We start from the raw sequence: 57671 nt of genomic DNA on the forward strand, positions 1-57671 counted from the left end.
TCGCCGCCATGCACCCACCGCGGCACGAATCGAAATGCGCACACTTGGTGCATGCACCGGAGGTCTGCGGCGAGCGGAGTTCCTGGAACAATTCCGATGTCTGCCACACCGATTGGAAACCACCCATACCCGGCGATGTCTCGGTAGCAACAGTCGCATCGCGGACGATGTTGCCGGCGAGGAAGTTCTCGTGAATGGCGAACGGGCACGCGTAGACGTCGCCGATCGGGTCGATCAGACACACCACCCGTCCCGCACCGCACAGGTTCAAGCCCGGCAACGCGTCCCCGAAGGCAGAGAGGTGGAAGAACGAATCCCCCGTCAACACACCCTCACCGTTCGCGACGAGCCAGTTGTAGAGCTCACGCTGCTGGCCGGCCGTCGGGTGCAGATCGTCCCACACATCCGCACCGCGTCCCGACGGCCGCAACCGGGTGATCCGCAGTGTCGCAGCGTATTTGTCGGCCAACGCCTTGAAATCGTCGAGCTGCGACACGTTGTGGCGGGTGACGACGACGGAGATCTTCGCGTCCCGGAAGCCGGCCTCCTTGAGATTCTCCAGAGCGCGGCATGCCATGTCGAACGAACCCGGACCGCGCACCGCATCGTTGACCTCCGCCGTCGCGCCGTCGATGGAAATCTGCACATCGACGTAATCCGACGCCGCCAACCGCGCTGCGACCTTCTTGTCGATCTTGACCCCGTTGGTGGAGAACTTCACCCCCACCTGATGAGCAGTCGCGTAATCGACCAGCTCCCAGAAGTCCGACCGCACCGTCGGCTCACCGCCACCGATGTTGACGTAGAACACCTGCATCTTCTGCAACTCGTCGATGATCGACTTGCACTGCTCGGTACTGAGCTCACGCGGGTCGCGGCGACCCGACGAGCTCAGGCAGTGCACACACGACAGATTGCACGCGTAGGTCAACTCCCACGTCAAACAGATCGGCGCATCGAGACCGAGCTCGAATTGATCGACCAATCTGCCAACGGCAGGTGGCGGAAGGGGTCTATCCAATATGGAGGTCATGGGCAGTCCTATTTCAGGGTTTCGGAAGTGTGTCCGACGGGGCTGCGCCGAACAAGGCGCGATCGAACCGTCGAGGGCCCGTCGCGGCCGGAGGAAGTCAGAGCTTGGTGATCATCCGCGAGCCTGCAAGCGTGGCAAACGCTTTGGCGTACGGCGCAATCCCCGATTCCGGAATACCGGCGGCTGCGATCGCGGCACGCATGCTCGGGTGCTCGGGAAGCGATTCGATGATCGCTACGATCGTGCGGTTCTTCAGAAAGGAGAGCTTGCGTGTTCCGAAGTGGTAGAGCAGCGCCCCGAACGATTCGGGGCGCAGCGCCACCTGTGGGTGAAGTGCCCACGGCGCATCGAGATCGAGTGCGTCCTGCACTGCAGTGGTCATGATCAGTACACGCCGCACATGCCATCGATCGACACTTCCTCGACCAACGATTCTTCGACCAGATCGGATTCGACGACTGCCGTACCGACCACAGCGTTCTCGTTCTTCTTCGACATCGGAAACCTCCAGTGGTGGTTGATAGGCCACACTTGGAACTAACAGTGGCTCGAGTCATACAGTAATGGCACTCGGTGCATAAAGACAGAGTTTGGAGTAAAAAGATGGCGGAAAGCGTGAATCCTGAACACCGGACAGGTCGACGCCCCTCCACAACGCGGGGTGAATTGAGCGATCTGAGCATCGAACTGTTCGCCTCGAAAGGATTCGACGAGACCAGCATCGACGACATCGCGGACGCTGCAGGCATCGCACGCCGAACGTTCTTCCGGTACTTCCCCTCCAAGAATGCGGTTCCTTGGGGTGACTTCGACACTCAACTCACAGCACTCAGGAGTCATCTGGACGACCTACCCGAAAACATCGAACTCGCCGATGGACTCCGCTCAGCCCTTCTTCAATTCAACACATTTCCACCCGAAGAAACTGCTGTACACAGGAAGCGCATGGCCATGATTTTAGGGAACCCTGCGCTGCAGAGTTACTCGATGGTGATGTACGAAGGATGGCGACGCGTAATTGCCGAGTATGTTGCGTCGCGGACTGGCGCCGGCCCGGATGACCACTTCCCACGTACTGTCGGATGGATTGTCCTGGGGATTGCTATATCGGCATACGAACAGTGGCTCACCGAGCCGGGCGTCGAGCTGTCCACGCTACTGATCGATGCCACAGCCGTCCTGTACGAAGGACTCGACGGCCGGTCTCAGCAGACGCCGGATGCACCTTCCCGAACCGACGATTCGACCGAGGTGTGACAGCACTCCACTGATACGAAAGGTGCTGTGCGCGTGGAAAGCTCATGAGATGGAGGCAAGATGTGCCCATCCAGCTAGTAGTTTTCGGTGACAGCTTGAGCGACTCCGGCTCGTTCGGTCTCCGCTACACCACTCAACCAGGTGTTACCTGGGCCGAAATGGTGGCTAGCCGTTTGGAGTGCGACGTTGCACCGTATCTGGCGGCTCATTTGAGCAATGCCGCTGACGGATCGTCGACACTGTTCACCGTTCGCGGTGGATACAACTATGCGCAGGGTGGTGCGCGGATCAGTCAACCCTACTCACCCGACGCGGGATCGGACTCAGTCTTTCCCTGGTCCACTGCGAAGCAGATCGACACTTTCATGCACGCTGAGGGCGCGCCTTCTCCGATCATCAGGTGGTAGCGCTCTTCGCCGGAACGAACGACGTATCCCATCGCTACGACCGTGCAATCGATCCAGTCTTGGCCCAGACCTTGAGAGCGGATGTGGACCCGAATTTTGCGGTGCTCCAGGAAGAATCGGACCGGCTTCGTGAAGCAGCCTTGGATGCCGTCCGATTGGTCGAGCGCATGCGGGATGCGGGTGCCCGCAGAATACTGTTGTTCGAGGTCTACGACCTAGCTCTCGCTCCGTGGTTCGAGTCGAGCGCGTCTCGCCGGTACATCTCTACCTTGAGCTCATCGTTCAATCGCACTTTGCGACAATCGGTTCAGCACCTCGGAAGTTGTGTACGACTCGTCCGGCTGGCTTCTGCGGTAGACCGGTGGGCAAACCAGCCGATGAGTTACGGCCTCCAATTTGGACGCGCAGCCGATGCTTGCCGGGCTGGAGGTGAAAACTTTTGTAGCGCCGACGATCAAGTGTCAGCTACTGCTCATCAAGACTACCTCTTTGCCGGGTCCGTACATTTCACCACCGCCGGGCACCGCCTGATCGCCGAATACGTTTTCCGACACTATCTCGAAACGTGGGCAAACCGTGAATGAAAATTGCTTCAAGCCGGATTACATGGCAGAGCCGTGGCCGGTGCGGAAAGCTCAGAATTGCGGTCCGTCTTTCTGGATCTGGCCAAACGCACGGATGTTTGCGCGAACGCCTTCGCCAAGGGGTGAGGTCGTGCAGATGGCCATGCCACGGCGACAGGAATGGTTTCTGCATCCATCAATGGAATGTATTTGATGCCGGGGTGCACATACAGTCGGCTGGTCGACTCAGCGGTAACTCCGATCCCGCGTCCGAGTGCGATCGCTTCCAACCACTCCTCGAGGTTGTGCGTTCGTACCGTGGCACGGGTCTGCACACTGTCGGGCCACAGATCGGGGGTTGTCACCCCAGAAACGGTGTTGACGACAAGGGGATCACTCCTGATGTCGTCCAGACAAAGCGTAAGACGGGTCGCGAGAGGGTGTGTGGGATGGAGCGCGGCCACCCGCCGTTCCTCGAACAGGACGATGGATTCAAGAGCAGCGTGAGTCTGAGTACCCCGCAGGAAGGCAATGTGTGTTCGACCGTCCAGCACCCCCGCGTATGAGTCATCGCATTTTCGTGGCTCGACTTCTACACCAGGATGTAGTCGCTCGAATTCTCGGATGATCAGTGGCGTCAGTTCCAGCGCCGCTGACCAGGTGAAACCGACACGGAGCGTTGCATCCCCGCGGATAGACGCTATGGCCTCGTTAAATGAGAGCAGGGCATTGCGACAGAACGGCAGAAATTCGATACCACTTGGGGTCAGCTGAACACCATGGGTGGTTCGATCGAGAAGTCGGACCCCCAAGCGCCGTTCGAGCTGAGCGATGGAGCGACTCAAGGCGGGCTGGGTGATGTGGAGTAGTTCAGCAGCGCGGGTAAAACTCCGGGACTGCGCTACCGCGTGAAACATGCTCAGGTGGCGAATCTCGATGTCGCCGGCAGCAAGGCAGAGATTGAGTCTCTCTGTGTACACCGGAGCCAGCATGTCCGCATCCCTTCCGCACCCGTCAGGAGCCTTCCTCATCAGTGCTGATTGCTTCAGGCTAGGTGCTCCTTCGGCGGTTCGAGAAGGATCCATGTGTGGCACAGACGGCAACAGAACTATCCAACATGGGCAGTTCTGAGCAGGTTCGGCGCGTTCAGAAGTCGTAGTGTCGGTTCATCTGCGGCGCACGAACGATGCTCAGCGAGCGAACTGCAACATTGAGCCGGAGCCTCGTCTCGTGGTCTTCGAGGGACTTGCCCAGAATTCGTTCGATCTTTTCCAACCGGTAGTACAGCGAGCGTCGGTGTACGAATAGCTTTGCAGCAGCGTCGCTCTTGTTTCCGTCGCAGTCGAGATACACGGTGAGAGTCTCGAGCAAGCCCTTGTCGTTGGCTGTTTCGGCATCGAGCAACGGTCCGAGTTCCTCCTCGACGTACTGGTCGAGCTCCGGTCCGCTCGCCAGCGACACCAGGAGCCGGAGCAGGCCGAGATCGTCGAAGTACTGAATCGGCTGACGCGTCGATGCCGCGGCGCGTGCCTGATCGACAGCTGCCGGTAGTTCACTGGCCTGGGCTATCTTACTGAAGCCGATACACCGGTCTGGATCTCCCAGAAGTTCTGCGATTTCGTTGACTCCAGTAGCGTCCTTCAATGCGATAACGGCAAGAATCGACTGGCCCACATCGGCGATCACAGCGGGAAAGTTTCTGTCCCGCAACGCCGTAACAATTTCGGTCTGAACCTTGTCTGTCGAGCGCGTCTTCGATCCAATGTCCGCAACAATCAGGGACTTACCACGCAGGTCTTGGCCAATTTGCAGCGCGCGCTGAACGAATCCGGTTCCCGACAGGTCTCCTACCATCAGGCGGTTCACCAAGACGCCTTGGTGATGTGCAGACCGGACACGAGTAACTTTGGAATTCAACAGGCTGATGGCAATTGCCGACGCCGCGTGGTCGAGAGCGATGTGGTCCATGCGGTTGTCTACTTGCCCGAGTGCCGGCAGGTGCAACGCGCCCCACTCTGTGCCCTGCAGAACGATAGGAACTCTTCGACAGGCAGATTCGGGTGCCGCATCGGGCGAGTGGATGTCGACCGCGCGGCTGTGTGTTTGCCAGTCCGCGATGATGTCGCCTTGCGCACCTCGCTCGTCTCCGCCGTAGTAGGCCTGAATCTCGTGCGCGATGGACTCGAGAACTATCGGGCGGTTGAGCAGGCCTGCAAAATCGTGCACCAGGGCCACCGAATCAGCACCGGTCAACAGCCGTTCTATGAGAAACCGATTGATCTCGTCCGACCGTGCATATTGCTTGGTTGCGATGTCGGTCAGTTGCTGCAGGACCTGAGCCGATGCTTCGACGAACGGGATCTTTATCGGTAGCCCGATGATAGGCAGATTCAGCCTGTCGGCCTCCTCGACGACGGCATGGGGCACCTCGGTGAATGCACGCCCAGCGAGCTCGATCGCCAGTGCCGAGACGCCGACGTCAGCAAGCGCCGCGATGAATCGTCGCTGGTCGGTGGACGTCGAACCGATGCCCTGTCCCGAGGTGAGTAACAACTCTCCACCGCTGAGAAATTTCGCGATGTCGCTGCTTTCGCCCGAGTGGACCCACCGAACCAAGCGGTCGAGTCCCCCCTCTCCAGCGGCCAAGAAAGCCCCCGACCTCTGAAAGATCTCGAGTTCCAGGATGCTTGCCACCGACGCCGCCTGCCACATGCCGCTCCCGTAGATAGTCGACACAGGGCCCTCCTAGCAGTGACGCAAGCGCCCGGAATCGGATGATCGCTGTAGGCCGATCAACTCTCCGTGCCTACAGCGGTTGAAGTCCAAAGTACTGCCAGTCGACATCAGGTCGACGCGCCGCTCCAGAGATGTCTCCGAACCACCATAGACCGACCAGGTGTAGCCGAAGGTCGACCATGCACAGACGGCATAGCCTGTGCGTGATCGGCATTTCCACTCGAGCAGCGCAAGCCGTCACAATCGAAGTTCAGCAACCGCCCACCACACTGCGATCAGCAAGTCGCCTCTCACGGCGAAACGATGGTAGGGGTTTCGGCCTCGTAACGAAGGAGAACACCGTGCCCACTGACACCACCCCGCAACGCGGCTTCGGAGATTCCGATTGGAACACCATCCAGGCCCAGTACCCCGAGCTCGCCGGGAGAACGGCAGTTGTCACCGGTGCGGCACAAGGGCTGGGCGCGCAGTACGCCGAGGGCTTGGTCGCACGAGGAGTCAATGTTCTTGCCGTCGATGTCGCCGAGGAGACGCTGCGCAATCGGGTGGAGCTCATCTCCAACACTTACGTAGGCGGGGACAAGTCGTCGGGGAGAATCGTCGGCGATCGGCTCGACGTCACGGACCAGGCTGCCGCACGTCGAATTGCACAGTCTGCCTTCGACACATTCGGCAGTCTCGACTACTGGATCAACAATGCAGGGATCTTCCCCACAGCCGCTGCGGAGGACATCACGGACGATCAACTTGCACGCACTCTGGGAGTGAACGTGCACGGAGCATTGTTCGGTGCGCAGGCTGCAGCGCAGATCATGCGGGAGCACGGCGGTGGCGTGATCATCAACATGGGTTCTGTGGCCGCCAACCGCGCCCGCCTCAAACACGCCGACTACTGCGCAGCGAAGGCCGGAGTAGAACATCTCACTCGCTGTCTTGCGGTCGAATTCGGCCCTCTCGGTATTCGAGTCAACGGGATCGGGCCAGGTGACATCGACACCGATATGCTCCGAGACCTTCATGCAGACGAGCAGGCTCTCGAATCCGTGATGTCCGGCATTCCTCTCGGCAGGATCGGCTCTCCCCCAGAGGTACTGGGCGTACTGCTCTTCCTGCTCTCGGACGGGGCGCGCTACGTGACGGGACATGTCGTGTCGGTCGACGGCGGATCGAGGCTCGTCCGATGACGGCCGATGACCGTCGAATTGTCGTTATCGGTGCAGGAGTCGTCGGCTTGAGCGTCGGATACAGCTTGACGAGGCGAGGAGCAAAGAATGTCGTGATCACCGACCGCGATCACGTTGCCGCCGGTAGCTCGGCGCTGTCGGTGGGGATGGTCGAGACACAGTTTTTCGATCCCGTCGACGTGCATGCCCGGGTGATCGGTCGCGAGATGATCGATCGGTTGGTCGTCGAGCACGAGCTGCACTTCGTGCGCAACGGGTTCTTGCGGCCGACGACCAAGAACGAACACGTGGAACTATTCGAACGCAGCGTGAAGGTGCAGCGTGATTTCGGCGTCGAGGATGCCCGGGTTCTGACCGCACGGGAAGTCGCCGACGTCGCCCCGCCTGTCGATGTCAGCAATGTGGTTGCTGGACTGTGGCGGCCGAGCGATGGATACCTCGATGGCTACCTCTACGCATCTCTCCTCGCTCGTTTGACAACATCCTCGGGCGGCAAACTTGCTCAGCAGCACCGGCTGGTTGGGGCCGAAAAGAGCTCCGCCGGGTCCTGGCGACTGAGCTTCGACGGAAAACCCACTATGGAAGCCGACGTCGTCGTCAATGCAGCCGGCCCATGGGCAGACTCCGTCGCCGAAATACTCGGCTCGTCAGTCGAGGTCAAACCCGAGCGGCACCAAGCGGTCACGATCGAGCTCGGCAGTGCACCGGATTGGCGGCTCCCGTGCGTCGTCGAATACGTTCCCGGCTCGAGCGAGGACGGGCTGTCACTTCGGCACGAAGGCACGCATCAGCTGTTCGCATGCTTGCACAACGAGCGGTCGGTGTACCCGCGCACCGATCCCACGGAGTGCAATCCTCGAGCCGACGAGGCATTCATCGAGGCCATCGCCGAGCTGGTCATGGATCGGTATCCCAGTCTCGACGAATGCGGGCTGGGACACGGCTGGGCCGGCCTCTATCCGATGACACCGGATGGATATCCGATCGTCGGTAGTGCCTCCGGCGATCCGTCGCTGGTGCACGTGGTCGGCGGGGGCGGCAGCGGCATTCAGTTGTCGACTGCCATGGGCGAGGTGGGCGCGGACTGGATCCTCGACGGAAAGTCCAACCTCCTGACGAACGGTGAGCGGTGGCATCCAGAGCGAGCGTCTCTGGCATCGATCAGCAGCTGAACGCCGTCTTGGCACCCATGACAATCCAGTACGTCGATGAATCAGGGCTTCAGAGCAGTCGGACACAAAATACGAGCTCGACATCGTTGCTCCAATCGATGTCGGCGTGAGCAGATCAGGACGGCAGACATCCAATGAATGAGCATAAAGTCGCGCTTGTGACGGGCGGAGGAACCGGCATCGGTTACGCGTGTGCCCGAGCCCTGGCAGCAGAACACTTCACGGTAGTCATCGCCGGACGGCGCGAGGCTGTCCTGCAGGATGCGATCACTCGAATCCAGCATGAGCTGCCAGCGGCGGACGTCGCTGCGATTGCAGCAGACCTCGGAACCGCCGAGGGCCCTGCCGATTTGGTGGAAGCGGTGGCAGAGCAGTACGGCCGGATCGACGTTCTGGTGAATGCAGCGGGGACATGCAGTCCGGTGCCAACGGCGGAGATGACGGCTGCCACGTGGGACAGGATCGTGAACGTCGCGATGCGCGGTGCCGCGTTGTGCTCGGTCGCAGCGGCCCGACGCATGAGCCCCGGAAGTCGAATCGTCATGATCACATCGATCGACGAGGTCCAATCCGAACCCAATGTTGCACACTACTGTGCTGCGAAGGCCGGGCTCGGTGCATTTGCTCGTTCGTTTGCAGTCGACCTGTCCGGCTTGGGAATCAGCGTCAACAGCGTGGCACCGGGCTGGATCCGAACAGACGCAGCATCCGTGCGTCTCGACAGAGCCACCGAAGAATCCATGGCGCGTCTCAATCCGCTGGCACGCGCCGGTAGACCTGACGAAATCGCTTCGGTCGTAACCTATCTCGCCACGTTCGCGCCCGCCTATTTGACCGGCTCGACGATCACAGTCGATGGTGGACAGACCGTCATGGCAGCAATGCCATGACCTCGACAAAACCATTACTGACACCGTCATCTACGGAAAGCAAGAATCACATGCAAGATTCCCAGCGGCGGCAGATCAACAGTCCATCTGTCGCGGCACCCCGTGGGCACTTCAGCCACGCCGTCATCGCCCATGACACCATCTATGTCTCAGGCCTGCTTCCGTTCGACGAACAGGGTGTAGTCATAGCGCCCGGTGATGTCCGAGCCCAGACCCAGCGCATCTTCGAGATCCTCGAACGCATTCTCAACGAAGCCGGCGCTACCCTCGCGGACACTGTCCAACTCACCACATACGTCACCGACATCGAGCAACGCGCACCTGTCAACGACGTGCGAAAGCAGCTCTTCGGGCTGTGTAGGCCGGCCAGTACTTTGGTAGAGGTGAGCGCCTTGGCGGCCGCAGGCGCGGTCATCGAAATCGACGCTGTAGCAGTTCGTTCCCGGAGCTGACACTGCACCCAATAGACCGTATTCAGCGGCTGACGGTGAATACGGTCTCTTCGGTGCGGTGTCGTGGATGTTGACCCGCGGTAGGCTCACGCGATAGCCCCCACGATCTCTGGCTGTCGCGCTACTGGACGCGCTCCGACCGACCCCGAACCTGCTGATGCCCTGGCGGACAGGGGCACCGCGAGCGAGCCCAATCCGTCTTCACCGGTGGCCAGCGGAAGGGTCACCCCCTAGTGCAGTGTGCGGCGGATGCCTCATCACACGTACTTGGCAGCAGCTCGCACATGCCCGGATTATTTCGAGACCGCCCGCGCACCTTGAGACGGTCAGGCCGATCATTGCCGAGCTGAATTAAGTGAGCTGTAGGCATACACTCATCCAAGCTTTGATAATGCACAAGTCATTCAACGGGTTTGATCATTATTCGGTTGCTGCTACGCGACACACACACAGTCATCATCGTCTGTCTGTCTTTGTCATCCAGTACTACGTCGCGATGGTCGACTACACCCGAAACAACGCCGACGCAGCATGTGCCACAAGTGCCGGTGCGGCACGACATAGGGACATCGATTCCCCTTGCCGACAAGGCATCCAGTAAGGATTCGTTTGCCCCAACGTCGACCTCCGTCATAGTTGGTTCCCAGACTGCAGTGAACGGCACCGCAGAATCACCGATGGGTGGCACGCCCACGAAGTCCTCGAAGTGCACTCGCGAAGCACGCCAATGAGCAGTCGACCGGCGCACCGCTTCCAACACCGTAGGAGCTGCGCAGCAATATACGTGTTGATTCCCTGGATGCTCCAGAACTGTCCAAAGATCGAAGCGCTCCCTATTGTGGTCATCGGTGGTGTGCACAAGTACCTCTGCACCATCCCGAGAGTGAGATATCAACTCGCCGAGATACGGGGCACTAAGCCTGGAACGGGTCAAGTACACCAGCCGCACCGAGCTGCGCCCAGCTCTCGCAATCTCGTAGTACATCGACCGAATCGGGGTGATACCGATACCACCCGCGATCAGAAGATACTCGGGTGCTGGCTCAAACGGAAATGTGTCCACTGCGGCCGATATCTGCATCGTCATCCCGGCCATCGTACTATGATGTAAGCTTCTGGAACCGCCTCTGCCCTCCGGTTCGAGGGCGACGGCAATGACGTAGTCGCCGTCATGGCCCGTCGGGCCCCGCGTTAGCGAATAGCTTCGACGTTCACCGCTCGGTGTGCGCACATCGATATGAGCACCCGGACCCGGCTCGGGATAATTTTGTGCGGATGGATCACGGAATCGCAGTTCCACAACGCCTTCTGCCACATCGCGTTTTCCTATCAGTAGCGCATCGACGAGTTCCGGATTGCTATTCATAGGAACGGTCGGCCCTTTTACACGTCACCCTGGACCTGTGCCCCGGATTCGTGACAGGCATACCCCGCCTAAGCTTGCCGGGAGTGAGAACGTTCGCGTACACACCGAATTCCGTGTTTCCGTAGTGCTGCATGAGCAGCCGAGGTAAAGGGATATCTCGAAGCGCAGTATCGGGGTTCACTTCAGTGACCGCACACCGAACAGTCTGCTGAATGCAGCGGACCGCAACGTCACCTATCGCGAACGTCGCACCCACCCATTCGCGTTCGACCCAGGGCTCGCCCATGTCAACGTAGACGTTTGCACGAAACCGTCGCGGGTCGATCGGTTGCCCAATCCTGGTCTCCAGTTCCCGCACCGATGCCATGTTTACGATATGGCACGCCCAGGTGTTTTCCCTGTTCTCCAGACCTGGCCAACCGAAGTTGTAGTGCGAACCCGCCCAGACCAACAACGGCCGGTCCCGTGCTTCCAAGTCAAGAACGTTCGCGAATAACTGAGTCGCTGATGCCAAGCCGGCTTCAGTATCGACCACGCAATCGAGCACGGTGCGTCCTTGCACCTGGACCACCAATCTGTTTGTGTATGGGTCTAATTCCGTAGTCACACCCGCAAGCCGCTCATGCATAAGCAAAGAGTACAGTTCACGAAAAGAATCCTCGGTCAGACGCCTTTTCTTGATACCTTGGAAGTTTCCGTCCCTTCGAGCTAGTGCAGCGACACGGTCGAACGGGAATCCCCGTTTCGTGACATATGTTTCATCGAGGCTCTGTCCAGTCAGACCTTTGATGGGATAGATAAATAAATCGATTACCGATCCGCCTCCCACATAGAGATCACTCGACATGTTCCGCTTGCTGCACTTTCCGCGTCAAACCGGTGAGGAGAAGCCCAAAGACCGTAGCGATAATCAACATACACAAACCGGCCTCCACACCGGTCCCGAGATCCACTTGAGCAAGCGCGACTAAAATCGTTCTGCCCAAACCGGGTGCACCGATAAACGCGGCTACAACAGTCATTGATAAGGCCATCATCACCGACTGATTGATACCCGTGAGAATCACCGGCGTACCAAGCGGAAACTTCACGGTACGCAAGCGCTGAAGGAAAGTTGCGCCGACAGAAGCCGACGCCTCGACTGGGCCGGGGTCGACTTCCCGCAGAGCTAGGCACGTCATACGGACGATGGGGGCAGCGATATACAAGATCGTCGCCATAATCCCGGGCACCGCGCCCGAACCTAGCACCACGACAGCTGGAATCACGAAAAGAAAAATTGGCAAAGTCTGAAGGGTATCGAGGATTGGCCTCAGGAATCGCTCGGTCGGCATGCTTGCACTGGCAAGAACACCCAACGGAAAGGCGATGACTAGTGTCATGGCAACTGCCACACCAGCGAGGGACACCGTTTCGGTCGCTTGCGTCCACAGTCCGAGGAATTGCACACTCGCAGTCAAACCCGCGATGCCGATCCCTCGAATAGCACCCAATAGCCACACGCCGGTAATACCCACCACCGCCACCACGACCAACCATGGCACTGCGTTGAGAACTGCGCCGGCCGGGTTGACGACGTACACTGTCATCGCGCTTTTCAGTGGGTCCAACACGACTCCGCCACTCACGTTGAGCCAGTCAACGACCACATCGACCTTCCCACGTAGCGAGAAATTCCACCACGTTGGAGCTCTGGAGAAGTCCGCAAAACGCAAAACCGGAATCGTCGAAATAACAATGGTCGCAATGATGATCGTTCCCGCTGTTACGAAAAATCTCTGCCTCCCGTGGACCATACCGGAACGTGTTGCAGTCGACGCACTCGTGGTCCGGTCCAGGACAACAGCGATCAGCACCAACGCAATTCCAGCATCGAGTGCGAGACCGAATTCCAGTCGACCCAAGCTTTGCCACACAGGATCCCCAAGGCCCGAAGCGCCGATCATTGCTGAGATGATGGACATCGCGATGGCTAGCATGATCGTTTGATTCAGGCCACTACGAATCGTCGGAAGCGCCAGTGGGAAAAGGACATCACGAAAAAGCTGCCAGCGAGTGGCTCCGATCGCCTGCGCAGCCTCGACCGGACCGGACGCTACAGATCGGATCCCGACGTCGGTCAAACGTGCCATTGGCGGTATCGCGTAGAGCACCGTGACAAGCACTGCAGCGGTATTGCCCGGACCGACCACGAGAACGACTGGGAGCAGGTATACGAATACCGGGATTGTCTGCATGGCGTCGATGAGTACCCGAATCGGTGCGCGCACCACACTAACCAAAGCGCTTGCGACGCCAATCAGAAAGCCAAGCACAGCTGCCGCCAAGACCGACAGGGCGACGAGGGCGAAGGTCTCTACAAGGTCAGTCCACAACGTGGTCGAAATTACCCACAGCAAGGCCGCTGCCGTCAACGCAGCCGTCCTCGGGCCAGCTAGCGACCACACGAGCATGATCAGCACAATGCACAGAAGCGGAGCCGGAACGAGTTGTAGCCAAAGTAGAAATCCGTCGAATAGTGCGCCGGTTAAGTCCATGAATGGCCGGTACAGCCACTCGCAATCATCGACGAACCAGTTCGTCGCACTTTCGATGGCAGCACCGAACGGAACATGCAGCGCCGGCTCAGGCAAGATCCAGACGAGTGCGAGTACGCACACAACGATCACGCTGGGCGCGAACTTGACCTGTGGGTGCCGAGAAGCGAGAGTCGGCGGTTTGGGCGGGATGGAGGTGATCGTCATAGCGGTCTCCTCAAACCGTCGTGGGGATCCACGACTGCCAAAGCGCGGTATTTGATTTCATCCACTCGTCGACCGCCTCCTCCACCGTCAATCCGTCACCGTCGATGCGCACAATGATGCTATTCAAGCTGTCGATCGGCAGTCCGTAGTTCTTCAGAAATTGTTCGGCGACGGGATGGTCCGAACCGAAACTGGCCGATGCGTAGATGTTCTGTGGTGCATTGTCCCAGCCACATGCACGGGTCGTCTCCCAGCATTCCGTGGTGAACGGCGGCAGGTCGATCAATGTCAGATCGTATTTCGATGTTATTAGATGCGGGCGCCAAATCAAGCCCAACATCGGTTCCCCGCGCTCCAGTGCTCGTGTCCATTCCGCTGCCAAAGCTGCTTCCGATCCAGCGAAGTCGACCTGGACATCGAGACCGAGATTTTTGACCCGATCCTGATCCCCGTACAATGGCTCCCACGCTGGATCTCCAGAGAGATAACGTGCCTTTCCTTCTGATTCGGATGTTGCGAACACTTCGACGCAATCGTTAAGTGCGCGCCAGTCCGGTAGGCCGGGACAAGATGGCTCGATACCGCGAGACGGATCACCCTTGATTACGTAAGTCGGTACGTACCAACCCTCTTCACCGTCATATCCGGTTGGCCCCACTTTTACGACGGTGCTCTGTTTAGTGACGAACTCGTCGATCTGGGCCTGCGCAGTCGGCGCCCAGGCCTCCATGTCGATGACGTTGTTTGCTCTGGACATCGCAGGAAAGACCGTGCTCGTATCGAAACTCTGTGTCGTGACATCGGCACCCATCATAGTCAACACCCGACGGGCGAGTTCAGCGTTGATCTGCTGGTTGGTCCAGTTCATCCTCGCCATCACTATGGAACCTTCGTCTGCGACCGCCGACCGCACAGCGTCATCGACCTCAGCACCACTGGTATCCGAGGTTGGTGGGTGCGCGCATGACGAAGCGAGCAAGGCTCCGCACAAGACAGTGCCAACAAGGATAAAATTGCGTATTGCGGGAAATTTCGGCATGTATTTGACCCTCAGACTTGGGATTCGGTCATGATTGCTCTTCGGGGGGCTGTCAGCTGAAGAGGTGAGTTCGATTGCATCGACGACAAGACATCTTCGGTATCCAAAACTCCGATTACTCGGTCACCGGCGACTACACCTACCTTGTTGTTCGGCGATGCGAGAAGAGGCTGAATGGCATCACAGATCAATGTGTTCGCGTCGATGGTGTGGGGCGTGTCCTCGCCGTGGTATGGGCGCATTATCCACTCGACAGAAAGCACCCGCTCCCGAGGGACATCGCGAACAAAATCCCGGACGTATTCGCTGGCAGGGGCACCCACGAGATCGGCGCCGGTTCCGATCTGAACCAATCGTCCTTCATGCATCACCGCGATCCGATCACCCAACCTGAGTGCCTCGTTCAAGTCATGAGTGATAAAGATGATCGTCTTCCCGACTTCTCTTTGCAGCCGTGCGACTTCGACCTGCATATCGCGACGGATCAGCGGGTCGAGAGCCGAGAACGGTTCGTCGAACAACAGCACATCAGGGTCACCTGCCAATGCACGACCGAGACCTACGCGCTGTTGCATCCCACCGGACAGCTCCGCAGGATAAGCGTTCTCGTATCCGCTCAGACCCACCAGGTCTATCATCTCGCGGGCTCGCGAGATCCGGCTCGCGGACGATTGACCCCTGATCTTCAATCCGTATGCGACGTTCTCGGCTACCGTCTTGTGAGGTAAGAGTCCGAAGTGTTGGAACACCATCGCAAAATCGTTCCGACGAAGATTACGGAGTTCGTTCTTGTCCATCCGTAGAATGTCCCGGCCCTTATAAGCGAGTCGCCCGGCGGTGGGTTCGATCAGGCGGGTAAGACATCTGATCAGGGTGGACTTTCCGGAACCCGAGAGACCCATAATAACAAAAACCTCACCGGGATCGACATCGAAGCTCACACCGTTTATCGCTGCCGTGCACCCGGTCTGTTCGCGAAGCTGCGCCTTGTCTAGATCGTGCAGCTCTGGTGTGCGCACAATCTGTTCGGGATTCGGCCCGAAGACCTTCCAGAGTTCCCTGACTTGCAGAGATGCTTGATCATGGTCGGCATATTGGCGAATCGGCCTTTGGTCGACCATCGCAGTTGTAGCGAAATCCATTCTGCTCCCTAGAGTTTTACGAACGGTAGACCCATCACGTCGAGCCGAAGCAGCTGCACATCGCGGACGCGCCTGCAGAGTCTGGAAGAATTTGGCAGCTCACTCAGCGTAAGTGACCGGCACCACACACTGCCTTGTCGATCTGTGGTGAAAGTAGCCGGAATCTCTCTCGGATTGCACATTGCACACAAGTTTCCCTATTTAATTGATCGGGTGTTGGAAGCACACGGCGCGGAGTATTCCTTCCAGACAGCCGCGGCGGAGGCGATCGCCAATCAGGTCGGAAGTCAGGAGACGGTGCGGCGCTGTGCCGTGCAAGCCCTGATCGATCCCGAGCCCGCTCGTAGACCACCACCATCACCGGCGACTTGACCTCGGCCGAGGCGATCAAAGTCTTGGCCCGCGGACATCAAAATCTGATCTGGTCCCGTAACCGGCAGACCAACGCGTTGCGCTCGTTCGTGCGCGAGTACTACCCCGCCGGACTCGAGGCCTTAGACAGTCTCCATCACGGCAACGCCGTCGCGGTGCTCTCGCGTGCCGCCTCGGCCCGCCAAAACATCTCACCTGGGCGCAGCGACAACCTGATCGATCCTGAAAAGAGTTGGGACACAACGTAATATAGAAACACGCGCTAAGCAATTCATGTTGTATTGCGTCCCGACCATCTCACGGCACCACCTCCGGTTGCCGCTGCGTTCGCCGCCATCACCCGCTCGGCGGTGGCGCTGATCGCGGAGTTGAACCGTCAGATCGTCGACCTCGAAGCCGAACTTACGCGCCATTTTGAATCACACCCGGACGCCGCTACCTACCTCTACCTGCCAAGAATCGGTGTCATCCTCGGCACCCGAATGCTCGGTGAATTCGGCGACGACGTCGACCGCTACACCAACGCCAAGTCCCGCAAGAATTACGCCGGGACGTCACCCCTGACAGTTGCGGCAGGCAAGAAGCGAGCCGTATTGGCTCGTCATATCCGCAACCGGTGGCTCTACGATGCTATCGACCAGTGGGCTTTCTGCGCCCTCAACCAAAGTCCGGGAGCTCGCACGTTCTACGACCAACACCGCGCTGCCGGAGACCTCCACCACCAAGCGCTCCACGCACCCGCCAACAGACATGTCGGGCTTCCGAACGCATTCTCAACGAAGCCGGCGCTACCCTCGCGGACACTGTCCAACTCACCACATACGTCACCGACATCGAGCAACGCGCACCTGTCAACGACGTGCGAAAGCAGCTCTTCGGGCTGTGTAGGCCGGCCAGTACTTTGGTAGAGGTGAGCGCCTTGGCGGCCGCAGGCGCGGTCATCGAAATCGACGCTGTCGCAGTTCGTTCCCGGACCTGAACCATTCGCACCCAAAAGACCCGAATTCTCCATCAGCCGAGGCTGATGGAGAATTCGGGTCTCGACGGCGATGTCGAGGGTGCTGATCGGCGGTCAGTTCGCGGCAGCCTCTACGATTCCTGGCTGTCGCGCTACTGGACGCGCTCCGACCGACCCGAACCTGCTGAAGTTCTGGCGGCCAGGGTCACTGCGAGCGAGGCCAATCCATCTTCACCGGTGGCCAGCGGAATACCGTATCCGCGGGCTGCCGAGGTGAAGCGGTGCAGGGCGTACTCGTAGATACCATGATGCTGCACATCTACCGTGTGTTCCCCACGGTCATCTACGAGCGTTACCGTTCCCACAGGTTGCTGTGTGAGAACGTCGGTGGCATGGATGCTTCCTCGAGTCCCGTGAATCGAAATTCCGGTTCCTCCGTGGGGGACGTTGAACGTGTCGATGATGTGGGCAAGGATTCCGTTCTTGAGCTTCAGTACGGCGACCATGCCCTGTTCCACCGGATAGTGACTATCAGCGATGGCCATGACCTCGACTATTTCTGAGCCGAAGATGTAGCGCAGAGTATCTGCGTCGTGCGCGACCAGATCGAAGGCGACACCGCCACCTGCCGAGGGGTCCTCCAGCCTCCAGCCACGAAGATTCGACGGAAGCTCGCACACGTGAGTCACTCCTGCATACAGAGGAGTCCCAATGGCTCCGTCGGCAACGAGGTTACGGATGCTCTGGATGGTGGCCGCGCCACGGAGGTGATGGTTCGTTCCCAGCACGACGTCTTCCTTGTTCGCCGTGTCCACCATCGATCGCGCATCACTGAGCGACATCGCCAGCGGTTTTTCACACAGCACGTGTTTCCCAGCTCGAATCGCTGCAATTGCCTGACTTGCGTGATGCTGATTGGTGGTGCTGATGTACACGGCGTCGACCAGATCGTCCTCGAGCAGATCATCCAGTGAGGTCGTCACTCTCGGTATGCCGAAACTCGCAGCAAACCGCTCCCCTCTTTCACGATCACTGCTGACCAGTATCGCGACATCCGAACCAGGCTGGCTGCGAATTGCGTCGATCATGAACTCACGAGCAATCGTGCTGGCACCCACAAGACCCCAGGACAAACCTTGTACATTTTTCATAGTCGACCTCACCGCCCAAAGTTCGCTTTTCTCAGGACAATTGCCCGACGGCTCCGCGCCGAGGTTTCGGAGACGAGGAGTCCTGCGCTACATCGATGTCGCTGAGAACCTCGGCGAAGACGTCCACCACAAGTCGAACGTCTTCCTCCGTATACGGTGCGATCGGGCCGAATGTTCTGCTGCTGATCGCCAGTCCTCGGTTCGTGACTCCCAGGCACATCAGGCGCCACAGATACTGATCCGCATCCGCAGCCACTCGCGCGTTCACCACTTCTTCGGACGTGAAGTGTATTCCACAGCAGGGTCCGTCACCTGTTACCTGAACATCGATATTCAGGGACGCAGACACATCTCGAATTCCTTTGCGGATGGCGTTTCCTTGTTCTCGTACCTGAACGAAAACCTCGTCGGTCGCAAGGTCGAAATTGGCAATAGCTGCCGCAATAGTCATCGGATTCTGGGCGTGGGTGTTCGAGGCGCTGATCGGCTGTTCCAAATGGTCGGCATTGCCGACCACCGCGGCCACCGGTAAGCCCCCGCCCAGCATCTTGCCCAAGACGGTGATGTCCGGTGGCGGTGTCAGGCCTAGGTATGCGCTGGCACCACCAGCGGAGAAACGACCACCGGCGATGACCTCGTCGAGGATGAAGGGCACACCGTTCTCGAGCGCAAGTGTGCGAAGTTCTTGGACGAAGTCGTTACGTTGATGTATGGCACCTGGAATAGTCATGATCGGCTCGACGATCACTGCTGCCAACTTTTTGCCGTACTTGTCGAAAGTCTGCCGCGCACTGATGAGATCGTTGTAGTCGATGTCGACTTGGTTCGTGGAAGCAGCTGACGGCAATCCACGCAGTGAGGATCCGCCCTGCAACAAGTAGTCGTTCTGTCCGTGGAATCCACCGGAGATCCGCATGATCAACTGATTACCGGTGATAGATCGAGCCAGTCGCAACGCATAGGTGTTGGCCTCGGAACCAGAAGGCGCGAAGATTACTCTCTCGGCACCAGGGACTCGCGCGCACAACCGTTCTGCGAACTCATCGCGGTTGGGTGACGGGTGCATCGCCCCTCCAGGCGCGCCGATCTGGTGGGTCGCTCGTGCGACCGCATCCGCAATATAAGCATTGCCGCGCCCGAACATCGACGCGTTCCAGCCCGCGTTGCAGTCCAACGAGCGATTTCCGTCGATGTCGGTGAACCACGCGCCAGAACCGGATTCGATGTACACCGGATGCGGCATGCCTGAACTGAATCGGGTGCGCTGCCCAGCGGCTATCGATCGCGCAGCAGCACGATCAGCTGACGCCGACGAACTGTGTTTGTCCTCGAACTCTGCGCGCCAGGAGGATTCCAGATCCTGTAGTGACGCATGGTTGATTGTCATATCGTGTAGCCCCTTGCGAAGGTGGAGAAGGACGGAGTGATCAGTCCGCGGAGATCACGGTGCGGCTCTGCTCGCGCAGATACTGCTGTAGGTAGTGCGGCCCGGCTGTTCCGCGGCCGGTGTTACCGGAATGCTTCCAACCACTGATCGGTTGACGGCCAGGCCATGCGCCCGTGGTCGAACCCGCACGTCGATTGACGTAGACCACCGAAGATTCGATCGTGGAAAGGAACTCAGCGATTTCTGCCTCGTCGGTGGTGAAGACCCCAGCAGTCAATCCGTAATCGGAGTCGTTGGCCTCAGCGATGGCTTCTTCGAGCGTCGAGACACTTTTGATCGCCACAATCGGCAAGAACAGCTCGTCTCGCCATGCACGGGCGTGGCTCGGAGCCTCGACCACAGTAGGTCTGACGTAGGTTCCACGGTTATATGGGGCGTCGGTGATGACAGTTCCGCCAGCGAGCACGACGCCACCGGCACCGACGATCTCATCGATCGCTGCGGTGAAGCGTTTCCCGGCGGCGGCATTGATGACCGGGCCGGTCGATACCGCTTCGGTACTCGGGTCGCCGACCGTCAAGGCTTCCGTCCTCTCGACCAGCTTCGCCTTGAGTGCGGCGTAGACCGACTCGTGCACGAACACCCGCGAACATGCGGAGCACTTCTGCCCGCTGTACCCGAACGCAGAACGAACGATCCCCTCTGCCGCCGCGTCCAGATCAGCCGACGCACCGACGATAGTGGGATTCTTGCCGCCCATTTCGGCAATAACAGGCTTGCTGTGGGGTGCGAGCGACGTAGCAATCGCGGACCCGACTGCGTATGAGCCAGTGAAGGTCACGCCTCCGAGCAATGGACTGCTCGTGATGGCGGCACCCACTTCGGCACCGCCTGTCAAGACCGTCAGTGCGTTCGGCGGCAATCCCTCGGCAATCAGCGCATCCCGCAACATCGTTGCCGCGAGCTGGCCGGCAGGCGAGGGCTTCACGATTACGGTGTTGCCGGTCACCAGTGCAGCTGCCGACGGTCCCGTCGCAAGTGCAAGTGGAAAGTTGAGTGGCGAGATGACAGCCCACACACCGTACGGCCGCATCACACTGACATTGGACTCGTTGTCCGCGTCAGCCGGCATCTCGGTGCGGTAACCCTTGGTGCGCTCGAATTCGTCGCAGTAGAGCCGTAGAAAGACGGGGGCCTCGTCGGCCTCTGCCAGGGCTTCCGCGGGTGTTTTTCCTGCTTCCAGCACGATTTGACCCGCTAACACGAACCGATCTCGTTCCAAACGGTCGGCTGTGCGACGGAGAATGTCGATACGCTCCGCCACATCGACCTTCGACCACAGAGGGAAAGCACCCGCTGCAGCGGTGAGCGCCCGCTGAGTCTGCTCGGCTGTAGCCCAACCGAACCGTCCGATCAGCAGAGTGTTGTCGATTGGAGACCACTCCTCGTGCCACTGTTCGACCTCTGCACAGACTTCGGTGCCGATGCGGACAGGATGGTCTTTCCCGAGCCCCGCGCGGGCCGCAGCAATTCCTTGTTCGAGTTCCGCGGCGTACGTAGCAGTTCCGTTGACCAGGCTGGCATATGTGACGGGCATGTTCATCCATTCAATTCGTGTTCTTGATTCGGAATTCAGGAGTTGTAGTGGTCGGTGCGTATCGCACACCGCATGGTGTCGGTCGATTGGTCCAGTTCTCTGAAAAGGGTTTGTCCTCAGATCCCCGTCCTATCCCGAATACGACGGATAATCGAGGATCTGCTGCCTACACGGCCCACACCTGTTCGCCTACGGATTCACATTTCGCAAGATCGGAGGTAGCCGCAAGTCCAAACCTGCAGTCCGAAAGTACGTTTGAGAACAGGAGCTTGAAATCGACTCTAACCCTGGTGGGCGCGGAACCTCAATCGGCAAGGTGTGCAGACCCGTGGGTCGACCATGCACGACGTGTGACGCGGCTAGCCGACCCGGACGCGCGCCTGGGAGCCTGGAGCGCCTTGCTACAACAAGTGTGGCGTGACGCGGCCGAATACCGTATCGGGGTTCGCTCAGGGAATCGCGGTCTTGCGGCTTTTGCGATGAACCATTGGTTGCACGGGGCCGCTTTACACCCCACCGTAGCGAATCGCTATGCATACTGATCGCAACTCCACATGGAAGACCCGCACTCCGACCTTGGCCGAGTCTTCGGGATCAACGGACCGGATTGTGATTGACTCCGGTGAGTAGAAGGTGTCCGGCATCGACTGGAATTGTGACGCCAGTGACGGATGATGCCAGTGCCGAATTCAGGTAGATTGCGGTATTTGCAATTGTCTCGGGCGGAAGTACTGTGTTTCCCTTCAGCGCATGATAGCTGTAACCTGCATTGATCATGTCCTCCGCGGTGCCACCCTCGTGTCCGGCGAACATGTCCCAGGCTTTCTGCTGGTTCGTCATGGGAGTCAGAATCGACGCGGGGCAGATTGCGTTGCAGCGAATTCCATGGGGGGCGAGTTCGAGCGCAATGTTCTTCATCAAACCAAGCACACCATGTTTTGCCGCTACGTAATGTCCGTAATTCATACCCGGTTCGACTGCATTGACCGATGCTGTGATGACGATCGAGCCGGCTTGACGCTCGATCATGTGGGGAGCCAGAGCTTTTGCAGACTTCCAGACACCTGTCAGGTTGACATCGATACTGTCGTTCCATGCGGTTTCCGACAACTCCCAGAACGGCGCACGCGCCCAGATGCCGGCGTTGGCGATCAACGCGTCGATCTTGCCGAATTCGTCGATGCCTGCAGCCACAGCCGCATCGAGCTGCGACTGGTCCCGTACGTCGGCATCGAACGTGAGCACGCGGCGCCCAAGCGCTTCGACCTGTTTCGCGGTCTCTGCCATGTCCTCTGCGTTGGCCAACGGATAGTCGACGGTGTCGATATGTTTCGTGATGTCGAGCAGAATCACATCGGCACCGGCTCGTGCAGATTCGACGGCATGAGCCCGGCCTTGGCCGCGGGCTCCGCCGGTGATCAGTACGACTTTTCCCTCTAACAAACCCATGAGCTTCTCCTTTTATCTATGTCGCGTTGTGCCGCGGCCCGGAGGGGCAGCGGCGGGCGTCGATCGAATGCTGGTGAGCCCCCGCGCGGGCTGGGTCGCGGGCACTCGTATCTACTCGCCATCTCGCTGCGGTGTGGGCTGCTGGTCAGTCGACGAATGTGCGAGTCGTGGAAAATGCGCGGCGCGTTGCCTCGCGCACTGACATGCTGCGTACCTCGGCAGAAATCAGTTCTACTGCCCAGGGGCCGCTGTATCCAGTAGATTTGACTGCGGAAACGAACTCGGGTATGTCGAAAATTCCTTCGCCTGGAAACCTCCGATTGTTCACGGTGTCGTCCAGCAGCGATCCACGAATTTCAGCGTCGGCGTCATCGATTTCGACGCCGACAATTCTGTTTCCAGGAATGCTGCGAATGTAGGCGAAATCGACGTCGAGGCGCTCCGTGTGCCAAATATCGATGTAGAGACCACCAGCAAGGTGATCGGCGAGTTCGATCACTGCCATCGCTTGCTGGGGCGTCTGGATCTCACGGAACGGCGCGGGCTCGATCCCGACCATCGTGCCGGCGTTCGACGCATCCTCTGCGAGTTTTGCGAAATGCGGGGCCAACCGTTCGGCATCGAACTCGTCTCGGTGGAACTTGCCGCCTGTCTTCAAGACACGAGCGCCGAGGACCTCTGCTGCACGCAGCAGTTCGGCGCGAGAAGCATCCGACTCGACGCGTTCGGGTCCATCCGTGAACCAGTCTTCGAGAAATTCGACTTCGACAATACTGATCCCATTGCCATCGAGTATCTTTCGAAATTCCCCGTACCCAATGCTGTCGCGGACGACCGCGAGGTCCATGTGCTGAATGCCGAAACCCGCAAATCCAGCAGCACTCACAGCCTCTACGCGCTCCCGAATCGATACTGGGCTCCGCTCATCGTCGGTACAAGGCGCTGCCGCCCCCGCCGACGTCCAACATGAGGCAATCAGATCAACACTCGTCATACCATGCCTTTCGAGATATACTGGAAAATTGTAGGACATTTCTTCACTCTGATAAGTCAGACGACTATCTGATTGTCGACTCCCGTAATCATCGCAATGATCTCCTCGGCAGTGGTTGCGGCTGCCGCTCGGCTACCGACCATCTCGCCCCGGCGTAAGACCCAGATCGTGTCTACAAGGTCGAAAACTTGACGCAGATTGTGACTGATAATTATCACAGCCATCCCACGCCTTCTCAGGTCTCGAATGATGTCCTCGACGGCGGCAGTTTCACGTACGCCCAGGGCTGCAGTGGGCTCATCGAGAATGATCAGTCGGCTATCCCAGGACGAGCCCTTGGCAATTGCCAGACACTGGCGTTGACCGCCGGACATCGCACGCACCGGTTGGCGTAGGTCGGGAATGTTCACCCCTGTTTCAGCGAGCATTTCCTTGGCCCGCTTACGCATCCCACGCCGGTCGGGAACACTGAGCCAGCCCAGCGACAGCCGGGATGTTTCGCGACCCAGGAACATGTTCTCGACGACATTGAGATCGTCACACAGGGACAGATCCTGGTAGACGGTTTCAATGCCCATAGCCCGGGCTTGCTGAGGTGATGTGAAGTGTTGAGGTTCGCCGAGAACCTCCAGCACACCCGAATCGGGTTCGTGAACACCGGACAGGGTTTTGATGAACGTGCTCTTACCTGCGCCGTTGTCACCCACAACTGCAACAACTTCGCCCGCGCGAATCGAGATGCTGGCGTCGCGCAGAGCCTGGACACCGCCGAAGCTCTTAGCGAGATTCCTGGCCTCCAAGATCATTTCTTGTGCCATGTGCGTTCTTCTTTCGTGAGATGGATGTGAATACGCGTCGCGACGCCGAGTCGATCCGTGATGCAGCTGTCTTTCCGTCAGAGTTCAGGCTCCACGCTGTCGACATTTTCCTGTGTCACGGTAAGGAGGGGTAGATAGTCGTTCGGCGTCTTGACCTCATCCCTGTTGCACGTGAGCCAGTTACCTACTGCTGTCGTGACTTCTTCGGCCTGCAGGCCCATGTCCTGCATTACCGTTCCCAGAACCTGCCCGTTCTGAAGCATCGGAACGATGTCGTTGATGAGGTCACCGAAAACCCACTTCACCTCTGGGCGGCCACTGTCGATTGCGTTCTGGACTGCAGTCCCCGCCTGTGGGCCCTGGGTGATAATGACATCGAGATCGCCGACGGGAAACTTCGTCAGCCAGTCGCGTGAGATCGAAAGCGATTTGGCGCTGTCCCAGTTGTCTGGTTCCTGCGCAACGATCTGGTAGCGCGGATCTTGGGCCGCGAGATCTTCCACAGCCCTGGTTCGCTCGATCTGGGCGGTGGTTCCCATCTGGCCCATCAAAAGTCCGATTTTTGCGCCGTTGGGGAAGTTCTTCTTGACCAGATCGACCTGATGTTGCCCGAAATCATAATTGTCCGGGCCGACGTAAGTTACCAAAGAATCGGTATTCTTGAGCGCCAGATTGAGCGCGAAGACTGGGATCCCGGCTTGGCCGGCTTCGTTGAGAACGGGAGCCAAACTCTCGGGGTCAGGCGGATACACGATGATCGCGGCACTCTGTTCGGCAATGAATCCGCGAATTGCCGCGATTTCGGTGTTGATGTCGTTCTTGCCCTGCTGAATGTTGAGGTCCAGCCCCAGCGCGTCGCCCCGCTCTTTGATCTTGTTCTGCATCAGCGCGGCATCGGGCCCCACTGCGGTGTCGAAGAACAGCACACCGACTTTTTTGTTGGTGGACGGTTCGCAGTCCGTCTTCGATGTCACTGCTTTTGCATCGTCCGTGCTTGGCGTTGTGCACCCGACTGCAAAGCCGCACAGCGAGATCGCTGCGGTCAGCGTTACAGCGCGCGTGATCCATGGACGGTTTCGTACGCTCATTTTTCCTACTTTCGACGGTTGGGACAGCGGTTCGGTCAAGATGCGCGTTTGCGGGTGTAACTCTCGAATCCAACGGCAAGGAGGATGACTGCCCCGGTGACGGCTGGCACGAAGTACGGTGACAAGCCGAAGATCGTGAACGCGTTGGTCATGACGCCCAAAAGGAGGGTTCCTACGATCGCGGATCGGACGAAACCGGCTCCGCCGCGCAGTGATGTGCCGCCGAGAACAACGGCTGCGATGGCAGTCAGGGCCCAGGTGGCACCTGCGGAGGGTGTACCGGTTCGTGACAGCCCGACCGAGAGCACACCTCCCAGCCCCGCACACAGGCCACAGATTCCGTAGACCGCAACCAGCATCCATTTGACCGAAATGCCGGCCCGAGCAACGGCTACCTGGCTGCTGCCCACTGCGTATACGAACAGTCCGAACCGCGTTCTACGCAGGATCCACCAGATGCTCACCATTGCGATCAACCAGATGACAACGGGCATCGGAATGCCGAGTACCTTGGCGAAGCCGAGGTTGATCCAGGCTTCCGGTAGTCCATAGATAGGAATCGCATCGGTCGCGATGAATAATGCGCCGGTAACCACTGATCCGACGCTGAACGTGGTGATGAAGGGGTTGATTCCGATTACCCCGATCAGGAATCCGGAGGCCATCCCCACCAGGAGTGAGACACCGAGAGCGACCACGATCGCCGTGGCCAGTCCACTGCCGATGGACATAGCGCCTGCGATGCAGCCCGAGGCTGCTCCGACTGCTCCGACCGACAGGTCGAAGCCCGCAGTGATAATGGTCAGCAGCATTCCCAGTGCAACGATGCCGATTACGGCGCTCGACGAAAGCACGTTGAGGAGGTTGGAGGTACTGCGGAAGGCCGGCGAGGTGGCGGCCAGCACGACGGTTGCAACAACGAGCACCACTACCATCAGGTACTGAACAAAAACCTCTGGGCTCCAGACCAGCCGGGACTTCCGACCACCTCGAGCCGCGACATTCTCGGGTTGGGCGATGGTCGTCGCAAGGGAGACCGGTGTCTCGTGGGTACTCGCCGCACGTCGGTGATGCGGTGCCCCAGTCTCGGTGGTCGTTGTCGAACTGTTGTCGGTCATGTCTGAATTACTCCGAATCCGAAGCCAATGGTGTAGTGGACGACAGCAATTCGTCGCTCTTGTTCAACCTGCTCGAATCAGGTCCGTCATCGGACTCTGTCTGCGAGGCCCACACTTCGATATGGATCGGCTGGCTCGTGCGCCGACGCATCTCTTCCTGAAAGACTATGAGGACCGTCACTCCGATGCGACGGACACTTTGTGAGATAAACGGTGAAAAAAGTGTCGCAGTGTGCACATCGCTGACCGATCGTGTTGGGGCGGGTCCGTGGTGCGTCCACGCCCGCTCGAGGACGCCACTCCTCAGGCGCGAAACTGCAACGGCGCTCTGCCGACTAGGCCTGTCGCAGCCATTTATCCGTACTGCCTGGTCGGATCCGGGTGGTAGGCATTCGATGGCAGGATGCGAGCAGCCAGTCCGCCACCTTCTGCCGAGAGTCATACCGCTGCAATATCTCTGGATCATTTCGTAGTCAGTCTCCGGGAGCTCGACGTAGACTCCTGGCGAGCTTGTCCGATCGGGGCGCGCCGACTGCAGCAAGCGCGGGAAGCGCATCCGGTGCACAGATCGCGCTCTCAGGTCGCATCCGTTGCACATGATGGCGGTATCGCCTCTCAGCAACGTCAAATACTGTTTGAAAAGGTCGAACAGTTGATAAGTGAGGAACGAATGAAACTAACTGGCGCACAAATCATCGCTCGAACACTGAAGGAATTCGGCGTCGAGTACGTTGCAGGGATTCCCGGTCACGGTGCATGGACATTTCTGGACGGATTCCTCGACGAAGAATCCAAAATTCCCGTGATTCAGGTTTTCCACGAGCAGAGTGCGGTCCACCTCGCAGATGGCTACTACCGCGCGACCGGCCGCCCCATGGCCGCCTTCACCTCGATCGGTCCCGGTGCCACCAACACGGTAATCGGAATGGCCACTGCGTACGCCGACTCCTCGGCAGTCCTATTGCTGACCGGCGGACCGCACACCCACATGGTCGGCAACGGCATCATGCAGGAGCTGGAACGCAAGCAAGACAATGAGTTCCCGGAAGTGCTCGCGCCGGTGACAAAACGCCACTGGGTGGCGAACCGCACGGACAAGCTCCCATCGATTCTGCATCGCGCCTTCAGCGCCATGCTGACAGGCCGACCTGGCCCCGTTCATATCGAGATCGCAATGGATGTACAGGCCGCAGCCGCGGACGTCCAGATCCCGAAGCTTCACGAACGTCTTCCCGTCGGCAAGATCTATCCCGATCCCGAGGCAGTGAACCAGGCAGTGGCGCTCCTCGCCGGTGCGAAGCGCCCTGTCATCGTCGTCGGCGGCGGTGCTCTCCTCAGCAATGCCTCCGAGGCGGTGCTCGAGCTCGCCACAAAGCTGAAGATCCCCGTGGTCACGACGTACAACGGAAAGAGCACCTTCCCCGAGGATCATGACTTGTTCGGCGGTGACATCGGATACATCGGAAGCACATCGGGCAACAAGCTCGCGGCGGATGCCGACGTCGTCCTCTCCGTCGGAAATCGATTCACTGACTGGTCGGCTTCGAGCTACCGCAAGGGCGCAACGTTCTCGTTCCCGCCCGCCAAGCTTATCCAGATCGATATCGATCCCCACGAGATCGGCAAGAACTATCCGGTCGCAGTCGGGATCGTTGCCGACGCCGTGCCCGCTGTATCGCTGATCGCCGCGCAGAGCGATGAAGTGGCCAACCGTGACGATTACCTAGGTGAAGTCATACGACTCCGCCAGGAGTGGAAAGAGAAGCTGGCACCGCGTCTCAACAGCGACGCATCGCCGATGACCTCGCAGCGTCCACTCAAGGGGCTTCGCGAGATCCTGCCGCGCGACGCCATCGTCGTGGCCGGCTCCGGAAACGCACAGGGCACCGTCAAACAGACGTTCGACGTGTACGAGCCGAAGACACACTTCACGTCCGGTTCGTTCTCACCCATGGGATGGGCTGTACCAGCCGCAATGGGCGTGAAGCTGGGTCGACCCGACAAGATCGTCGTATGCGTCGTCGGAGACGGTGAATTCCTGATGGGAATTCAGGAAATCGGTGTGGCGGTAACTCACAACATACCCGTGGTCTTCCTGGTACAGAACAACTCCGGGTACATCTCGATCCGCGGAGGGCAGCGGAAGATGACCGGTCGCTACGTCGCATCGGAGTTCGCAACGCCCGACGGGGAGCCCTACTCCCCCGATTACTTGGCAATCGGCCGAGCTTTCGGCCTCAAGACCTGGCGCGCAGAGACACCGGAAGAAGTCGACCGATACCTCAAGGAAGCAATAGAGTCGGGTGAACCGGCAATCGTCGAGGCAATGACAGCACGAGATGCTGCAGGTCCGTTCGTTCCCGGCTGGTGGGATTTGCCAGTAAGCGCCGATATCACCGACGAACGGCAGGATGAGTATTGGGAGGGCCGAGCCCTGCAGCAGCACCTGTGAACTGAAGCAGATCGACAGTCCTGCAGCACTGCCCGGATGGATTCGCAATCACTGCTTATCCGTCCGGGCAGCTTTGTCGAATCGAGCGTTCAGTAGTCGAACGCCTCGAACCTGACGTCCTCACCGGCCACCCACTCCAGAACCGCTTTGTGCAATGGCCGAGCAGCGCACACGTAATACTGTCTTCGCCCGACGCGTCCCACGGCTTTGACGTCGGCCTCGGTCATTCTCCTGGTGTGTGTTCGGGCTCCGAGCTGTTCGAGAGTGCGAAGCTGGGCATACCCGTTGGAGTCCATGTGTCCGGTGAGGAACACGGTGATTGCCACCCCCCAGTGGCTGACCCGCTCGATAACGTCGACGGCGAGAGCCAGGTCCTCTGCGCGCACACTCCAGAGCAGGGTCAGTGCGAGTCCGGATTCGTGGGCAGCGCGCGCCTGCGCCGTGAATGGAGTGATCCCGACGCCCGATGCCACGACCACTACGTCATCGGTGTCGGGCTTCGTGTCGGCGTACCTGGTGTCATCCTCGCCGCCGAAGCCCATGACAGTGACATCCAGGTCCGAACGTGGGGTCCATCGCGACAGCAGTCCGGTGACCGGTCCGTGCTCCCGAACGGTTATCTCGAACTCGTTGCTGCCCAGTGCATCCGGTTCACTCGACACCGTGAACGTTCTGATGAAGTCGTCGTTGAGGGAGCTGGGGTCATGGTCGCGCATGTGCGACCAGCCGCGATCGAGTTGAGCCGCGAAGTCGAGGGTGACGTGTTGCCCTGCGCACCAGTGCAACGGCTTCGGCGGTTCGCCCGGAGACAGTCGAAATGTGTACCGCGAAATCGTCGGTGTGATCGGTAGCTTGTGGATCAGCGAGGCAAGCGTTCTGTCTGCTGGTCTGGGCTGCTGGCCAGCGACGCCGACCTCGCGGGCCGATCTCCTGACCGGGGGGTTGTACGGCGACGGTTCCAGCAGCGTGCCTCGGAACGGAAGGCTGTTTCTCACCAAGCGCACCGCCTCGATTTCGATCCGAACAGCCAAATTGCTATGCGGCAGAACATGTTCAGCGGCATCGTCGATCAATACCTCTGCGCGTCCCGCCAGGTAGAGAACGTCGCCGGTGTCGAAATCGGGAAAGGTGACTCCCACGGCCCGGTCGGAGGTGATGTTCCCCAACGTCTGGTAGAGGCGGTTTCCCGAGTACTCCGGGTATACCAGGGTCACGCCCTCCGCTTCGGAGTTGCTGAAGACCCGGACGAATCCTGGTGACCCGCCACGGATGTTGGTGTCCATGCTGTCGGTACCGTGCCGGCTGGAGATGAGGAACGTGTCGGATTTGCCGATGATGGCGAGCGCCTCGGCTGGTAGCGGCAGTGAATCGGTGATCAACTGCGGAGATGATTCGTAGGGTGTTATCGCCCGCTTGTTCAGATACTTGGGGCAGTTTCCGAGGGTTCCGTCGACTGTGACGTCAACCTGGACGTCGACGCGTTCGCTTTTCTCTGAAGGTGTTGTCTTCGTGCGCTTTTCCACAACGACGCCGTCGAGCATGCGTCCGGCGATCTTGGCCCTTCCCCTGTGCTCCAGGTCGATAACGAGACCCGAGACCAGCCTTCCTCGTCCGTTCGTATTGTCGCCGCACAACAGACCCTCGAGCACTGGGTCGGTACCCGACCAATCAGTGTCCTGTTCTGCGGTGTGAGGTTCGAGCTGTGCCTGGAACCTCAGCCGCAGAACCCCGACCGCGGCCGGGGTTGCTGTTCCAGCAGCGCCCCCGAGCAAAGTTGTCCACACACGGTCGTCGACGCCGATTGTTCCGAGCGCCACGAGTGGACTCCGAGTCATCCAGAGTCCGTACGCGGTGGGCAGACCTGGAGCAGTGGGGTTGTCCTCGTAGGGCACCTGCATAAGACGGTGCATCGTCTCTTCTCCTGGATGCCACTGGCTCAGCACACGGTCGTCATCTGTTCGCATGACGGGTGACCTTTCTCGAAGAATGTTGACCTACATGGCTATTCGAGGTATCTGGTGCGGAATCGAGAACGCGTTCGGGTCGGCGCGATCAGGCTGCGTGTCGTGTCCCGGAGAGCCCGTGCAGGAAGGTGGTGATCAGGGAGGCGACTTCGTCGAGGTGGCTTTCGAGCAGAAAGTGGCCCCCGTCCAGTAGGTGGATTTGCGCGTCGGCAAGATCGCGCAGGAACGCACGCGCACCGTCGGGGCCGAAGATCTCATCGTTCTTGCCCCAGACGGCGAGGAGTGGGGGCCGCGAATCACGAAAGTAGCGCTGCACAGCGGGGTACAGGCGGACATTCGTTGGATAGTCGGCGAAGAGCCTCAGTTGGATCTCGTCGTTGCCGGGACGGGTGAGCAGCGCGTGGTCGTGGATCCAGGCGTCGGGGCTCAGGAGGGTCGGATCGGAGACACCGTGGACGTATTGCCATCGCACTGCTTCGAGTTCGAGTGCTGTGCGCAGCGGTGCAGCGTTTTCCGGCGTGCGGTTCTCCGCGTAGGTCCACAGGGGTGCCCAGAACGATTCCACGAACCCCTCCTCGTACGCGTTGCCGTTCTGGGTGACGATGGCGGTGATGCGATCAGGATGACTGAGGGCGAGACGCCATCCGACGGGTGCGCCGTAGTCCTGGGTGTAGATCGCGTACCGGTCGAGACCCAGTTGATCGAGGAGGTGGTCGGTGACGGCGGTGAGGGTATCGAAGGTGTAGTCGAAGTCGTCGACGGACGGAGCCGCCGAGTATCCGAAGCCGATGAGGTCGGGTGCGATCACGTGAAAATCATTGGCCAGCAACGGGATGAGGTGGCGAAACATGAAGGAGCTGGCGGGAGTTCCGTGAAGCAGCACGATGGTGGGATCGGACGGATTGCCGGCCTCGCGGTAGAAGACTTCGAGTCCGTCGACGGTGGTGGTGTGGTGATGAACGGCGACCATGGATAACCCCTATGGATAGTTGATGTGGTTACTTGGACGACAGAACCACAGTGCGCGTAACCTGTCAAGTGATCTATGATGGTTACATGAACATCGAGGAGGCGCAGTCGATCGACGAAGCACTGCTGATCGACCTGCTCAACACCACGCCGATGGTCGAGGATCAACCGATCGATCTTCTGGCGGACGACACGGGCGGCCGCGACTGGCTGAGTGCGCGCGGCGGGACCGGAAGCGCAGAGGAACTTCGGGTGAGCCGCGCTGTACGTGACGACCTCCAGCGGGTGGTGCGGGGTGCAACGTCACCGTCGTCGCTGAGCAAGTACCTGGATGGCCTCTCGCGGGTGCCGGTTCTGACCGATGACGCCCTCGACTGGGTTCTGCAGGTGGCCGAGGATCGCCGACTGGCGTCACGGATTGTGCTGGCGTGGGCGGGGATTCGTGAGAGTGTGCCCGGCGCACTGCGCCCGTGTGCGAATGACGAGTGCCGCTTGTTTCTTCTGGATCGCTCGCGTGCGGGCACCGCGCGGTGGTGCTCGATGGCCACCTGTGGCAACAAGATGAAGGCCCGACGGCACCGCGCTCGGGCGGCGGGCGGCTGATTGTCGCGCACAGCAGTGGGCGCGAGGACTTCGCGCTCTCGGTGACCCAGCTCATCACTGGGGACTACAGCAACGGCGAGGCCATGCGAACGGATGACGGTATCCGCCCGACACCTCGTGACAGAATGCCTCTCCGAGTACGAGCCCGCCCCAGGGCCTGTACTCCCGACTATTGAGGCAGCCGTTGAAGCGCAGCTTCACTCGCGCATTACGTCCAGAATCCTCCCGAACGTTGCCCAGTCTTCCCGAGTCAGCTTCTTCAGCGGACTGACGGAGGTCAGCGCCTGACCGAGGCGCTCTCGGGTACGCGTTCCTTCATCGGTCAATTCGACGAATTTACGCCTGCCGTCCGCCGGGTCGGGTGCCCTTTCCACCAATCCGCGGGCTTCGAGTTGCTTGACGATGAAGGTCGTATTGGAGGCGTTGCATCGCAGTCGTGCCGCGAGGTCTGACATCGTCAGGTCGGTTCGACCCGGGTGCACGGTCCACAGCGCATGCGCGGTAATGAGTGTCAGACCCTCCTCTGCCGCAAACGGCGCAAGGTCGTCATTGATCCGAAGAGCAAGTTCCTGCATCTGCAGAGTCGTGTCGAGGATGTCCACATTCGCAGGCTAGCAGTAGTTCAAGTCATGAAGTACATTGATAGTTCAAGACTTGAAGGAGATGGGGATGTTGGAACTCGCACGACTCGACGGGCGCACGGTCGCCGTCACCGGCGCTACGTCAGGAATCGGATATTTCATCGCCGAACAGCTGGCTGAGCTGGGTGCCGAGATAGTCGTCGTGGCGCGCTCGGAGGAACGAGGCCGACGTGCCATCAGCCTCTTGCCCCACCACGGACGCCATCGGTTCCTCAGGATGAATCTCGCGGACGTCGACTCCGTCCGTCGTGCGGGCGAAGAGTTACGGGACACGACTCAACTCGACGGCCTGGTGATGAACGCGGGCTCGATTGCTGCACCCAAGTCGCCCGAGGAGGGCCCTTTCGGCGTGGAGCTGACTGTGGGCACAAACTTTCTCGCACATGTCGAACTCCTCCGTCTCGCCCTCCCGTCCTTGGAGCGGACATCAGGCGGAGCCAGAGTCGTAAGCATAGGAAGTATGCTCACGCAACGCATTCCGTTCGATCCGGACAACTGGCTGTCTCAGGGGTCCTACCGCCCACGCGCGGCGTACGCCATGTCCAAACACGCGACGGAGATGCTGGGTTTCGAGCTGTCCCGCAGACTTCGAAGCCGAGATTCTTCGGTCGAGTCGATCGTTGCTCATCCAGGCGGAGCAATCGATGCGCTGACCGCTGATCGACCGGGAATCCACACTCGGCCAGTCGTTGTCCGAGCAGCAAGCCGGATACTCGGGCATGCGTTTTCGTCCATCGTCCAAGGAAAGGACTCGGCGGCCGAATCTGTAGTTGCGGCCATGGCAGCTCGCGGCCTCCCGCCCGGTGAGGTCTACATCGGCCCACGAGGAAACGCTGCGGGCCCACCGGTGATCGCCGAACCCGTTCGTACTAGCCGTGATCCGCAACTCGGCGCATTCCTCTGGAACGAAACCGAACGCATCATCGGGGCCCCGATCCTCACGTGACGGGCTCGTCAGAAGGCTGACGAACGCGTCGCCCAGTGGTTCGAGGGCCGTACCGGTCGTCGGCCAGAGGAGGCCGACTGCGGTGCCGAGGACCATGGCGATCAGGACCCAGATGTACAGATGGCAGTACCACAATCTGACCGACGATCCGATGGGGCACTATCGCCGAATCAGATGGCCGAGGCCTTTCGACCGGTATGCCGAAGCGGCCTCATCGAGCCACTGAACGTCATGTCACTTCTCCTACAGAACCGTCTCGAAATGAGCCTTCACGAAGTCTTCGAAGTTCCGGGCCGGGTGCCCGGTCACACGCTCGACGACGTCTGTGGCCCGGTCCTCGGTGCCGCGTGCGATGTCGGCGTCCAGGGCCGCCAAAATTCGTGCAAACCCAGCCGGGAGGCCGTGGTCGCTATGCCGTTGGGCCAACTCGTCGACAGTGATCGAGCGATGTGAGATCTCGGTACCGATCTGTGCGGATATGACTGCGGCCGCATCGCTGTAGCTGAGAGGTGATGGCCCGGTGAGGATGTGGTCGGTGTTGTGTGGCTCGGGATCCGTCAAGGAGTGTGCAGCGACGTCTGCGATATCCAGCGCGTCCACGAAAGCAATTCGCCCCTCGCCTGTTGCGCTGACGATCTCTCCGTTTCGGACACCATCAGAGAGAGGGGTACGTCCGATGAAGTTCTGCATGAACCACGACGGTCTGAGGACAGCCCATTCAGGCACTATCGACGCGACCGCGTCGTGGACCTCGCCGAGGCCCGGTGCACCCCGGTCCATTGCGGACGAGCTCAGTGCGACGACCCTTCGAACACCCTGTTGCACTGCGCTTTCGAGGAACGGCCCGACGACCGGCATCGGGTCGGCCGAGCCGACGGGTGCGACGAGGTAGATTCCGGTGATTCCCTGTAGAGCGTGCGCGCGACTGTCGGCATCTGCCCAGTCGAAGAACACGTCGTTCGGTAGTGCAGGACGCCGTGTGGCGAGCCGGGTTCTGACGTTCCGCGCGTCGAGTGCCCGGGCTACGCGACTTCCTGTCGTACCCGTCGAGCCCAGAACGAGTATCACGCCGTACCGCCTGCGAACGCTGTGAGGTCATCTGTGGTGCCGATTGCTTCTGCGGCTGCCAACGGACTCCAGTAGTCGCGGTAGTTTCGGATATGACTGCCATCTGTCGTGATGATGGCGACGTACCTCATCGAGTAGGCATTTCCCGTCTTGGGTGCGATGCCGGCAAGCTCGAATTCAGCGACGGCGACGTCCGGATCTGCAGTGGCGTGAACGGTTTTCGACGTGAGTTCTCGAACGTCGAGAATATCGCTGTAACCGCTCATGTATTCGCGGATCGTTTCTCGTCCCACGATCTGCTGGGGGTAACCGACTGCAGCAAAGGGGAATTCGATGATCCCATCCACGGCCCAGAGGTCCGAAAATCCTTCCATATCGTGGTCGAGAAGTAGTTCCAGTGCGCGGTCCACGATGTGTTTGTTCATGCTTCCTCCCAAGAGTGGACGATACGGTATCGTCTCGCCAAGCATACGCGAGACGATACCGTCCCGTCCACCGGCTAGGCTGGGGCTCATGAGTCCAGGAAAGCCGACCGGTGCGGCCGTATTCAGTTCGACAGTGACGCATTCGATTGTCGAGGCAGTACTCGACGAGTTTTCGGAGGCAGGGTACGGCCGCTTGTCGATGGAACGCGTGGCTAAGCGAGCACGGGTAGGAAAGAGCGCTTTGTATCGCCGATGGCCGTCGAAAGAGGAGATGGTGATCGCCGTACTGTCCGAGTTCAGCGTCGGAGTGTCGGAAGCACCGGATACCGGAACTTTTCGAGGCGATCTGCGAGCGACGCTCGGACAGTTCGTCGACTGGATCGACGACCCGCGGTTTTCCAAGATTCTCCCTGACCTGGTCGCCGAATCTGCACGCAACCACCGCCTGGGTGAACTCCACACGCAGATGATCGGCACGCCGCGTAGAGAGCGTGCAGTTCAGATCTTCGAGCGCGCGGTTGCACGAGGTGAGTTACCTGAGGACATGGACGTCGAGTTGGCTCTGGATCTAGTGGCGGGCCCCCTGTATTGGCGGTCCACCGTGAGGGGAGCCGACGTCGACAGCGCGTACCTCGACCACCTGACAGACGTCATCGTTGCGGCACTGACCGGTTCGCGAGGGCTGAGACCGACCCCGACGCCCGTGATCGAGCCCCTCTGAGGACGACGACAGCAAGCACATCCGTTGACGAATTCACGCGTCAAGGTCCTTTGATGCCTCTTCCTACACCTGTCCCGAACCTTATGTGCCGCACGACCACCCTGACGCTGTTGTGGCCGTCTACCGCATGGATCAGCGCAGGGGCCGCAAGAAGTACGCGTCTTCTTCCATCCGTATCGCGCGACCCTTGCGCAGACCGATCTTGGACAGGGTCACCCTTCACACCTGACAGTCAGATCGTCAGGCCGTGGCGGCGAGCCCCCAGAACACGGTTGGTCACTCGGGCTTCCATCGCGGCAGAGAAGGGCCCATTGCGGCCCTGCACCGCCCAGGCCGTCTCTTCCTCGATCAGGTCGGAATTGATCTTCATCCCCGCCGCAGTGCCCTCGGCCGCCGCGACGATGACCGGCGCTGCCGCGTTGGAGACATTTCCTGCGACGTACACGCCCGGGGCTGCGGTCGACCCTGCAGGACCGGGTTCGATGAAACTGACCATTCCGGAGAACAATTCCTGTGCGGCCAGGCCGATCGACTCGTCGACAATGTCGACACGGGCTTTCATCTTCGATCCCACCACGACCGTCTCCAGATCGAAGTTCCTGCCATTCCCAACGGTCACACCAGTGAGGATGCCGTCCACTGCGTCGACCGATGTCACCGCGCCGGCGACAACTTGCACCGACCGCGCAGCGAGCTGATCCCATTCCTGCTCACTCGGGATGACCGTGTCGTTGAGAAACAAGGTGATCTTGTCTGACCACTGCCGAAACAGCAGGCTCTGATGCACCGACATAGGGCTGGTCCCAACGACTCCGATGCGATTGCCGCGAATTTCGTAGCCGTGGCAATAGGGACAATGAAGGACGCCTTTGCCCCACTGTTCGGCCAGCCCCGCAATCGGCGGCAGTTCATCGACGAGACCGCCGGCGAGCAAGAGGCGGCGTCCAGTCACCGTGCGGCCGTCGGCCAGAAGGACTTCGAAGTCGCCGGAGAACCGACGTGCGCGCACTGCCTCGGCATCGAGAATCGTCACACCGTAGGCCCGTGCTTCCTCACGACCGACTTCGAGCAGCACAGTCGGATTCATCCCTTCGCGGCCGAGAAAGCCGTGCACGGCGTCGGCTGGGGCGTTTCGCGGGGATCCCGCGTCGACCACCACCACTGATCGCAGCGCCCGGCCGAGGGCGACCGCAGCACTCAAACCTGCGGCACCACCGCCGATCACGACAACGTCGCATCGATAGTCGGTGTGGTTCTCGGACAGTGAGTTCGGGGTCATTGTTCTTCGTCTCCGTTTCGTTCGTCGTCTCACGAGTTTCGACGCAAATCAAGTTATTGGCAAGCACATTTGCTGCTTTAGCAACTAGTGACACCACCTCGGGACTGAGGAACAGGAATGTCTACAACAGGTCTTGATCTTTACGATACGAAAACTTAAAGTTACGTTCCGTAAAGTTAAAGTGATGGCAGTCACATACCACGGAGGCTTCATGGCACTCGACAGAACAGTCCCCCCTCGCGACTCGACCGGCAGGGTGGACACCGGCACTGACAAATCGAGTGCCATCCCCCCGTATGCCTGGCGGCTCGTCGCCCTGTTTGCCGCGGCGAACGTCCTGAACATCTACGACCGCGCCCTCCCGACGATCGTGGCCGAGAGCATCAAAGCCGAGTTCGCTCTCACCGATACGCAGCTCGGTCTGCTGATGAGCGGCTTCACCGTCGTCTATGCCGTCGCGGGCATCGCGCTCGGGCGGATGGCGGACCGCCGTTCTCGCCGTCTGGTCATGGCAGTCGGTCTCGTGGTCTGGAGCCTTCTCACTGCAGCCAGCGGCGGAGCATGGAGCTTCGCATCGCTGCTGATCTTCCGACTCGGCGTCGGAGTCGGGGAGGCGTCCTATGCCCCGGCCGCCAACGCCACCGTTTTCGACATGTTCCCGGTGGAGAAGCGTTCGCGGGCAACTGCTGTGCTACAGCTCGGCGTGCCGCTGGGTTTGCTTCTGGCGTTCTTCACTACCGGCCCATTGGTAGAGGCGTTCGGCACCTGGCGGGCACCCTTCTACTTGGCGGCGATCCCCGGCCTCGTCCTCGCTGCACTTCTACTCATCACGCCGATGCCAGAGCAGCCACGCGCGACCGCTCAACAGCGCGAACATGAACGAGGTGCGAGGGTCTTCTGGACGTTGGCGCGAATTCCAACGATGTGGTGGCTCATCCTGGCGGGTATCGGCCTGCAGATCGCCAGCTATTCCATCGCGACTTTTCTGGTACCGCTCCTGCAGCGCTACTTCGGACTCAGCCTCTCCGAGGCCGGTACCGGCGCAGGCCTCGTGACCGGCGTCGCGGGTCTCATCGGTTTACTGCTCGCGGGCCCGATTGCCGACCGAGCCCGACGACGCTCATCTGCCGCTCGACTTTCGGTCGCAGCGATCGGCATGGCCGTCGCGGTTCCGTTCGCGTTCGCCGCATTCGGACTACCCCCCAGCAGCGCAGTCATGTTCATCGTCCTGCTCTCCTGCGCATCGGTTCTGCTCAACATGGTGCAACCTGTTGCGCTACCAGCTGTTTCGGAAATTGTCGCGCCGCGCCTGCGAGCCTCGGCTGTCGCGATCTACTTCGCAGCCTTCTATCTGCTCGGCGGCGCATTCGGCCCTCTGCTGACGGGCGCACTTTCGGAGCATTTCGCGGCAAGCGCCACGGCCACGGCCACGGCCGAGATCAGCGCGTCGGCTGCCGGTCTACACACCAGCATGGCGTGGCTACTCCCCCTGTCCTGCCTACTGGGAGCCTTGGGCATTGCCGGTGCGATGACCACCATCGAACGCGACACCCGCACGGCAGCGCGCTCGGAGGCGGCATGAGAATCGAACACTCGCCCTCCCACGCTGTGGTGCCGAGGAGCGGCACATGAACACCTCATCGACGACGTTCGGAGAGGTGCTCGCCTCTCACGCCGCGGCACGCCCCGATGCCCCTGCTGTCACCTGCGGTACCGACACTCTCACCTGGGCCGAGTTGGAGCGCGACAGTAATCGGCTGGCTCACACGTGGTCCCGGCTCGGTGTTACGCCAGGCTCGTATACCTCGATAATGCTTGACAACTCACCGGCCTTCATGACGGCAGCGTTCGCATCATGGAAGCTCGGCGCCGTACCGCAGCCCCTGTCTTCGCGACTTACGCCCGCAGAGTTGCGTGCCATCCTCGAGGTCGTGGTCCCGGCCGGCGTCGTTGGACTACCCGACAACGTGGGTTCGGTGGCGAACGATTGGGTGACACTGCCGTCGGTGACCGAGACAACAGAATGCGCCGAATCCCTGCCTCTACGGATCGCTCCCTCTTGGAAAGCACCGACGTCGGGTGGAAGCACCGGCCGCCCCAAGGTGGTCGTGTCCGGAAACGCCGCGGTACTGGAGGAAGTCAACGGATTCGCCGACGTTCTCCGCATTCCCACCGCAGGTACGGTGGCCGTCCCTGGTCCGCTTCATCACAACGCGCCGTTCATGTTTGCGGCACTGGCGATGCTGCGTGGTTCGCACGTGGTCCTGCAAGGCCGATTCGACGCCGAGACACTGCTGGCCGATATTTCTTCCCACGGCGTTCAGTGGCTCTACGCCGTGCCCACGATGATGCAGCGCATCTGGCGTCTCGGCCCCGAAATGCTTGGTGCGCAAGATGTTTCGACCTTGAACCTCGTAGTGCACATGGCCGCCCCGTGCCCGCCCTGGCTGAAACGAGCGTGGATCGGTTGGCTGGGCGGCGAACGAATCCTCGAAGTCTATGCCGGTACAGAAGCACAAGCCGCCAGCGCCATCACCGGTACCGACTGGCTCCGACATCCAGGGTCTGTCGGGCCCGCGGTGGTCGGTGAGTTCACAGTGCTCGGGCCCGACGGCGCACCGCTACCGCCCGGCGAAGTCGGTGAAGTGTGGGTACGTCGGGGTGCGGACTCGCCACCGGCCTACACCTACATCGGCGGGACTGCCCGCACACGCGACGGCGGCTGGGAGTCGCTCGGAGACCTGGGCAGTCTCGACGAGGAGGGCTACCTCTACCTCACCGACCGCGACACCGATGTCGTTCTGGTAGGTGGGTCGAACGTCTACCCCGCCGAGGTGGAGGCTGCTCTTGTCGAGCATCCCGATATCGATGATGCATGCGTTGTCGGGCTGCCGCACGAGGATCTCGGAGCGGTCCCGCATGCCATTGTGCAGTCATCCGCAGAGGTGGACCTGGACTACGTCCTTCCGTTTCTGCGCGAACGTCTTTCCTCGTACAAACTACCGCGGAGCCTGGAGGTCGTCGCCAGTCAGCTTCGCGACGACGCAGGCAAGATGCGTCGCTCGACACTGCGCGCACAACGACTCGAAGGAGTGAACGATGCCCTGGGCCATCAATGAAACCCCCACGGGAAAAGTGCGACTGCACTGGGACGAACAAGGATCGGGCGAACCTGTGGTACTGGTGATGGGCCACCTCTTCTCGGGCGACATGTGGTATCCGGTGATTCCTGCGCTGGCCGAGCATTACCGAGTGATCTGGTTCGACAACCGAGGCACCGGCGAGAGCAGCGCCACCAGCACCGCGACCGTCGCCGACATGGCCGCCGACGTCGCTGCGGTCATGGACGCTGCCAAGGTCGAGAGCGCACACGTCTACGGCGTGAGCATGGGCGGTGGGATCGTCCTGCAGCTCGCCCACGACGCACCTGCGCGGGTCCGCTCGATGGTGCTCGGCTGCACCGCGATGCGCAGCCCTGAATATTCGCCGCCTCAGCCTCCAGGATTCCTGGCCCGCCGGCTGAAGTACCGGGTGCCTATTCGCGTCCTGAAACCCGTTCTGCGCAAACGGCTTTACGGTCCGATCGCCACGCGGTCTGCGGTCGAATGCGACCTGGACGTCCTCAGCCGGATGCGCTTCTCCGCTCGCGGGGTCTACGCCCAGGATCTCGCCATCGCCGGCTACGACATGACACCCGACAGAACCGCGACTCTGACCCAGCCCGCGCTCGTACTGCACGGCACGGCAGATGAGGCAGTACCGCACTCTGCCGCCGTGACGCTGACCCAGACACTCCCCAACGCTCGACTCGTCACTTATGAAGGTGCCGGCCACAACTATCCCGTCGACGTCGGCGCACGCGCCAACGTCGACGTGCTGCAGTTCTTGGCCGATCGAACTCGGAAAGCAGGAAACAGGACGTGAAACTTCACAATTGCGTAGCGGTCGTCACAGGCTCCGGCCGTGGCATCGGCCGAGAGATCGCACTCAAGCTCGCTTCCGAAGGTGCACGGGTCGTCGTCAACGATCTCGACCCAACCCCGGCGTGGGAGACCGTCGAGGCCATCCGCGCCGCAGGCGGTGAGGCCGTGGCCCACTCCGGGAGCGTCACCGAGAACGGCTTCGCCGACGCGCTCGTCGACGCTGCGGTGGAAAACTTCGGCGGACTCGACATCGTCGTCAACAACGCCGGCTACACCTGGGACAGCGTGATCCAAAAGACCACGGACGAGCAATTCGCCGCGATGATCGACGTACACCTGGCAGCGCCCTTCCGAATCCTACGTGCGGCACAGCCGGTGATGTCCGCCGCTGCGAAGGCGGAGATCGCAGCACACGGCACAGCCCGGTGCCGCAAGATCGTCAACATCTCGTCTGTCGCAGGCCTTGCTGGAAACCCGGGCCAGGCGGCGTACGCCTCTGCCAAAGCCGGCGTAACCGGCCTGTCTCGCACGCTGGCGCGTGAATGGGGTCGCTACAACATCACCGTCAACACAGTCGCATTCGGCCTGATCTCGACGCGACTGACCACCGCCGCGAACGCGTCGGCCTCGATCGAGGTGGCGGGCCGCACCATCGAAGTAGGCGTCAACCCCGATGTTCTCGACTCGGCAGCATCGCTCATACCGCTGGGCAGACCCGGCCTCCCCGAAGAGGCGGCAGGCGCGGTCTTTCTACTGTGCACCCCCGAGGCCGACTACATCACCGGGCAGACCCTGGTGTGCGGCGGCGGCTGGGAAGGCTGAACAATGACATCTCGTGTTTTGGTAGCCGGGGTCGGCATGGTTCCCTTCAGCACCCCCAGCCGCAGTAAACCATTCGACGAACTGGCCGAGACTGCAGTACGCGCCGCTCTCACCGACTGCGGTATAGATCTCTCCGACGTCCAACAAGCCTATGCCGGTTTCGTTTTCGGCGACTCCACCAGTGGACAGCATGCTCTTTACCGAGTCGGCCAGACCGGAATCCCGATTTTCAACGTCAACAACAATTGCTCGACGGGCTCGAGCGCGCTTTTTCTCGCGCGGCAAGCAGTCTCGTCGGGCGCGGCTGACTGCGTTCTGGCGTTCGGGTTCGAGCAAATGCTGCGCGGCTCGCTGCACAGCCATTGGAGCGACCGACCGAGCCCGTTCGACCGGTTCGGCGCGGTGGTTCACGACAGGTTCGGCGATGTGCCCGATGTACCCGTGACGGCGCAGTTCTTCGGAGGCGCAGGCGACACCTGGTGCGAGCGCTACGACGCCGATCCCGCTGTCTTCGCCCACATTTCGGTGAAGGCACGCCGTCACGCTGCGAACAACCCGTATGCGGTGTTCCGTGAACCGGTCACGGTCGAGGAAGTTCTGGCCTCGCCACATGTGTTCGGCCCGCTGACGCGCCTGCAAAGTTGCCCTCCCACATGCGGTGCGGCAGCCGCAGTCATCGTGTCGGAAGACTTTGCCCGGAGCCGCGGACTACCCGCCGACGTGGCAATCACAGCGATGGCCATGGCAACCGACACCCCCGGTAGCTTCTCCGGTGACCTGATGAGTTTGGTCGGTTACGACATGACACGCACAGCGGCAATGCAGGTGTACGAGACCGCCGGGATCGGTCCGGAAGACATCCAGGTTGTCGAACTCCACGACTGCTTCACCACGAACGAGGTGATCACCTACGAAGCTCTGGGGCTCACCCCGGAGGGGAGCGCCGAGAAGTTCGTCGCAGACGGTCAGAACACCTACGGCGGCCGTGTGGTGACCAACCCATCGGGCGGCCTCCTCTCGAAGGGACACCCGCTGGGTGCCACTGGTCTGGCGCAGTGCGCCGAACTGACCTGGCAACTGCGTGGCCAGGCCGAGAGGCGTCAGGTGGACAAGGCCGGACTCGCCCTTCAACACAACATCGGTCTCGGAGGCGCGGCGGTGGTTGCGCTCTACGAGCGCATCGGGCGCAACCATCCTTGATCAGGAGTGCAGGGTAGGTGCGGTGGTGGTGGTCGTCGGCGCTGAGCGTGCCGGCCCCGATCTGTTTGCGTGCTTGGACGCGACCGACACGTTCCTCGGCAGTCGTAGTGTCAGGTCGAACGGACGCGGTTCAGCTCGGTCCGACGGTCCGATCACCGGCCGTCTGCAGCGACGCTGTCAGCCCACCGGTGATGAAATCCCGGTACAGTTCCACAACTCGTGAACGCGGAACGTCGGGATTGGCGATCCACCAACGACCGAGCTGTTCGCCCACTCCACTGACGGCATAGGCGAACGCGTCGTCCTGCTCGTGGTCGGCCGCCGAAAAATGCCGAAGCATCTCCGCAATTCTGTCGATGGTGTGACGCCGCATCTCGGTGAGCTGCTGGGACAGCTCTTTCGACAACGCCGTGCTCGGGTTGAACAGAACCATCCACCGCTGAGGGTCTCGCTCCAGCATCGAGAACAAGATGTCGCCCGCTCGCTCCATGACTGCCTCGACACCGGCCCCGGCCGAAATCATGATCTCGGGCTCTCGAATCTGCAGTTCCAGCTCGGTGCGCGCACGGCGAACACATTCGAGAAAAACGATGTCCTTCGTCGGATAGTGCGCGTAGACCACGGGCTTGGTGACGCCGGCCTCGCGGGCGATGTCTTCCATCGACGTGCCCTCGAAGCCGGAAGTTGCGAACAGCTCCTCGGCGACGTCGAGCAACTGGTTCGCGCGGGACTCACGGGACATGCGCGTTCGGCGCTCCACGGGGTCTCGACTGGTCATTCTGGCGACGCCCTCCTGAACGGTTCCGCGGTGGCGATCGGTCATGACCGAATCGTGTCATGAAAGCTCCCGATCGGCGGCGAAGTCCCACATGATCCGGGCGAGGTCCGGGCCGTCGTTGTCCACGAGCGGACCACTGCCGGGACCCGGCCATGTGTGCCCCATCCCTGCGACGAAAATGTACTCGATCAGTGAGTCACCGCCTTCCTCCGGGAAGTACGAACGGTGCGTGTACGGCTTCAGTCCCGGCAGAGCGACTTCGACGGTCTCATCGGCCGTGTCGTTCATGTCTCCGTCGAGAACGCCGTTCAACGCGAGATCGTCGATGGTGGCCCAATGAGTGACGAGTCGATCCGCAAGGAACGGCGGCACCGGCTCGTCCAGATCACCTTGCGCCACGAGGACCGGTACGGGCCGCGCGCGGTTACCCATCTGTGCCCATGCCCGCTTCGCGGTGTCCACCGGACCTACCTCGTCTGGATTCAGCGGGTTCGCTTCGTTGACAGCGTATTCCGCACCGGCCATCGATGTGACCGAGGCAAAGAGATCCGGGTAAGTGACACCCATGATGACGGCGGTACCTGCACCGGAGGACGCACCGTTGACGTGCACCCGTCTTGGGTCGGCCCCGTAGTCGGTGACCACTTGCCGGGTCAGTCCTGCAATCAGAGAGGGTTCGCCGTAGCCACGACGCTGATGCTCGGGTTCGTCACCGTTCCAGCAGTTCAGTGGAAGCCCGCGCAACAGATCCTGCGTCGGATAGACCACGATGAAACCTTCCTCGTCGGCCACCGCATTCAGGTTCGTCAGATCCTTCATCGAATTGAAACCGAAACCGGTCATTCCGCAACCGTGCAAGGACACGACCACCGGAAGTGGCTGTCCCGCAGCAAAAGCCGGTGGCAGATGGACCTGATAGGAAAGCGTGCCTTCGGCGCTGGTGTAGGATTTCGTTTCGTCCACGCCCACTGGATCGACGGCGGGGGCGGCTTGGGCCGACACCGAACCGCCCGTCGTAGCGAACAGCACTCCGATGGCCAGAGCCGTAGCCATCCTCCGCGGGCTCATCGGAGGACCTCCGTCTGCACGACTGCCGCGCACCCCATCGCACTAGTGAACGTTTCCTTTGTTGGCACCGCGACTCCCGACGTTGAAGCGTGACTTCCGCATGTTATCTATACAAATCGTAATCTTAACTTTACGATTAGTAAGTTGTCAACGATCGCTGTCGAAGCGGGTTCCACGCGCGGTGCGATGTCGAGGAGATGCCGGTAAATCAGCTCGTGCCGAGCAAGTCGAGTTCCAGGGCCAATTCCATACACCGCAGGCGTGCCGGAGAAAAGTCGTAGGGCATCATCCGGACGGCATCGGTGAGACTCGTGGACCCGCAGGGCGAACCGGCGTCGGCGGGCTCGGGGTGCAAGTCGTTCCAGGCGTCGAGTCGCGCGTCGTCTGCCTGCGCCAGGCCGGAGCTCTCGATGACCGTGCGGAGGGCGGTCTCGAAGGCGTGCCGTTCGGCCGCCACCTCCGCCACGCGTGGGTCGTCGAGTGCCTCCTCGGCGGCATCGACACGGTCGGAATGCTCCCGCAGGTCCGGGCGGGCGGCCAACGCAATGAAACGCGACGCCTGAACGGACGCGCCGAGCGCGCCGAAAATTCGCTCGGTCACGAGCAGGGTGTCCAGGTCGTCTTGCCGCAGGGCCCCCTCGCGCAGGCCTGCGAGGCGGTCGCCCACGACATCGGAGAGCAGGCCCAACCTGCTCCCCCGAGCGCGCATGCGCTGCACGGCAATCCGTTGTTGCTCGAGTTCGGCCTGCCGGGCGACGAGGGCCCCTTCGAGCCGGTCCAGGATCTGCGCAACGTCGCTGTCAGCGGTTCCGGCTGCGACGGCGTTGCGGATGTCGTCGAGGGCGATGCCGGCGTCGGCCATCCGTCGGATCCACAGCAGCTGGATCATCTCGTCGTAGCCGTAGCGGCGGCGGTCGTCACTCCCCCGCTCGGGCTCTGGGAGCAAACCGATCTGGTGGTAGTGACGGATCGCCCGCGGCGTCGTACCGACGAAGTCTGCGGCACCCCCGATCGTGACTCGGCGTGGCGGGGTGAAGGACGAGAACATGTGTGGGGCCTTCCTCGGTGGGCGGATACGTCCACTGCACCACATGACGCTACGGAAGGTGCAACCCCGAGCCTGACGTGACGTCCTGTGACACAACAGGTTTTCCAGACATTCGGCTGAAAGCGTTCTCCATTGGCGGCGAAGCTCAACCTTACAGCGGCACTGGATATTCGAGCTTCCGTACCGTCAAGAGATGACTGCCTCGATGGAGGTTCGGGAAGACTGGGCAGTGTCACGACCTGTAGTTCTGGTCAGCGTGAGATCGTGATTGGCTTTCCTTCGTTCAACGACTGTATCGCTGCTGAGCAGACCAGTGCCGCTTCATAGCCATCTTGTGCAGTGGGGCAGTCTGTATGGACGCCGGTGGACGGGGCCGAATGAATGGCCGATGTCCACCGTTGGAGTTGGTCTGCTTTCATGGATAGAGCTGCGGCTGCCGAATTTGGGTCGTATCGGCGTCCAAAACCATCCACTGCCTGGCAACTCTGCTCTTCATCGTGGACCTGACGCTTCAACGTGACGCGTGAGACATGCCGGCACGCTTTCGCTCTGCCGCAGCCGATCGAATCGACCGCGATGCAGCGACTGTGCTTCGTTCCGGCAGATCCAGCCACGAGTTCGAGGACACGGTGATGCGGTGCTGGATCTGTGCAAGAACACGACGGGCGTTTCTTCGCTGGTTCGATGGGGCTAAGTGAGCGCGCCTTCAGTTGTGGGTAAACGCATGTCTTACAGTACGAATAGGCTGTCTGTTGTTTCAAGTACACCGTCTCGACGGTGCTTATCGTCGATGCTCCTGTGCTTGTGCGATCGATTTTGTGGACCCGACGACTCAGCTCTTCGACGCCGACAAGTCAAGAACGATGTCGGCGATCAGGTCTTCTGTCTACTCACCAATCCGCGGTACCCCGGGGCGCGAAAGTTTGCGCGCGGCTCCAGCGGCGACGCGTCGCGATCGATATCAACGAACCCGTCTTGCAACAATTGAACCGAGAATCAGAGCTCAGTGATGACGAAACCGATTCCGGCACTGCGGCAGACGCCGCCGTACCCGCGGCTAGTGTCCTCAACGGCCGAAGTAGCCTCCGCAGGGGCATTGCATTCTCCGGCGCGCGCCATCAGGGCGGGCTGCTGGGTACTCGACAGTAATGACCACTTAGAAACGACAAGTGGTCACACCGGTTGACGATGAGGCAGTGGTCGGCTCGGGACTATGGCGAATGGGACCGCCGAGCAAGTGCCGGAAACTCGCGGGGAATGCGACCAACCCCGCTCGGGCTGAACGTTGGACACACCGTACGGTTACACCTCAACGGTAAAAGGAGCACGACGAGTGAAAGCTTTCTACGTCCAAGAATTCGGTAGCGGCCAGATACACGACAATCAGGAAGATCCGGTTCCCGGCACCGGAGAAGTGATCGTGTCGGTGCAGGCGGCTGGCGTCGGTTATATGGACGTAATGATCGCTGACGGTCAGTACCCCCTCGTGACTGAGCCCGGCTTCGTCCTCGGTTCCGAACTCGCCGGACCTATCGTGAGCGTCGGTGCAGGGGTTCCTCCGGAGGTCGTCGGCAGACGCGTGTTCGCGATGACGACCACCCGCAGTTTCGCCCAACTATGCGCCGTCGATTACTCCTCGGCGCTGCCAATCCCGGACGGACTCGGATCAATCGAAGCCGTGGCTCTTGGCATCAACGCCCTTGTTGCGCAAGAAATCCTGGAGCGTGTCGGGGCTGACGGAACCTCTGAGGTTCTGGTGCGAGGAGCCAGCGGAGGCATCGGTCTTATGGCGACTCAGCTTGCGGCGCTGCGGGGCGCTCGGGTGACGGCAGTCACATCCACGGAGGACCGCGGCAAGCAGCTCCTCGAACTCGGTGCCGATCGGTACGTGTCACGAGAGGCTGCACGCACCCGCGGCAAGCGCTACGACGTCATCGTCGACACCGTTGGCGGCCCTGACATGCCAGCGTTCATCGAACAGCTCGCTGACAATGGTCGCTTCGTATTGTGCGGTGGCGTGGCGGGTGCCCCGCCCACGGATTTCGGTTCGACGCTCATGGCAAACTTTCACCGGTCGCCCAGTTTCCTGGCCTTCAGTCTCAACTCGGTGAATCTGCAGACCCTGCGCCACTCCGCGCAGGCAGTAATGGGGCTGGCGGTCGACGGATCGTTGCGCCCTGTCGTCTTCGCAAAACTCGCGCTGGACGACGCGGCTGAAGCGTTGGGCCTGCTGCGTACCGGCGTCTTCGGCAAGGTGATAATCGAACCCTAATCCGCTGAGGACAGCCGATTCAAGAGTTGTTCAGTCCGGCCATCATTGCCAGATCGAAGATCGTTGGCGCAGCGGGCGAACCGCCGCCGGATGGATGTCGGATTCTTCCACAGCGCGTAACGGGAACGCAGCAACGGCCGAGCAGGATCGATGGACACGGTTGAGCGTCGTCCATCGATCCACCCGTGTGATCGAGTGTTCCCTCCACGACGCGCGTCGGACCAAGCCTGACGGCGAACAGCATCGAGTGCCTCTGTGGCCCAACCGATTAAGCGGTTGATCGTCGAGATGCGTCGCGAGAAGCTGTCACTACGGTAGCTCTACCAGCGGGTCGTCACCTCCTACGGACACAGCACCGTGATCGGCACCCCTGAGATGCTCGCCGACCACATGCGTCTGTGGCGAGAGAAGAACGCCACCGCGTGCACGGAATTGCAGCCGAGGCCACGACCACTTTTCCAAGACACGACCTGATCCGCATTGACGCGCTGGACAAGTGGCCGCCGGAGGTCCCCGTCTTCTTTCATTCGTCTCCAATTATGAAACTGCAGAGACACTTTCGCCAAAGACTGGGCACACTATGCAGACGCACCCTCCGTCGCCGCGTGCCCGAACCGGGGGCGCGAACACTCGACTGTTCCGTAGTGGCAGGTGCCGCCAACAACGTCATCGCCGACGCGGCCGCGTCGGACGTCCTGCACGCACGCGGAATTCTGTACGCCCCCGACTTCGTGGCCAACGCCGGCGGTGCCATCCACCTCGTAGGCCGGGAGGTTCTCGGTTGGTCCGAGTCGGTTGTCCACGAGCGCGCAGTTGCCATCGGCGACACCCTGAACCAGGTCTTCGAGATCTCCGACAACGACGGCGTCACCCCGGACGAAGCTGCCCGCACACTCGCTGCGCGGCGAGCCCAAGACTTTACTGGCGCGGCCTACTCCAGTGCCCCCAGTCGGACTCGAACCGACACTTGACGGATTCAAGTCCAGGGAAGTGGATTCGCATGAGCTTCAATGGACTCGATATTTGTTTATCTGCAACGGTTTTCGTACATCGCCGTCCGAACGAGTCCATGCTCGACCGTACCGACTTGTGACACTCTCGTGACACCGAGCTACCGTCGGCGCTCCAACACCGGACAGCCGTGATCAGGCCCGGACAGCTACGGTATCGGGTGGACGGAGCGCGCCCGAACTCGAATCGCCCCTAGCGTTCACTGTGCCGGATCGCGCGCGAGATCCTGGGTTCCAAGGACGCGAAGCAGAGAAAGTCGCTCTCCCGTGACCGTGCCTGGGGTGCCGCGGAACAGCACCATCCGTTGCTGTGACGGTGGGCTGATCACGACGTCGCATTCGCAGTCGAGCACCCCCACGACAGGGTGGGCCAGCACCTTGCGCGTCGACGACGGTGCAGTGACCTCGTTGAGGGCCCACATTCCTTCGAATTGATCACTGTGAGTGCGCAGTTCGTTCAGTAAGTCGATGGCGGCCCGGTCGTCCGGACGGCGAGCAATCGCTGCGCGCAGGCCGGACACATACGAACGACCGAGCTGCTCGACGTCGTTCGGCTCGTAGAGCCGCGCGTAAGCAGGATCCATGAACCAATGCCACAGGAAGTTCGACCGCAGACCGGGCTCACCGACGAGCTGCCCGAGCAATGCGACGTTCAACGGATTTTGGCCCACCACGTAGTGCAAATCGTCGGCGATCATCGCCGGCACGCTCGGTGCGAGAACGTCCAGGACGGTCATCAGGCCCGGATCCGCATAGCCGAGGCTGACGAACGGTTCCGGCACGGGATGTCCGGCCAGAACGTAGAGGTGGTCGCGTTCGGGAATGGTCAATCGCAGTGCCCGGGCGACGGCACCGAGCATGGTCGCGGACGGTTGCGGGCCGCGCCCCTGCTCGATGCGCTCGTAGTAGTCCGTCGACATGTTCGCGAGCGACGCGACCTCGTCGCGCCGTAGCCCAGGGGCGCGGCGCCGCGGGCCGCTGGGCAAGCCCACATCTCCAGGCGCGAGGCGGTCACGACGCGCTCGTACGAATTGCCCGAGCTGTTCTTGTTGGAAACGCGGCATGGCTCGATTGTCCGCTAGTTTCGGTATCGGGCGCTCAGGGCTGCCAGGACTTCCTGGTAGCGACCCTCCGCTTCGGCGGTGCGTTGCCATTTCACTCGCTCGACGAGGATCTGCTCGGCATCGGGTTCCGACTCGAGCAGTGCCATGACCTCGTCGAGAAACTCTTCGAGCGGCATCGCGATCGGACTATCCTGCTGTCCCATCAAACTGGTTTGCGTTGCGGGCGGTACGAGTTCGATGACCTGCACGCCGGTCCTGGTGAGCTGCACCCGCAGGGATTCGGTGAAGGAGTGGATGGCTGCTTTGGTCGCGTTGTACGTCGGCGTGACCGGCAGTGGGACGTACGCCAGACCTGAGGTGACGGTCATGACGGTAGCTGTCGGTTGGGTCAGGAGTCCGGGCAGGAAGGCGTGGACGAGGCGAATCGGGCCGAGAAGGTTCACGGCAATGGTCCGTTCGGCTACATCGATCGACGCAGGATCCAACACGTCTTCCGCCTCCATGATGCCGGCCATCGCGACGAGTGCGTTCAGCGACGGATATCGCTCTGTGAGCGTTTTCGCCGCCGTTGCTATGGACCCGGCGTCGGTGGTGTCGATGTCGATGGTGCCGATGCCGGGGTATTCTGCCGCGATCTGCTCGAGCAAGTCGGTGCGGCGTCCACCGACGATGACTGTGTTGCCTTTGTCCTGCAGTCGCAGAGCAAGGCCCAGGCCGATCCCCGATGTGGCGCCGGGGATGAAGACAGTGTTTCCAGTGATGTTCATGGCTTCTACTGTGCGACAGAGTCAGCCAGGTAACCACGCACAGTTCAACCCCGGATCGGCAATCCGGGGTTGATGCGACGTGCACGTAGCGCATCGTCGAACCCGATGGCCCGGGCGGCTAGCCCGACCGGTATTGCATGTGTGCGTGTTGTCCATCGCTGGTGAGAATGGTCAGAACCTCGACCGGATCGTCGCCGTGGGCAACCCCAATATGACCGATCCACGCGGCCTTCCATTACTGAGGCACGAGAGTGACGCGCGCAGTAGTTGTGCCGAGTCCGTGTACGCCGGTTTGTGTCCAGATGGACCCTCACGAGGCAGTTGTGACAGCGTTGTGACACCGAACGACAAAGAGAGCCACAGACAACCGCGTGACCTGGGGAGATGAGATTTACGGCTTAAGAAATCGGCAAACCTCGCGGATCTGAAATCCGCTGTCTCGGTTGTCCATTCAAATCCGTGGAAGACCGCCGAAGTCCACGCTACCACGCCAAAAGCACTGTCCTAGTCCAAAAATCTGGATCCATATGGACTCTGGTGCCCCCAGTCGGACTCGAACCGACACTGTGCGAATTTTAAGTCCCTAGAAGTGAATTCACCTGAACTATGATGGACTCGATTTCTCTTTATTCACAACGCTTTTCGTACATCATTATCCGACTCGGTCCATGTCCGAACGTACCGACTTGTGACACTCTCGTGACACCGAGCTAAGGCCGGCGCTGCGACACCGGACGGGCCTGATCGGTGTCGGACAGCCACGGCATCGGGTGGACGGAGAGCGTCCTGGCGATCGACGCTCTGTGCGGACTCGTGACAACGAGCCTCATTCGTCGTGAATCCAACTCGGAATTGGCCGGTGCGCCCGATGCCTTCTGAGGCTCGCCCCTCAGTGCCACGTGGTGTGCACCGGGGCAGCTGCCGAGCCTTGTAAGCGTGTGGTGCGTTCGGCGAAAGACAGTCCACCCCAGATTCCGTGGCGTTCTGCGTTGGCTGTTGCGTAGTCGCGACAGGGGTCGCGAACCGGGCATGTTCTGCATATTGTCTTGGCTTCGTGCTCGCGGCTGCGGCGGGCGGATCTGCTTTCGGTCTCGGGTCCGAAAAAGACCGATGGGCCGTAGAAGCCGCAGTCACCGTGTTGTTGCCACTGCCAGGGTGTCGTGCTGGTCGACGAGGTCACACGAATGGTCATGGCAGCTTCCTCCCTCCATGCCGAGAACAGGGGTGGGCGCACGTAGGCGCTCGACCCCTGTTCTCGTTTTCTGGTGTTGCTGCCGAGTGTCAGGCGGGAATTGGAGTCCCGCGGTGGATCTCGTCGAGCTCGCGCGCTCGTGCTTCGGTGCCGGTGCTCGGATCCTTTTGGAAACGGCCACCTTTCATGATGCCGACGATTTTGGACTGATCCTGCAGGATCGTGATGTCCTCGAGCGGATCACCGTCGATGAGGATCAGGTCGGCATAGAAACCGGGCGCAACCTGACCGAGATCATCGGGCATACGCATGATCTGCCCACCCAGCGCTGTTGCCGCGAGCAACGTCTCCTTGGTGGTGTAGCCGAGAAGGTTGACGAAGTGCGCGAGATCGCGCGCGTACGTGCCGTGCGGTGTCCACGCAAATCCGTAGTCACCACCGGGTAGAACACGGATACCGCGGTCCTTCATTTTCTTCAACCCCTCGATAGCGCATTCGAGTTCGTGCTTGTACCCCGCTGCTTCGGCGGCCTCCGGTGGGTAGCCGAACGCGGCTGCATCCTCCAAAGTAGCTACAAGCCAATTCAATCCGGGTGCGACGAATACTCGGTCTTTCTGCTCTTCGAGCATATCTAGACCTTCTTCGTCGATGAACGAGGCGTGGTAGATGATGTCGACACCGTTGCGCAGAGACATCTTCACCGATTCACCCGAGCGCGCATGGGAGCAGACACGTAGCCCGCGGCGATGAGCTTCGGTGACAGCGGCGAGGGTCTCTTCGTCGGAGAAGTAGTTGTCCTCCGCGTGCTGATTGCCGGTGATCTCCTCACCGGACATCGACAGCTTGACCAGGTCCGCGCCCATTTCCACGTTGCGACGTACCTGTTTGCGCATTTCCTCGGGTCCGTCGGCGAAGGCGGTGATGCCATCGACCAGTGCACCACCGGTGACAGCGATTTCCTGACAGTTCGCCAGGTAGCGCGGACCGGGGATCTGACCGTCGTTGATGGCGTTGCGGATCACCACGTCCAGGCGTGGCTTTGCTGCAGCGGCACCGACGCACATGGTGTAGCCGGAGTCGATGTACGTCTGCGCCGACCGAGCGCACAGCAACGTGTGTTCCTCGACGCCCATGGTGCCGAGCCCGGGCAGATCAGCGGAGTTGACCCAGGAGAAGTGGGTGTGTGCATCGCAGAGTCCCGACATCAGGAACTTGCCCTGCCCGTCGACGACCCGCGCGCCCTCGTGCGGTAGATCGCCGGCACCCTTGCGGACCTCGACGATACGTTCGCCGTGAACGAGGACCTCGCCCTCGAACGGGTCGGAACCGGAAGAATCGAAAATTCGTACGTCGGTGAAGAGAACTGCCTGATCCGTGGACGGTGACGACGTCATTGTCGGATCTCCTTTCTGAGGAAAATCAGGGCTTGACCAGGAAGTCCTGGAGCCGGTGGGTGACCGAAGCGGGGTCTTCGAGCGAGTGCCAATGTCCGACGCCGTCGAGAACGTTCAGTTGGGCACTGGGGTAGATTCCGAGCAATTCTTCGTTGACCGCGACCGGGCTGACCTTGTCGCCGTCTCCGGTCAACAGCAGGACCGGGACGGAGATCGACGCGAAGTCCGGGTTCTCGGCCGCAGCGAGTGCTTCACAGGCAAAGGCATAGCCTGCGGGGTCCTGGCCGAGGAGCAATTCCCGAACTGCTGCAACGGTGACCGGCTTGCTCTCGTGCGTGGTCGACGACAGCGCCGCACCGAGAATGGTGTCGGCGACAGCAGACATTCCCCCTTCACGCACAGTGCGCGCGCGTGCCCGGGTCGCGGTCTTGGCGGCGTCGGGTTGCGCCTTGACCGGGCCGAGCAGAGCGAGCTTGCTGACGCGGTCCGGGTAGGTCGCAGCGAAGGTTGTCGCTACGAGAGTTCCCATCGAATGCGCAACCAGTGCTGTCTGCTCGATGCCCTCGGCGTCGAGCAAGGCTCTGAGTTCCTCGACCCACCCGGTGATCGAGTTGGGGCCGGCGACGGGTGAACGACCGTGTCCGGACAAGTCGTACCGCAGCACGGTGTGTGTTTCGGCGAGAGCGGCCACCTGCGGTTCGTAAACAGTGGTGGATCCGCCGAGACCATGGATGAGCACAACGGCAGGGCCGGTGCCGGTCTTCTCGACGAACAACCGGCTGGTGCCCGCGGTGACGAGATGATCGGGGTCGCTGGGTTCGCCGATGACATTGCGTAGTTCACCGAGCCCCGGCGCAGAGATCACGACCTCGTCCCCAGGGACGAGATACTTCGGAGGGTCGAAGCCGATTCCGACACCGACCGGAGTTCCGGTTGCGATGACATCACCTGCTTCGAGAGTGATTCCCGCGGAGAGGGTTTCGATGATCGTGGGGACGTCGAAGATCAGTTGCGAGGTGTTGGTGTCCTGGCGGAGTTCGCCGTTGACGCGGGTCTGTAGCTGCAGGTCGTCGATGTCGATCTCATCGGCGGTCACTGCCCACGGACCGAGCGGGCAGAACGTGTCGAGCGACTTGCCGATGAACCACTGCTTGTGATCACGCTGCAGGTCGCGAGCGGTCATGTCGTTGATCAGGGTGTAACCCCACACGTAGTCCAGGGCGTCCTCTTTGCTCACCTTCGATGCGCGTTTGCCGATGATGACGCCGATCTCGCCCTCGTAATCGAGCGCGGAGGTGATATCGGTATGGGGATCGATCGCATCTCCCGAGGCAATGACCGTCGCGGCCGGCTTGGTGAACACCACCGGATGCTGGGGAACATGCTGTCCATCAGCGGATCCGGTTGCGTCGAAGCCGCTCTTGGCGAACTCGGCTGCATGCTCGCTGTAGTTGCGGCCGACGCAGAACACGTTGCGGTGCGGGACGATCGGGGCCAGGAGCTTGCCGCCCTCGGCTGCTGTGGCCGCTGCCAGTCGGTCCGTGGCGGCCGAGCCTGCGTCGATGACCTGCTGCAGCGTAGTGATGGATTCGCCGGTATCAGCGAATCGGACTGCGCGGGCAGCCCCGTTCTCGTCGACGGCGCAGATCTGTGCGCCGGTTCCTGTCTGAATTCGTGCGAATCGCACTGAGCCTCCCAAACCAATGTGAACCAAACCGTTATTCGGTCCGTATTGGTTACGATAGGTTGAATAACTGTGACCGTCAACACTCGATAGCGATCAAAAGTGCCCATCTCACAGTCGGTTCATCGTCTAGCATTGGTTCATATTGGTATGGCTACAGGTGGGAGGTTGTTGTGACGCTGGCAGTCGGACCCCATGCGGCCACTCTTCGGTTCATCGATGGACTGGTTGCAGACGGCGGCCTCGGTCCCGGAGACAAGCTGCCGACCGAGCGGGAACTCTCGGCCTCCGCAGGAGTGAGCCGCGCAGTGGTCCGCGCTGCTCTGGATACGCTCGAAGAGCGGGGCGCGGTGGTTCGTCACGTGGGCCGCGGAACGTTCCTGACACCGCGCGCTTCGACCGAGCTCGAACTCGCCCATCATCCGAGTCCAGCCGAGATCATGGCGTCCCGTTTCGTGCTCGAACCCGAACTCCTCCCGCTCGCGGTCAACGCTGCGACCCGGGCCGACATCGACGAGATGCATCGCTGTCTACGCGGAGGGCATGAAGCAACCACGTCGGAGGAGTTCGAGCGCTGGGATACGTTGTTACACCACAGCTTTGCCCTCGCCACTCACAACATGGTGCTGATCGGGGTCAGCAAACTGCTCATCGACAGCCGCATCCAGCCGATCTGGGGCTCGCTCAAACGTCGAAGCTTCAATCCGGAGCTGAAGAAGTGTTACTGCACCGAACACGAAGCCATCGTCGCTGCCCTCGAAGACCGCGATCCGGCAGCCGCCAGCGAAGCAATGCGTGAGCACCTCCGACACGTGCGCACCACACTGCTCGGCACCGATACCTGAGTAGAATCGACCGGCCTGTAGGGGCTAGAAACGAACGGAGCCCAGAATCGAGCCAGGCGACTACCACGAGTGCGGTCGAGTTCGCCTCGGCCGGTTCGAGGGAGTCGACGTACCTGAGACGTTCCCTCGAGAAGCTTCGTCACTTGATGCGAACCGAGGCTCAGATCGCCTCCGCTACAAGTACTTCGGGCCAGAATAGATGGGCCGACTTGTCGAGAATCCGAACTGGATGTCGACCTCCGATTGGGATCGGCTGGCTATCGCGGCAAGCTGGGCGCAATCCAGTTGCCCATTCCATCAGCCGAGCCGAAACTGGTTCAGCGCGTGAGGTGTGCTTCAGATCGACGCCGGACCGGCCCAGCTGCCGAGCCCCGACCAACAGACCGTGCACAACCTGCGCCGCAGCAGTGTATGTAAGCCCGTCTGGAGGATGGATGTTCGACACGCAGTTGCGCTCGGCATCAGTGGACCAGGCATCGAAATCCACTGTTTCGCAGGTGATTGGGGTATCGACGATCGCGACGCAACGCAGCTTGCACCGAGATGTGACTGCCTCGTGTCAGGTAGCCGATCGAGTCGGCCAATAGCAGCGTCGGGACCTACCCTGAGCTGCGTAGAT

At 60.7% G+C, this 57671-nt stretch carries 52 protein-coding genes and 2 pseudogenes; 20 read left to right on the top strand and 34 right to left on the bottom strand.

Features of this window, described 5'->3' with window-relative positions; translation table 11 throughout:
• The 3 genes from mftC to mftA all read right to left on the bottom strand — a co-directional run.
• Positions 1-1033: mycofactocin radical SAM maturase (gene mftC, locus O4220_RS12430; RefSeq protein ID WP_269604627.1), on the bottom strand; the 1033-nt coding region annotated here is incomplete at its 3' end.
• Positions 1034-1130: 97 nt separating this feature from the next.
• Entirely contained in the window at positions 1131-1415 is a 285-nt protein-coding gene (mftB, locus tag O4220_RS12435; RefSeq protein WP_269604629.1) for a mycofactocin biosynthesis chaperone MftB, read from the bottom strand.
• 2 nt (positions 1416-1417) lie between these two features.
• Positions 1418-1531, bottom strand: a complete 114-nt coding sequence (gene mftA, locus O4220_RS12440) for a mycofactocin precursor MftA (RefSeq protein ID WP_080730438.1) — start codon at positions 1529-1531, stop codon at positions 1418-1420.
• A gap of 105 nt (positions 1532-1636) precedes the next feature.
• On the opposite strand from mftA, the gene mftR reads away from it, so the two are divergent.
• Entirely contained in the window at positions 1637-2290 is a 654-nt protein-coding gene (gene mftR / locus O4220_RS12445) for a mycofactocin system transcriptional regulator (RefSeq protein ID WP_269604633.1), read from the top strand.
• 298 nt (positions 2291-2588) lie between these two features.
• On the opposite strand, the gene O4220_RS12450 is transcribed toward mftR, so the two are convergent.
• Positions 2589-2729 (bottom strand): hypothetical protein, encoded by a 141-nt coding sequence (locus O4220_RS12450; RefSeq protein ID WP_269604636.1) that lies wholly within the window; start codon positions 2727-2729, stop codon positions 2589-2591.
• Here O4220_RS12450 and O4220_RS27910 point away from each other — a divergent pair.
• The gene (locus tag O4220_RS27910) at positions 2691-3281 is read left to right on the top strand and encodes an SGNH/GDSL hydrolase family protein (RefSeq protein WP_420030382.1); all 591 of its coding nucleotides are present in this window, start codon (positions 2691-2693) and stop codon (positions 3279-3281) included. The genes O4220_RS12450 and O4220_RS27910 overlap by 39 nt on opposite strands.
• A gap of 8 nt (positions 3282-3289) precedes the next feature.
• On the opposite strand, the gene O4220_RS12455 is transcribed toward O4220_RS27910, so the two are convergent.
• Both O4220_RS12455 and O4220_RS12460 read right to left on the bottom strand, forming a co-directional pair.
• A complete protein-coding gene (locus O4220_RS12455; RefSeq protein WP_269604638.1) occupies positions 3290-4252 on the bottom strand; it encodes a LysR family transcriptional regulator in 963 nt (320 codons plus the stop codon).
• A 154-nt stretch (positions 4253-4406) separates the two neighbouring features.
• On the bottom strand, positions 4407-5996 hold the full coding sequence (locus tag O4220_RS12460) for a PucR family transcriptional regulator (protein WP_269604641.1): 1590 nt from the start codon (positions 5994-5996) through the stop codon (positions 4407-4409).
• Positions 5997-6337: 341 nt separating this feature from the next.
• Here O4220_RS12460 and O4220_RS12465 point away from each other — a divergent pair, with 341 nt between their 5' ends.
• The 4 genes from O4220_RS12465 to O4220_RS12480 all read left to right on the top strand — a co-directional run bounded on the left by O4220_RS12465 (position 6338) and on the right by O4220_RS12480 (position 9694).
• Entirely contained in the window at positions 6338-7180 is an 843-nt protein-coding gene (locus O4220_RS12465; RefSeq protein ID WP_269604643.1) for an SDR family NAD(P)-dependent oxidoreductase, read from the top strand.
• Positions 7177-8352 (top strand): NAD(P)/FAD-dependent oxidoreductase, encoded by a 1176-nt coding sequence (locus O4220_RS12470; protein ID WP_269604645.1) that lies wholly within the window; start codon positions 7177-7179, stop codon positions 8350-8352. Before O4220_RS12465 ends, O4220_RS12470 begins: the two co-directional genes overlap by 4 nt.
• Positions 8353-8510: 158 nt before the next feature.
• Positions 8511-9242 carry an SDR family NAD(P)-dependent oxidoreductase gene (locus O4220_RS12475; RefSeq protein ID WP_269604646.1) on the top strand — a complete coding sequence of 244 codons (732 nt, stop codon included), beginning with the start codon at positions 8511-8513 and terminating at the stop codon, positions 9240-9242.
• 50 nt (positions 9243-9292) lie between these two features.
• Positions 9293-9694, top strand: a complete 402-nt coding sequence (locus O4220_RS12480) for a RidA family protein (RefSeq protein ID WP_269604647.1) — start codon at positions 9293-9295, stop codon at positions 9692-9694.
• Between the two features lie 400 nt (positions 9695-10094).
• Here the strand turns inward: O4220_RS12480 and O4220_RS27915 are convergent, their stop codons facing one another.
• From O4220_RS27915 to O4220_RS12495, 5 genes are read right to left on the bottom strand one after another with little or no spacing between them, the layout of a single operon-like run.
• The gene (locus O4220_RS27915; RefSeq protein WP_420030383.1) at positions 10095-11060 is read right to left on the bottom strand and encodes a PDR/VanB family oxidoreductase; all 966 of its coding nucleotides are present in this window, start codon (positions 11058-11060) and stop codon (positions 10095-10097) included.
• Positions 11053-11907, bottom strand: coding sequence for an MOSC domain-containing protein (locus O4220_RS27920; protein ID WP_420030384.1), 855 nt, complete (start codon positions 11905-11907; stop codon positions 11053-11055). Before O4220_RS27920 ends, O4220_RS27915 begins: the two co-directional genes overlap by 8 nt.
• Positions 11897-13804 (bottom strand): ABC transporter permease, encoded by a 1908-nt coding sequence (locus tag O4220_RS12485; protein WP_269604648.1) that lies wholly within the window; start codon positions 13802-13804, stop codon positions 11897-11899. The genes O4220_RS27920 and O4220_RS12485 overlap by 11 nt, the downstream gene beginning before the upstream one ends.
• A gap of 10 nt (positions 13805-13814) precedes the next feature.
• Positions 13815-14843 carry a glycine betaine ABC transporter substrate-binding protein gene (locus tag O4220_RS12490; protein ID WP_332112815.1) on the bottom strand — a complete coding sequence of 343 codons (1029 nt, stop codon included), beginning with the start codon at positions 14841-14843 and terminating at the stop codon, positions 13815-13817.
• Positions 14844-14854: 11 nt separating this feature from the next.
• Positions 14855-15985, bottom strand: coding sequence for a quaternary amine ABC transporter ATP-binding protein (locus O4220_RS12495; RefSeq protein WP_269604650.1), 1131 nt, complete (start codon positions 15983-15985; stop codon positions 14855-14857).
• 356 nt (positions 15986-16341) lie between these two features.
• Between O4220_RS12495 and O4220_RS12500 the strand changes: the two are divergent.
• Both O4220_RS12500 and O4220_RS27925 read left to right on the top strand, forming a co-directional pair.
• Positions 16342-17118: pseudogene (locus O4220_RS12500) on the top strand (transposase); the annotation flags it as partial.
• An 8-nt stretch (positions 17119-17126) separates the two neighbouring features.
• Entirely contained in the window at positions 17127-17336 is a 210-nt protein-coding gene (locus O4220_RS27925; protein WP_420030393.1) for a RidA family protein, read from the top strand.
• Positions 17337-17467: 131 nt separating this feature from the next.
• Here the strand turns inward: O4220_RS27925 and O4220_RS12505 are convergent, their stop codons facing one another.
• The 8 genes from O4220_RS12505 to O4220_RS12540 all read right to left on the bottom strand — a co-directional run bounded on the left by O4220_RS12505 (position 17468) and on the right by O4220_RS12540 (position 26917).
• Positions 17468-18466: a Gfo/Idh/MocA family protein gene (locus O4220_RS12505; RefSeq protein ID WP_269604651.1), complete on the bottom strand. Its 999-nt coding sequence runs from the start codon at positions 18464-18466 to the stop codon at positions 17468-17470.
• 31 nt (positions 18467-18497) lie between these two features.
• Positions 18498-19853 (bottom strand): aminotransferase class III-fold pyridoxal phosphate-dependent enzyme, encoded by a 1356-nt coding sequence (locus O4220_RS12510; protein WP_269604652.1) that lies wholly within the window; start codon positions 19851-19853, stop codon positions 18498-18500.
• A 40-nt stretch (positions 19854-19893) separates the two neighbouring features.
• Positions 19894-21450, bottom strand: a complete 1557-nt coding sequence (locus tag O4220_RS12515) for an aldehyde dehydrogenase family protein (RefSeq protein ID WP_269604653.1) — start codon at positions 21448-21450, stop codon at positions 19894-19896.
• 594 nt (positions 21451-22044) lie between these two features.
• On the bottom strand, positions 22045-22899 hold the full coding sequence (locus tag O4220_RS12520) for a mycofactocin-coupled SDR family oxidoreductase (RefSeq protein WP_269604654.1): 855 nt from the start codon (positions 22897-22899) through the stop codon (positions 22045-22047).
• A 145-nt stretch (positions 22900-23044) separates the two neighbouring features.
• Positions 23045-23932, bottom strand: a complete 888-nt coding sequence (locus tag O4220_RS12525; protein WP_269604655.1) for a sugar phosphate isomerase/epimerase family protein — start codon at positions 23930-23932, stop codon at positions 23045-23047.
• A 17-nt stretch (positions 23933-23949) separates the two neighbouring features.
• On the bottom strand, positions 23950-24711 hold the full coding sequence (locus O4220_RS12530; protein ID WP_269604656.1) for an ATP-binding cassette domain-containing protein: 762 nt from the start codon (positions 24709-24711) through the stop codon (positions 23950-23952).
• A gap of 77 nt (positions 24712-24788) precedes the next feature.
• Positions 24789-25799, bottom strand: coding sequence for a sugar ABC transporter substrate-binding protein (locus tag O4220_RS12535; protein ID WP_269604657.1), 1011 nt, complete (start codon positions 25797-25799; stop codon positions 24789-24791).
• Positions 25800-25834: 35 nt separating this feature from the next.
• The gene (locus O4220_RS12540) at positions 25835-26917 is read right to left on the bottom strand and encodes an ABC transporter permease (protein WP_269604659.1); all 1083 of its coding nucleotides are present in this window, start codon (positions 26915-26917) and stop codon (positions 25835-25837) included.
• Between the two features lie 670 nt (positions 26918-27587).
• Between O4220_RS12540 and O4220_RS12545 the strand changes: the two genes are divergently transcribed.
• The gene (locus O4220_RS12545) at positions 27588-29369 is read left to right on the top strand and encodes a thiamine pyrophosphate-binding protein (protein ID WP_269604661.1); all 1782 of its coding nucleotides are present in this window, start codon (positions 27588-27590) and stop codon (positions 29367-29369) included.
• An 89-nt stretch (positions 29370-29458) separates the two neighbouring features.
• Here O4220_RS12545 and O4220_RS12550 read toward each other — a convergent pair whose 3' ends face one another.
• Both O4220_RS12550 and O4220_RS12555 read right to left on the bottom strand, forming a co-directional pair.
• Positions 29459-31333: a pyridoxamine 5'-phosphate oxidase family protein gene (locus O4220_RS12550; RefSeq protein ID WP_269604663.1), complete on the bottom strand. Its 1875-nt coding sequence runs from the start codon at positions 31331-31333 to the stop codon at positions 29459-29461.
• Positions 31334-31421: 88 nt separating this feature from the next.
• Complete coding sequence (locus O4220_RS12555) at positions 31422-32303, bottom strand: alpha/beta fold hydrolase (RefSeq protein ID WP_269604665.1); 882 nt, start codon at positions 32301-32303, stop codon at positions 31422-31424.
• A gap of 86 nt (positions 32304-32389) precedes the next feature.
• Between O4220_RS12555 and O4220_RS12560 the strand changes: the two genes are divergently transcribed.
• Complete coding sequence (locus O4220_RS12560) at positions 32390-32905, top strand: CGNR zinc finger domain-containing protein (protein WP_269604667.1); 516 nt, start codon at positions 32390-32392, stop codon at positions 32903-32905.
• A 197-nt stretch (positions 32906-33102) separates the two neighbouring features.
• On the opposite strand, the gene O4220_RS12565 is transcribed toward O4220_RS12560, so the two are convergent.
• A complete protein-coding gene (locus O4220_RS12565) occupies positions 33103-33507 on the bottom strand; it encodes a MarR family winged helix-turn-helix transcriptional regulator (RefSeq protein ID WP_269604668.1) in 405 nt (134 codons plus the stop codon).
• A gap of 67 nt (positions 33508-33574) precedes the next feature.
• Here O4220_RS12565 and O4220_RS12570 point away from each other — a divergent pair, with 67 nt between their 5' ends.
• Complete coding sequence (locus O4220_RS12570) at positions 33575-34492, top strand: SDR family NAD(P)-dependent oxidoreductase (protein ID WP_269604669.1); 918 nt, start codon at positions 33575-33577, stop codon at positions 34490-34492.
• Between the two features lie 243 nt (positions 34493-34735).
• On the opposite strand, the gene O4220_RS12575 is transcribed toward O4220_RS12570, so the two are convergent.
• The gene (locus O4220_RS12575; RefSeq protein ID WP_269604670.1) at positions 34736-35560 is read right to left on the bottom strand and encodes an ergot alkaloid biosynthesis protein; all 825 of its coding nucleotides are present in this window, start codon (positions 35558-35560) and stop codon (positions 34736-34738) included.
• Positions 35557-35985 carry a nuclear transport factor 2 family protein gene (locus O4220_RS12580; RefSeq protein WP_269604672.1) on the bottom strand — a complete coding sequence of 143 codons (429 nt, stop codon included), beginning with the start codon at positions 35983-35985 and terminating at the stop codon, positions 35557-35559. The genes O4220_RS12575 and O4220_RS12580 overlap by 4 nt, the downstream gene beginning before the upstream one ends.
• Before the next feature lie 88 nt (positions 35986-36073).
• Here O4220_RS12580 and O4220_RS12585 point away from each other — a divergent pair, with 88 nt between their 5' ends.
• Complete coding sequence (locus O4220_RS12585) at positions 36074-36706, top strand: TetR/AcrR family transcriptional regulator (RefSeq protein ID WP_269604675.1); 633 nt, start codon at positions 36074-36076, stop codon at positions 36704-36706.
• A 232-nt stretch (positions 36707-36938) separates the two neighbouring features.
• Here the strand turns inward: O4220_RS12585 and O4220_RS12590 are convergent, their stop codons facing one another.
• A complete protein-coding gene (locus O4220_RS12590; RefSeq protein WP_269604676.1) occupies positions 36939-37985 on the bottom strand; it encodes an NAD(P)/FAD-dependent oxidoreductase in 1047 nt (348 codons plus the stop codon).
• A gap of 184 nt (positions 37986-38169) precedes the next feature.
• Here O4220_RS12590 and O4220_RS12595 point away from each other — a divergent pair, with 184 nt between their 5' ends.
• The 5 genes from O4220_RS12595 to O4220_RS12615 are packed head-to-tail and all read left to right on the top strand — an operon-like array spanning position 38170 to position 43930.
• Entirely contained in the window at positions 38170-39567 is a 1398-nt protein-coding gene (locus O4220_RS12595; protein WP_269604677.1) for a spinster family MFS transporter, read from the top strand.
• A gap of 46 nt (positions 39568-39613) precedes the next feature.
• Complete coding sequence (locus tag O4220_RS12600; protein WP_269604679.1) at positions 39614-41104, top strand: AMP-binding protein; 1491 nt, start codon at positions 39614-39616, stop codon at positions 41102-41104.
• Positions 41085-41909, top strand: a complete 825-nt coding sequence (locus O4220_RS12605) for an alpha/beta fold hydrolase (RefSeq protein ID WP_269604681.1) — start codon at positions 41085-41087, stop codon at positions 41907-41909. The genes O4220_RS12600 and O4220_RS12605 overlap by 20 nt, the downstream gene beginning before the upstream one ends.
• Positions 41906-42730, top strand: coding sequence for an SDR family NAD(P)-dependent oxidoreductase (locus O4220_RS12610; protein ID WP_269604684.1), 825 nt, complete (start codon positions 41906-41908; stop codon positions 42728-42730). The genes O4220_RS12605 and O4220_RS12610 overlap by 4 nt, the downstream gene beginning before the upstream one ends.
• A gap of 3 nt (positions 42731-42733) precedes the next feature.
• Positions 42734-43930, top strand: a complete 1197-nt coding sequence (locus tag O4220_RS12615) for a lipid-transfer protein (RefSeq protein ID WP_269604686.1) — start codon at positions 42734-42736, stop codon at positions 43928-43930.
• A gap of 130 nt (positions 43931-44060) precedes the next feature.
• On the opposite strand, the gene O4220_RS12620 is transcribed toward O4220_RS12615, so the two are convergent.
• The 3 genes from O4220_RS12620 to O4220_RS12630 form a co-directional block, all read right to left on the bottom strand.
• Positions 44061-44753 carry a TetR/AcrR family transcriptional regulator gene (locus O4220_RS12620; RefSeq protein WP_269604688.1) on the bottom strand — a complete coding sequence of 231 codons (693 nt, stop codon included), beginning with the start codon at positions 44751-44753 and terminating at the stop codon, positions 44061-44063.
• A gap of 12 nt (positions 44754-44765) precedes the next feature.
• Positions 44766-45776: an alpha/beta hydrolase family esterase gene (locus tag O4220_RS12625; RefSeq protein ID WP_269604690.1), complete on the bottom strand. Its 1011-nt coding sequence runs from the start codon at positions 45774-45776 to the stop codon at positions 44766-44768.
• Between the two features lie 208 nt (positions 45777-45984).
• Positions 45985-46824 (bottom strand): MerR family transcriptional regulator, encoded by an 840-nt coding sequence (locus O4220_RS12630; RefSeq protein ID WP_269604692.1) that lies wholly within the window; start codon positions 46822-46824, stop codon positions 45985-45987.
• Positions 46825-48109: 1285 nt separating this feature from the next.
• Here O4220_RS12630 and O4220_RS12635 point away from each other — a divergent pair.
• Positions 48110-49096 carry a quinone oxidoreductase family protein gene (locus O4220_RS12635; RefSeq protein ID WP_269604694.1) on the top strand — a complete coding sequence of 329 codons (987 nt, stop codon included), beginning with the start codon at positions 48110-48112 and terminating at the stop codon, positions 49094-49096.
• Between the two features lie 539 nt (positions 49097-49635).
• Positions 49636-50067: a hypothetical protein gene (locus O4220_RS12640; protein ID WP_332112816.1), complete on the top strand. Its 432-nt coding sequence runs from the start codon at positions 49636-49638 to the stop codon at positions 50065-50067.
• Between the two features lie 239 nt (positions 50068-50306).
• Here the strand turns inward: O4220_RS12640 and O4220_RS12645 are convergent, their stop codons facing one another.
• From O4220_RS12645 to O4220_RS12665, 5 genes are all read right to left on the bottom strand, one after another.
• Positions 50307-51170, bottom strand: coding sequence for a helix-turn-helix transcriptional regulator (locus O4220_RS12645; protein WP_269604698.1), 864 nt, complete (start codon positions 51168-51170; stop codon positions 50307-50309).
• Positions 51171-51184: 14 nt separating this feature from the next.
• Positions 51185-51937 (bottom strand): SDR family oxidoreductase, encoded by a 753-nt coding sequence (locus O4220_RS12650; RefSeq protein WP_269604700.1) that lies wholly within the window; start codon positions 51935-51937, stop codon positions 51185-51187.
• 889 nt (positions 51938-52826) lie between these two features.
• Entirely contained in the window at positions 52827-53129 is a 303-nt protein-coding gene (locus O4220_RS12655; protein ID WP_269604703.1) for a WhiB family transcriptional regulator, read from the bottom strand.
• Positions 53130-53218: 89 nt separating this feature from the next.
• Positions 53219-54523, bottom strand: a complete 1305-nt coding sequence (locus tag O4220_RS12660) for a metal-dependent hydrolase family protein (protein ID WP_269604706.1) — start codon at positions 54521-54523, stop codon at positions 53219-53221.
• Between the two features lie 25 nt (positions 54524-54548).
• Positions 54549-56210 (bottom strand): alpha/beta fold hydrolase, encoded by a 1662-nt coding sequence (locus tag O4220_RS12665; RefSeq protein WP_269604708.1) that lies wholly within the window; start codon positions 56208-56210, stop codon positions 54549-54551.
• A 170-nt stretch (positions 56211-56380) separates the two neighbouring features.
• On the opposite strand from O4220_RS12665, the gene O4220_RS12670 reads away from it, so the two are divergent.
• Positions 56381-57052, top strand: coding sequence for a FadR/GntR family transcriptional regulator (locus tag O4220_RS12670; protein ID WP_269604710.1), 672 nt, complete (start codon positions 56381-56383; stop codon positions 57050-57052).
• Positions 57053-57356: 304 nt separating this feature from the next.
• Here O4220_RS12670 and O4220_RS12675 read toward each other — a convergent pair.
• Positions 57357-57518 (bottom strand): annotated as a pseudogene (locus tag O4220_RS12675) (ethanolamine ammonia-lyase light chain EutC); the annotation flags it as partial.
• Between the last annotated feature and the right edge of the window lie 153 nt (positions 57519-57671).

Source organism: Rhodococcus ruber (assembly GCF_027270735.1).
GTDB lineage: Bacteria > Actinomycetota > Actinomycetes > Mycobacteriales > Mycobacteriaceae > Rhodococcoides > Rhodococcoides rubrum_A.

Bases quoted from the DNA above. Each gene is read 5' to 3' on its own strand.
- mftB (WP_269604629.1), bottom strand. From the start codon at position 1,415: ATGACCACTGCAGTGCAGGACGCACTCGATCTCGATGCGCCGTGGGCA.
- mftA (WP_080730438.1), bottom strand. From the start codon at position 1,531: ATGTCGAAGAAGAACGAGAACGCTGTGGTCGGTACGGCAGTCGTCGAA.
- mftR (WP_269604633.1), top strand. From the start codon at position 1,637: ATGGCGGAAAGCGTGAATCCTGAACACCGGACAGGTCGACGCCCCTCC.
- O4220_RS12450 (WP_269604636.1), bottom strand. From the start codon at position 2,729: ATGGGATACGTCGTTCGTTCCGGCGAAGAGCGCTACCACCTGATGATC.
- O4220_RS12455 (WP_269604638.1), bottom strand. From the start codon at position 4,252: ATGCTGGCTCCGGTGTACACAGAGAGACTCAATCTCTGCCTTGCTGCC.
- O4220_RS12470 (WP_269604645.1), top strand. From the start codon at position 7,177: ATGACGGCCGATGACCGTCGAATTGTCGTTATCGGTGCAGGAGTCGTC.
- O4220_RS12480 (WP_269604647.1), top strand. From the start codon at position 9,293: ATGCAAGATTCCCAGCGGCGGCAGATCAACAGTCCATCTGTCGCGGCA.
- O4220_RS27915 (WP_420030383.1), bottom strand. From the start codon at position 11,060: ATGAATAGCAATCCGGAACTCGTCGATGCGCTACTGATAGGAAAACGC.
- O4220_RS27920 (WP_420030384.1), bottom strand. From the start codon at position 11,907: ATGTCGAGTGATCTCTATGTGGGAGGCGGATCGGTAATCGATTTATTT.
- O4220_RS12485 (WP_269604648.1), bottom strand. From the start codon at position 13,804: ATGACGATCACCTCCATCCCGCCCAAACCGCCGACTCTCGCTTCTCGG.
- O4220_RS12490 (WP_332112815.1), bottom strand. From the start codon at position 14,843: ATGCCGAAATTTCCCGCAATACGCAATTTTATCCTTGTTGGCACTGTC.
- O4220_RS12495 (WP_269604650.1), bottom strand. From the start codon at position 15,985: ATGGATTTCGCTACAACTGCGATGGTCGACCAAAGGCCGATTCGCCAA.
- O4220_RS12505 (WP_269604651.1), bottom strand. From the start codon at position 18,466: ATGAAAAATGTACAAGGTTTGTCCTGGGGTCTTGTGGGTGCCAGCACG.
- O4220_RS12510 (WP_269604652.1), bottom strand. From the start codon at position 19,853: ATGACAATCAACCATGCGTCACTACAGGATCTGGAATCCTCCTGGCGC.
- O4220_RS12515 (WP_269604653.1), bottom strand. From the start codon at position 21,450: ATGCCCGTCACATATGCCAGCCTGGTCAACGGAACTGCTACGTACGCC.
- O4220_RS12520 (WP_269604654.1), bottom strand. From the start codon at position 22,899: ATGGGTTTGTTAGAGGGAAAAGTCGTACTGATCACCGGCGGAGCCCGC.
- O4220_RS12525 (WP_269604655.1), bottom strand. From the start codon at position 23,932: ATGTCCTACAATTTTCCAGTATATCTCGAAAGGCATGGTATGACGAGT.
- O4220_RS12530 (WP_269604656.1), bottom strand. From the start codon at position 24,711: ATGGCACAAGAAATGATCTTGGAGGCCAGGAATCTCGCTAAGAGCTTC.
- O4220_RS12535 (WP_269604657.1), bottom strand. From the start codon at position 25,799: ATGAGCGTACGAAACCGTCCATGGATCACGCGCGCTGTAACGCTGACC.
- O4220_RS12540 (WP_269604659.1), bottom strand. From the start codon at position 26,917: ATGACCGACAACAGTTCGACAACGACCACCGAGACTGGGGCACCGCAT.
- O4220_RS12545 (WP_269604661.1), top strand. From the start codon at position 27,588: ATGAAACTAACTGGCGCACAAATCATCGCTCGAACACTGAAGGAATTC.
- O4220_RS12550 (WP_269604663.1), bottom strand. From the start codon at position 31,333: ATGCGAACAGATGACGACCGTGTGCTGAGCCAGTGGCATCCAGGAGAA.
- O4220_RS12555 (WP_269604665.1), bottom strand. From the start codon at position 32,303: ATGGTCGCCGTTCATCACCACACCACCACCGTCGACGGACTCGAAGTC.
- O4220_RS12560 (WP_269604667.1), top strand. From the start codon at position 32,390: ATGAACATCGAGGAGGCGCAGTCGATCGACGAAGCACTGCTGATCGAC.
- O4220_RS12570 (WP_269604669.1), top strand. From the start codon at position 33,575: ATGTTGGAACTCGCACGACTCGACGGGCGCACGGTCGCCGTCACCGGC.
- O4220_RS12580 (WP_269604672.1), bottom strand. From the start codon at position 35,985: ATGAACAAACACATCGTGGACCGCGCACTGGAACTACTTCTCGACCAC.
- O4220_RS12585 (WP_269604675.1), top strand. From the start codon at position 36,074: ATGAGTCCAGGAAAGCCGACCGGTGCGGCCGTATTCAGTTCGACAGTG.
- O4220_RS12590 (WP_269604676.1), bottom strand. From the start codon at position 37,985: ATGACCCCGAACTCACTGTCCGAGAACCACACCGACTATCGATGCGAC.
- O4220_RS12595 (WP_269604677.1), top strand. From the start codon at position 38,170: ATGGCAGTCACATACCACGGAGGCTTCATGGCACTCGACAGAACAGTC.
- O4220_RS12600 (WP_269604679.1), top strand. From the start codon at position 39,614: ATGAACACCTCATCGACGACGTTCGGAGAGGTGCTCGCCTCTCACGCC.
- O4220_RS12605 (WP_269604681.1), top strand. From the start codon at position 41,085: ATGCCCTGGGCCATCAATGAAACCCCCACGGGAAAAGTGCGACTGCAC.
- O4220_RS12615 (WP_269604686.1), top strand. From the start codon at position 42,734: ATGACATCTCGTGTTTTGGTAGCCGGGGTCGGCATGGTTCCCTTCAGC.
- O4220_RS12620 (WP_269604688.1), bottom strand. From the start codon at position 44,753: ATGACCGATCGCCACCGCGGAACCGTTCAGGAGGGCGTCGCCAGAATG.
- O4220_RS12625 (WP_269604690.1), bottom strand. From the start codon at position 45,776: ATGAGCCCGCGGAGGATGGCTACGGCTCTGGCCATCGGAGTGCTGTTC.
- O4220_RS12630 (WP_269604692.1), bottom strand. From the start codon at position 46,824: ATGTTCTCGTCCTTCACCCCGCCACGCCGAGTCACGATCGGGGGTGCC.
- O4220_RS12640 (WP_332112816.1), top strand. From the start codon at position 49,636: ATGAAACTGCAGAGACACTTTCGCCAAAGACTGGGCACACTATGCAGA.
- O4220_RS12645 (WP_269604698.1), bottom strand. From the start codon at position 51,170: ATGCCGCGTTTCCAACAAGAACAGCTCGGGCAATTCGTACGAGCGCGT.
- O4220_RS12650 (WP_269604700.1), bottom strand. From the start codon at position 51,937: ATGAACATCACTGGAAACACTGTCTTCATCCCCGGCGCCACATCGGGG.
- O4220_RS12655 (WP_269604703.1), bottom strand. From the start codon at position 53,129: ATGACCATTCGTGTGACCTCGTCGACCAGCACGACACCCTGGCAGTGG.
- O4220_RS12660 (WP_269604706.1), bottom strand. From the start codon at position 54,523: ATGACGTCGTCACCGTCCACGGATCAGGCAGTTCTCTTCACCGACGTA.